The following is a 57,671-nucleotide window of genomic DNA, read 5'->3' on the forward strand; positions in this document are numbered from 1 at the left end:
GAGGTGTTCGAGTTCGGCGATGAGGCGGGGGTAGTCCTCGCAGTCGATGAGGTGGAAGAGGTCCGTGCCGCTGCGCCAGATCGTCCACCGCTGCGCGCCCGCCGCACGGATGGCCCGGGTGAGTTCCTCGGGGACCTCGCGGTGGGCGGCGTCGTACTCGGCGAGGCGGTCGGCGCGGACCTTGGTGTGCAGGGCGACTCTCATGACGGCTCCCCTGTGGGTACGGGCACGTCGGCCGGGAGGAGCCCCTCGGCCTGTGCTTCTTTCCAGAAGTCGCCGGGGACGCGCGTGCCCGCCTGGGTCACCGCGTCCCGGACCTCCTCGGGTGTGCGGGCGCCGACGAGCACGGCCGTCACGGCGGGCTGCGCGAACGGGAACGCGAGGGCGGCGGCCCGCAGCGAGATCCCGTACCGCCCGGCGAGGTCGCTCAACTTCCTTGCTATGGCGAGGAGTTCGGGCGGGGCCTGCGCGTAGTCGTACGTGGCGTCGGGGCCCGGGTCCGCGAGCAGGCCCGAGTTGAAGACACCGCCGATGACGACGGCCGTGCCGCGGGCCTCGGCCGCGGGCAGCAGGTCGGCGTGCGCGCTCTGGTCGAGGAGGGTGCAGCGGCCCGCGCACAGCACCTCGTCGACGTCGGTGTCCCGTACGAAGCGGGTGAGCATCGCGGACTGGTTCATGCCCGCGCCGATCCGCGCCACCGTGCCCTCGGCGCGCAGCCGTTCCAGGGCCGGGTAGGCCTCGCGGAAGGCCTGCTCGGCGTGGTCGTCGGGGTCGTGCAGATAGACCGTGTCGACCCGGTCGAGGCCGAGCCGGGCGAGGCTCTCCTCCAGGGAGCGGCGGACGCCGTCGGCGCTGAAGTCCCACACGCGGCGGTGCGTGGCGGGCACGGCGAAGCCGCCCTCGGCCAGGTCGTCGCCGGGCCGCGGGTCGGGTTCGAGGAGGCGGCCGGCCTTCGTGGACAGGGTGAACGCGGCGCGGGGCCGGTCGCGCAGGGCGGCGCCGAGGCGGCGTTCGGAGAGGCCTAGGCCGTAGTGGGGCGCGGTGTCGAAGGCGCGGACGCCGAGGTCCCAGGCGGTGTCGACGGTCGCGCGGGCCTGGGCGTCGGTGACGGGCCGGAACAGGTTGCCGAGGGCCGCGCCGCCCAGGGCCAGGGTGCTCACGCGTCCGCCGCGGGGCGCAGCCGCAGGCCCTGCATGCCGCCGTCGACGGCGAGCGCCGTGCCGGTGGTGGCGCCCGCGGCGGAACTCGCCAAGTAGCAGATGGCGGTGGCGACTTCGTCGGCCGTGACGAGCCGACCGGTGGGCTGGCGGGCCGCGAGGGCGGCGCGTTCGGCGGCCGGGTCGGGCGCGGCGTCGAGGAGCCGGCCGATCCACGGGGTGTCGACGGTGCCGGGGTTGACGCAGTTGACCCGCACCCCTTCCCGTACGTGGTCGGCGGCCATCGCGAGGGTCAGGGAGAGCACCGCGCCCTTGGACGCGCTGTACAGGGCGCGCTGCGGCAGGCCCGCCGTGGCGGCGATGGAGCAGGTGTTGACGATCGCGCCGCCCGTGGAGGCGCGCAGGTACGGCAGGGCGGCGCGGCTGGTGCGGACGATGCCGAGGACGTTGACGTCGAGGACGCGCTGCCACTGGGCGTCGTCGTTGTCCTCGACGGTGCCCTGCGCGCCGATGCCCGCGTTGTTGACGAGGATGTCGACGCCGCCCATCTCCTCGGCGGCCGCGGCCACCGCCGTACGGATCGAGGCGTCGTCGGTGACGTCGGCGCGGCGGGCGTGCAGCGGGCCGTCGACCCCGGACGGGTCGAGGTCGAGGACGGTGACGCGGGCGCCGCGGGCGGCGAGGAGTTCGGCGGTGGCCCGGCCGATGCCGGAGGCGCCGCCGGTGACGAGGGCCGTGCGCCCGGCGAAGTCGGCGGTGGTCATGCGGCTGCTCCGTTCTGCTGGGGGTCGGGGGCTGCGGGCGTGCTCGCCCAGTAACTCCCGTCCGGATAGCGGTACTTGGCGATCGACTCGGGCCGGATGGCGGCGGAGAAGCCGGGCGCGGCAGGCGTGGCGTAGTGGCCGTCGCGGACGGCGACCGGGGTGAGGAAGTGCTCGTGGAGGTGGTCGACGTACTCGATGACGCGGTTCTCGGTGGTGCCGGTGAGCGCGACGTAGTCGAACATCGACAGGTGCTGGACGAGTTCGCAGAGGCCGACGCCGCCCGCGTGCGGGCAGACCGGCACGCCGAAGTGGGCGGCGAGCAGCAGGATCGCCAGGTTCTCGTTGACGCCGCCGACGCGCGCCGCGTCGATCTGCAGCACGTCGATCGCCCCGGCCTGCAGGAGCTGCTTGAACACGATGCGGTTCTGCACGTGTTCGCCGGTGGCGACGCGTACGGGCGCGACCTGCGCGCGGATCGCGGCGTGCCCGAGGACGTCGTCGGGGCTGGTGGGCTCCTCGATCCAGTACGGGTCGAAGGGCGCGAGCGCGCGGGTCCAGGCGACTGCCTCGTCGACGTTCCACCGCTGGTTGGCGTCGACGGCGATGCGGATGCCGGGGCCGACGGCGGCGCGGGCGGCGCGCAGGCGGCGCAGGTCGTCGTCGAGGTCGGCGCCGACCTTCAGCTTGATCTGGGTGAAGCCGTCGGCGACGGCCTGGCGGGCGAGCCGGGTCAGCTTCTCGTCGTCGTAGCCGAGCCAGCCCGGCGAGGTGGTGTACGCCGGATAGCCGCGTTTCCGCAGGTCGGCGGCGCGCTGCGGGGCTCCTTCGCGGCCGTTCCGGAGCAGCGCGAGGGCCCGTTCGGGCGTGAGGGCGTCGGCGATGTACCGGAAGTCGACCTGGGAGACCAGCCACTCCGGGCCGGCGTCCGCGAGGAACTGCCACAGCGGTTTGCGGGCGCGCTTGGCGGCCAGGTCCCAGGCGGCGTTGACGACCGCGCCGATCGCCATGTGCATCACGCCCTTCTCGGGCCCGAGCCACCGGAGTTGGCTGTCGCCGACCAGGTCCCGGTTGAGGCTGCCGGGGTCGGTGCACAGCGCGTCCACGGAGCGGCCGAGGACGTACGGGCGCAGCGCGTCGATCGCGGCGACCTGCACGTCGTTGCCGCGGCCGATGGTGAACGTGAAGCCGTGCCCCTCCTGCCCGTCGTCGGCGTCGGTGCGCAGCACCACGTACGCGGCCGAGTAGTCCGGGTCCGGGTTCATGGCGTCGGAGCCGTCGAGCTCGCGGGAGGTGGGGAAGCGGATGTCGTACGTGTCAACCGCCGTGATACGAGGCGCAGTTGCTGCCACGGGGTGCCTCTCGGAGTGGGGCGCAGGTCAGTCCTGCGCGCGGCCGGTGGTGACGCGGGCGATCATCAGGGCGACGAGGATGATGCCGCCGTAGATCGCCTGGATCCAGAAGGACGGCACCTGGGCCAGAGTGAGCAGATTCTGTACGACGCCGAGGAGCAGGACGCCGGTGAGCGCGCCGAACATGGTGCCCTTGCCGCCGTCGAGGCTGATGCCGCCGATGACCGCGGCCGCGAACACCGTGAAGATCATGTTCTGGCCCTGGTTGGCGTTGATGGCGCCCACGTACCCGGTCTGCATCAGGCCGCCGAGCGCGGCGAGCACCCCGGCGGCGACGAACACGCCGAGCATGACGCGTTCGACGCGGATGCCGGCCGCCCTGGCCGCCTCCGGGTTGCCGCCGATCGCGTACAGGGCCCGGCCCCAGCGGTGGTGCCTGAGCATCAGGCCGGCCGCCCCGAACGCGCCCGCGGCCACCCACACCGACAGCGGGATGCCGATGAACGTGCTGGTGGCGAGCGTGTAGAAGGACTCGGGCAGCCCGAAGAGCGTCTTGCCCTCAGTGGCTCCGACGAGGAGTCCGCGCAGCACGATCAGCATGGCCAGGGTCACGATGAACGCGTTGAGCTTGAACTTCACGACCAGTACACCGTTGAACGCGCCGAGCGCCGCACCCGTCGCGAGGATCGCGAGCAGCGCGAGCCCGGCGGGCCACTCGGTGCCGAACCCGGCCTGCGCGGCGGGCAGCACGAGCAGCGCGCCGAGCGCGGGCGCGATGCCGACGACCGACTCCAGGGACAGGTCGAACTTCCCGGTGATCAGGACCAGGGACTCGGCGAGCACCACCATCGCGAGGGCGGCGGACGCGCCGAGCACGGAGATCAGGTTGCGCTCGGTCAGGAACGAGTCGTTGACGAGCGCGCCGAGCAGCAGAAGCAGCAACAGGGCGGGTACGAGCGCGAGTTCACGGGCCCGCCGCCACAGCAGGCCGTGTGCGGGGCGTGCGGCGGAGGCGCGATCGGGGGCACCGCCGGGCGCACCGGGCGTGCCGGGCGTTCGGGACGGGCCCTCGGTGGCGCCTGCGGCCTTGGCCAGGGGTGTGTCGGTCACGGTCGGGCCACTCCTTCGATGGCGGCGATCAGCTCGTGGTCGTGCCAGCCCGCCGCGTACTCGGCGACGATCCGGCCGTGGAACAGGACCAGGACGCGGTCGCAGCGCCGCAGGTCGTCCAGCTCGTCGGAGACCACGAGCACGGCGGTGCCGTCGTCGCGGGCGGTGTCGACCCGGGCGAGCAGCGACTCCTTGGACTTCACGTCGACGCCCGCGGTGGGGTTGACGAGGACGAGCAGCCGCGGCTCCGAGGCGAGGGCGCGGGCCATGACGACCTTCTGGGCGTTACCGCCCGACAGGTCGGACACGGGTTGGTGGGGGCCCTCGGCGTGGATGTCGAGGCGCTGCACGAGGTCAACGGCGAGGGTCCGGCGGCGCTCGGTGGAGAGGAAGCCGAGGCGTCGCGCGAGGGGCGTGCCGGCCAGCCGGTCGAGGACGCCGAGCGTCGCGTTGTCCCCGATGCTCATCGCCGGCACGAGCCCCTGGTCGTGGCGGTCGCGCGGCACCCAGCCGACCCCGGCCCGCAGGGTCGCGGTGACATCGCCGAACGGCAGTGCCACGGCCGCGAGTTGAGCGGTTCCGGAGCGCGGCCGGTGCATCCCGGCGAGGGTCTCCGCTAGCTGGATCTTGCCGCTGCCGCTGGACCCGGCGAGCCCGACGACCTCGCCCTCGCGGACGGCCAGGTCCACGTTCTCGTACGCCTCGCCGGTCAGGGCGCGCACGTCGAGCAGGGTGCGGGCGTCCTCGGGCACGGGCGTACGGGCGGTGTCGGCGCGGTGGACGACGGACTCGCCCGCCATCGCCTCGACGAGCGCGGCGCGCGGCAGTTCCGCGACCGGGGCGGTGGTGATCCAGCGGGCGTCACGCAGCACGGTCACGGTCTGGCAGACCTCGTACACCTCCTGCAGGTGGTGCGAGATGAACAGGAAGGTGACGCCGGAGTCCTGCAGGGCGCGCATGCGCGTGAAGAGGCGTTCGATCTCGCGGTTGTCGAGCTGCGCGGTGGGCTCGTCGAGGATGATGAAGCGCGCGCCGAAGCTCAACGCCCGTGCGATCTCGACCATTTGACGGTCTTCGACGCTCAGCTCGCAGGTGCGGGCGTCCGGGTCGACGTGCACGTCCCAGGCGTCGAGCAGCTCGGCGGCCTCGCGGCGCAGGCGACGCCAGTCGATGAGCCCGGCCCGCCCGGTCGGCTGCCTGTTGACGAACAGGTTCTCGGCGACGGTGAGTTCGGGTACGACCGTCGGCTTCTGGTAGACGCAGGCGACCTTGGCGCGCCAGGCGTCGCGGTCGGTGAGCGCGGGTGCGGGCTCGCCGTCGAAGCGGACCGTCCCCGCGTCGGGGGCCTGCAGTCCGGTGAGGATCTGCACGAGGGTGGACTTGCCCGCGCCGTTGCGGCCGACGAGGGCGTGCGACTCGCCCTGGTGGACGGCGAGTTGGCCGTCCAGGAGCGCAGTCGTGGGCCCGTAGCGCTTGGTGATGCCGGTCGCCCGGACGAGGGGCGGCGGATGCGGACCGCTTGGCTGCTCTTGATGCTTCGTCAGAAGTGGGCTCATTCGACCGTGTTGCCCCACAGCTCGGGGTCGTCGACGTTCTCCTTGGTGACCAGCGGGGCGGGCAGCTGGTCCTCCAGGTTGCCGCTGGGCAGCTTCACGATGGTCGAGCCGTGGTCGGTGGGCCCGGGTTCGAACGTCTTCCCGGCCATCGCGGCCTTGATGTAGTACATGCCGTACTTGGCGTACGAGTCGGCCGGCTGCGAGACCGTCGCGTCGATCTGGCCCTTGCGGATCGCGGCGAACTCCTGCGGGATGCCGTCGTTCGACACGATCGAGATATGGCCCTTCTCGCCCGCCTTCTTCAGCATCCCCTTCGACTTGAGGGTCTGCAGCGTCGGCGCGAGATACACGCCGCCCGCCTGCAGGTAGATGCCCTTCACGTCCGGGTTGGCGTTGAGCAGCGTGTCCAGCTTGGACGCGGCGGCGTCCGACTCCCACTTGGCGGGGATCTCCAGGACCTTCAGCTTCGGGAACTTCTTCTTCACGCAGGTCCTGAACGCCTCCGACCGCTCACGCCCGTTGACCGAGGAGAGGTCGCCCATGATCTGCACGACCTTGCCGCTGTCGACGTGCTCGCCGAGGTAGTCGCAGGCCTTCTCGCCGTACGCGACGTTGTTCGCGCGCACCACCATCGCGACCTTGCCCTTCTCGGGGGCCACGTCGACGGCGACCACCGGGACGCCCTTGCGCTCGGCCTGGTCCAGGCCCGCGGAGATGGCGGCGCTGTCGAGGGGGGCGACGACGAGGCCGCCGACGCCCTGGTTGAGCTGGTTGTTGATATCGGTGATCTGCTGCGCCGAGTCGCTGTTGGAGTTGACGGTCTTGAGCGCGTCCACGCCCTGGTCCTTCGCCATCTTCGGCACGTAGTCGTTGTACGACTGCCAGAACGGCGAGGTGAGCAGCGGCACGATCACGCCGACCCTGGCGGCCTCTCCCCCGGCCGCGCCGCCGGAGCCGCCCGCGGCGTCCTTCGTGCTGCCGCAGGCCGCGAGCAGCAGTGCGGCGCAGCCGGCGGCGACCATGCGCGTCGTACGTCTCGTGCTCTTCGTACGTCTCGTGCTCTTCGTACGTCTCATGCGCTTCGTGCGCTCCGTACGGCTGGTGCGTTCGGTACGAGGGCTCATCCGACGGCTCCTCAAGGGGGAAGCGTGTCTGCGAGGTCGGCGAATATTTATCAGACCACTTCGGCTCGTCGACACCCTTGTGCCGCAACTTTTCCGGGAATTGAGGTGCGATCACGCTGTGGTGGTCGGACCACTGGGGTGGTTAGACTGCGGCGCACCCGGCTCCGGGGCGGGGTCGGGCGAGCGGGAGGGGTGGTCCGTGGAGCAGGCGTCCGCGCAGAAGGGCACGGTGACGCAGCGCGCCATCGAGCAGATCAAGGCGATGATCGCGGAGGGGCTCCTGGAGCCGGGCGGGCGGCTGCCCACGGAGCGGGATCTGGCCGCTCAGCTCGGCATCTCGCGCAGCTCCATGCGGGAGGCGATCCGCGCCCTGACGGTCCTCGGCGTCCTGGAGGCCCGGCACGGATCGGGCATCTACGTCACGCAGTTGGAGGCGGGCGACCTCCTGGAGACCTTCGGGGTGGTCGCGGACCTGTCGCGCGGCCCGAGCCTCGTCGAACTCCTGGAGGTGCGGCGGGTGTTGGAGTCCACGGCGACGGCGCTCGCGGCGGCGCGGATCTCGGATTCCCAACTCGCCGCCGTGCACGGGCACTTGGCGGCGATGGAGGCGACGGACGACCCGGAGGAGATCCTCTTCCACGACCTGGCCTTCCACCGGGAGATCGCGGCGGCCGCGGGCAACGGGACGATGGCGGCGATCCTGGAGGGCCTCTCCTCGCGGACGTTCCGGGCGCGGGTGTGGCGCGGCTACGAACAACAGGACGCGTTCGCCCGCACGCGCCGCGAACACGCCCGCATCTACGAGGCGTTGGCGGCCCGCGACCCGGAGGCGGCGCGGTCCGCTGCGGCGGCGCACGTGGGCGAGGTCGAGGTATGGCTCCGGGGCCAGCCTGGCCCCTCCTGACCGCCTCGGGGCTCCGCCCCGAACCCCGGCTGTCGATCGACTACCGCGCCGCGGCGGCTGGCCGCGCAGTTCCCCGCGCCCCTACCCGGGGCTCCGCCCCGAACCCCCGCCGTCGATCGACTACCGCGCCATCGTGGCCGATCGCGCAGTTCCCCGCGCCCCTGCCGGGGCCCGAAGTCTGACCCGCCGGGCCCATGGAGCAGCCACTCCGGTCCGACCAGAACCGAATTCCAGCCGGCCCACCGCTTGAGACCGAGCCCGGAGGGCGATGGGGGGCGCAGCCCCGCTAGGGGCGCGGGGAACTGCGCGACCAGCCACGACGGCGCTGCAGCCGGACGACGACCTCGAAAGGCACCCGTGGAGGGCGCAGCCCCGCTAAAGGCGCGGGGAACTGCGCGACCAGCCACGACGACGCTTCAGCCGAGCGGCGGCCCGAAGGGGGGTCCGGGGGCGCAGCCCCTGGGAGCCGTCCGCTGAGGACTTCGGGAAGGGGCGGGTAGGGGAAAAATCACCCACGGGCAGCAACCCCCACCAACCCCTCCAACAACAACTCCACCGCCCCCTCGAACGCCCCCTCAGCCATCAACCCCAACTCCCCCCGCACAGCGGCCAGTTGCGGATACTCCCCCGCGGGCAGCGACTGGTACACGGACGTCCACGCCACCTCGTCCCCCACCCTCCGCTCAGGCGAAAGCGACAAGGACGCCGCGTCGAGCGCCGCATGCCCGAGGACCGTGTCGACGAACGCCGCGTAGTGCCGTACCGCGTCCGCCTCCCCGAACCCGGCCCGGCGCAGCAGTCCGATGCCGGTGTCCACGGCCCGGAACTCGTGCGGGCGGCGCGTCACGCGGTACGCGGCGAGGGCCGCGATGCGCGGGTGTTCGCGGTAGCTGCGGTGGATGCGGTGCGCCATCTCGCGCAGTCCCGCCACCCAGTCGTCCCCCGGCTCGAACCCGTCGAGGGCCTCCCCGATGAGCCGGTCGGCGACGGCGAGCAGCAGGTCGTCGGTGTTGCGGAAGTACCGGTAGAGCGCACTCGGATCGCAGCCGAGCGCCGCACCGAGGCGGCGCACGCTCAGCGCCTCCGGCCCCTGCTGCGCGACCAGCGCAAGGGCCCGGTCGACGATCAGGTCCTGCGAGAGAACCACACCCGACCTGGCAGGCCTGCGGCGACGCCGCTCGGCCGGCACCCGCGACGTAGGCCCGTCACCCATGTCTCGTCCCCTCCCGTACGACTACGACCCCGCTGCCACGCGGCACCCTTATGTCAACACCATTGACGCAAGCCTGGCAAGGCCGATTGGATCGGGGCCCGATCTCGCCCCCACCGCCGCAAGGAGTCCGTACGTGTCCGACAGCAGCCCCGCCGATCTCGTCCTCACCGGCGGACCGGTCCACACCCTCTCCCCCGCCCGCGCCCGCGCCACGTCCCTCGCCGTGCGCGGGGAGCGCATCGTCGCCGTCGGCCACGACGAGGTGCGGGAGTTGATCGGCCCGCGCACCGAAGTCGTCGACCTGCGCGGCAAGTTGCTGGTCCCCGGCTTCCAGGACGCACATGTGCACCCGGTCGGCGGCGGCCTGGAGATGGGCCAGTGCGACCTGAGCGGGGCGACGACGCTCACCGAGTACCGGGAGCTGATCACCGCGTACGCCCGCGCCAACCCGGACCTGGAGTGGATCACCGGCGGCGGCTGGGCGATGGAGGCGTTCCCCGGCGGACTGCCGACCGCGGCCGAGCTCGACCGCCTCGTGCCGGACCGGCCCGTGTACCTGGTCAACCGCGACCACCACGGCGCCTGGGTCAACTCCCGCGCCCTGGACCGCGCCGGCATCGACGCCCGTACCCCCGACCCGGCCGACGGCCGTATCGAGCGCGGCGCGGACGGCGCACCCACCGGCATGCTGCAGGAGGGCGCCGCCAACATCGTCGGCCGGCTCCTGCCGCCCGTCACCCTCGAAGCGAAGATCACCGGGCTGCTCCGCGCCCAGGAGTTGCTGCACTCGTTCGGCGTCACGGCCTGGCAGGACGCCATCCTCGGCGAGCACGCCAACCTCACGGACCCCACGGACGCGTACCTCGCGACGGCCGAGGACGGCCGGCTCACCGCGCGCGTGGTGGGCGCGCTGTGGTGGGACCGGGCGCGCGGCACCGAGCAGATCGAGGAGCTGGTGGCGCGGCGCGCGGCGGGCACACGCGGCCGCCTCCGCTGCACGACCGTGAAGATCATGCAGGACGGCGTCGCGGAGAACGGCACGGCGGCGCTGCTCGGCCCGTACCTCGACGGCTGCGGCTGCACCTCCGACAGCAGCGGCATCAGCTTCGTGCCGCCTAAGGAACTCCGGTCGTACGTCGCCGAGTTGGACGCCCGCGGCTTCCAGGTGCACTTCCACGCGCTCGGCGACCGTGCCGTGCGCGAGGCTCTCGACGCGGTCGAGGCGGCGCGCGCGGCCAACGGTTTCACGGACACGCGCCCGCACCTCGCGCATCTGCAGGTCGTGCACCCCGACGACGTCCACCGGTTCCGGGAGCTCGGCGCGAGCGCCAACCTGCAGGCGCTGTGGGCGGTGCACGAGCCGGAGATGGACGAGTTGACGATCCCGTTCCTCGGGCCGGAGCGCAGCGCGCAGCAGTACCCGTTCGGCGACCTGCTGCGGTCCGGGGCGACCCTGGCGGCGGGCAGCGACTGGCCGGTGTCCAGCCCCGACCCGCTGCAGGCGCTGCACGTCGCGGTCAACCGCGTCCTGCCCGAAGCCCCGCACGGCACCCCGGTGTTCCTGCCCGAGCAGCGCATCGACCTGGGCTCGGCACTCGCCGCGTACACGGCGGGCAGCGCGTACGTGAACCACCTGGACGACGTGACCGGGACCCTCGCGCCGGGCTACTACGCGGACTTCGCGGTCCTCGACCGGGATCCGTTCGCCGGTCCGGCCGAGGAGATCGGGTCGACCCGTGTGGAGCAGACCTTCGTGGGCGGGCAGCGGGTGTACGCGGCGGGGTGACGCCCTCCGCGCACCCGCCGCGCACCCCTATGCCTGGCCCACACGTGCCGCGCCCACACGTGCCCCGCTCACACGTGCCGCGCCCACACGTGCCGCGCCCACACGTGCCCCGCTCACACGTGCCGCGCCCACACGTGCCCGCCTCCATGTGGTCAGCTCAGCTCACATGTGGTCAACCCCCATGTGCCGCGCCCACACAGGCCGGCGCCACCATGTGATCCGCCCACATGTGATCCGCCCACATGTGCCGCGCCTACACCCGGGAGCGGTACAGGCCGAACTCCGCGAGGTGTGCTTGGGCACGGGACGCGGTGACGCGGATCCGCCAGCGGCGGGCGGTGACCGGCGCGGGCAGCGGCAGGATGCGGCTCGCGCCGACGATCCCCTGGCGGGCGACCTCGCTCCAGGCCCCGTCAGCCCCGCCAGCCCCGCCAGCCCCGTCGACCTCCGCCTCCACCACGTACGCCTCGATCTGCTGGCCGTGCCGTACGTCCTCGGCGAGGCGGATGCGGTCGACCTCGACGGGGCGGCCGAGGTCGAGGGTGCGCACACCCGGGCCGTCGGAGGTCAGCGGGCAGCTCGGCCTCGATCCGCTCACGGAACTCCCGCAGCCGGGCCACGTCCGCGTCGGGCAGCAGACCGCGCTTGTCCGGCGGGATGTTCAGCAGCAGCACCGAGTTGCGGCCGACGGACCGGAACCAGATGTCCGTCAACTGCTCGACGGACTTGGGCTGTTGGTCCTCGTGGTAGAACCAGCCGGATCTGATGGACACATCGCACTCGGCGGGCCACCACTGCAGGTACTGGGCGACCTCGCGGGCCTGCAGGAGGGCGTCACGGCTGCCCTGGTCGGGGGCGTCGTAGGGCAGGGCGTAGTCGGTGCGGCCGTAGTCCTTCTCCTTGACGGGGACGACGCTCCACTCGTCCTCGCGGGCGAGCCCGCCCTCATTGCCGACCCAGCGGACATCGGGCCCGGACACGGCGATGGTGGCGTCCGGGGCGAGCGCCCGCACCAGCGCGTACCAGCTGTCCCAGTCGTACTTCTCCACCTTGTCCGGCGGGATGTGGCCCTGCGCCCCGTCGAACCACACCTCGTCGACGGGTCCGTACTCGGTGAGGACCTCGTAGAGCTGGTTGAGCATGTGCGCGCCGTAGTCCGTGGCGGGCAGCTCGAAGGTCGGCAGGTCCTTGCCGTCCCGGTCGTCGCCCTCGACGAGGGTGGGGACGGTGTGGTCGGCGCGCGGGCTGCCGTTGGCGTAGACCCCGTGCAGGTACTGGTTCTCGTCGGCGGGCGACACGTACACACCGACCTTGATGCCGTGCCGCCGCATCGAGTCGGCGAAGTTCCGCAGCACGTCACCGCGCCCACCGGCCCAACTGCTGGACGCCACACTGTGCTTGGTGTAGCGCGTCGGGTAGAGGACGAAGCCGTCGTGGTGCTTGACGGTGAGGATGGCGAGCTTGAAACCGCCGTCGCGCAGGGCCCGCGCCCACTGGTCGGTGTCGAGCCCGACCGGCTGGAACAGCTCGGGATCCTCCTCCCCCGACCCCCATTCGAGCCCGGTGAAGGTGTTCACGCCGAAGTGCAGGAACGCGGTTTTCTCCAGTGCCTGCCAGGCGAGTTGACGGCCCGTCGGGCGTACGAGGGAAGCCTTGCGGACGAGTTCCTCGGCGCTGTCGGAGGAGCTGATGGGGATGCGGTACGCGGGCTCGGCGGACGCCTGCGCACCGGCGGTCGCGGCGTGGGCGGGGGCGAGGGAGGCGCTGGACGCGGCGAGCGCGGTCGCCGTGCTCGCCGTGCTCGCCGTGAGGAAGAGACGTCGACTGACGGCCATGGGGCGGACCTCCGGGGGTCGGGGTGGGTGGAGCCGGACGGTACGAACGATCCGCGATTCATCGGAGGTCTGATGATTGAGGCGGCGCGTTCCGGTGTCAATGGGCCCTGCAGAAGGCCGAGTTCAGACAGTCATCGGATGTCCCAGGGGCTGATCGAGGCGGACCGGGTCGGACCGCAGGGGCTCCTGTCCGGCGTGCGGGGACCGGGCGTACCGTTCCCCCCGTTCCTCTACCCGTGACCGCACATCAGCACCAGCCTCAGGGAGTCGCCGTGACCAGCTGGGCCGGCCGCACCGCCGCCGAGATCGCCGCCGCCGTACGCGAGGGGGATGTGTCGCCGCGCCATGTGGTGGCGGACCATCTCGCGCGGATCGACCTCCTGGACGCCCGGGTGGGCGCGTTCCGCACGGTGCGCGCGGCTGCCGTGCTCGCCGAGGCGGACGCGCTCGCCGCCCGCGCCGATCTGGCCCGACTCCCCCTGGCGGGTGTGCCGGTGGCGGTCAAGGACAACCTGCCGGTACGGGGCGAGGCCTGCCGCAACGGCTCGGCGGCGACCTCCGCCGATCCCGCCGCAGCGGACCATGTGACGGTCGCCCGGCTGCGGGCGGCGGGCGCGCTGGTGATCGGCCTGACGAACGTGCCGGAGCTGTGTGTCTTCGGCACCACGGACGGCGTGCACGGCGCGGCCCGTAACCCCTGGGACCTGACGCGGACGGCGGGCGGTTCGTCCGGGGGCAGCGCGGCCGCGGTCGCGGCGGGCATGGCGCCGCTCGGCCTCGGCAACGACGGCATGGGGTCGATCCGCATCCCGGCCGCGCACTGCGGGGTGCTCGGCCTGAAGCCGGGCAGCGGCACGGTGCCGAGGGAGCTGGGCGGCGGCTGGTTCGGCATGTCCGAGAACGGCCCCCTCGCGACGACGGTCGAGGACGCCCGCCTGATGCTCTCCGTCCTCGCCGACGCCCCCTCCGCCGACGCGGAACCCACCGCCGGGCCCACCGCCGGGCCAGCCTCCCGACCGTCCGCCGGACCCGCCGCCGAGACCGCCCCGCTGCGGATCGCCGTGTCGGCGGCGCGCAGCCCGCAGCCCGGGGTCCCGGTCACGCACGCGTACGCGACGGCCGCGCGGGAGGCCGGAAAAGTTCTCGCGGGATTGGGCCATTCGGTGGACGCGGCGGACCCTCCGTACCCGATGTGGCTGGGCGCCACGGCGCTCGCGCACTGGTCGGCGGGTACGTACGTCGACACGGAGGGCCTTGACCTGGGCCGGCTCGCGCGGCGCACTCGGGTGCATGCGGCGCTCGGGGCGCGCTGTGCGGCGGGGGTGGAGCGCAGTCGGCGCCGGGAGCAGCTGCGGGAGCGGTTCGCGCCGTTCTTCGAGCGGTACGACGTCCTGCTCACGCCCGCGCTGGCGCGCCGGGGCCCGCGCGCGGACCCGTGGCACAAGCGGGGCTGGCTGCACAACGTGCTGGTGAACACGCGCTGCTCGCCGCTGACGCCGACGTGGAACCTGACGGGGTGGCCCGCACTGACGTTGCCGTTCGGGTACCTGTCGTCGGGGGCGCCGTGCGCGGTGCAGCTGGTCGGGGCGCCGGGCCGGGAGGGTCAACTGCTCGATGTCGCGGCGGCGTTGGAGGCGGCGCGGCCGTGGCAGCGTACGGCGGACGTGCGCCCCTGAGTGCCGGAAAACCCCAGCAGCCCCAGCAGGGCGCCTCGGCATGCGTCGGCCCCCGCGGACCGTGGTCCGCGGGGGCCGTTGCGATCAGCCGACTCCGGGTGGGAGTCAGTCGACGCCTTGAAGGATGTGCGGCTCCGCGAGGTCGTCCTCGTATCCGGCGAGCCTGATCGGCGCGGACCTGGCCCACACGTCGAGACTGCCCAGCTCTTCGGGCCGGCCCTTGCGCTCGCTGTGTTCCTTGGGGCGTGAATCGCTCTTCGTCTTCTCTGGTGTCACCGCGCACTCCTTATGTGTCGGGTAACCCCCGGTCGTTCCGGCGCGTCCCGTTTGCCGGGTGCCGAGGACCGAAGGGCTCGATCTGGGCAGTTCGGACGCGGTGGCGCCGGTACTCGTTCGGGCTGGGCCGGGTGATGACCGGCTTGCCCAGGGACGGGCCATGGGTGTTGGTGGAACCCCTTTTGGCTGTCCGCTTCGTACAGCGTAACCAAATGAGCGGCCCGCTGCTCGATGGGGCCAAAACTCGTCCGATTTATCACGATTCGTCACATTGATTCAGCCAAGATCCACCTCGGAAGCCTGGGACTCCCGCACAGCCGACCGCCGTTGTCGCCTCGCGGGACTCCTCGCGTTCACGCGGCCTTCGGCCGCTCGCCGACCTGGAGTCGCTGCAGCTCGGCCAGTACGGCGGGGTCCTGGACGTCGAGCCACTCCACGAACTGACGGAAGGACAGCAGGCGTACGTCCTTCTTGTCAGCAATCGTCCGGATCGTCTCTTCGACCGCGTCCATATAGATGCCCCCGTTCCACTCCTCGAAGTGGTTCCCGATGAACAGGGGCGCGCGATTGGTCTCGTACGCGCGCCGGAAGCCCGCGAGATACGCCTCGGTGGCCTGCCGACGCCAGGTCGGACAGTTGTACGAGGGTGTGCGGGTGGAGTTCTTCGACTGGTTGGCGAGGATGTTGTAGTCCATCGACAGGACCTCGAAGCGGTGCCCCGGGAACGGCATGGCCTGCAGCGGAAGGTCCCAGACGCCCTGCCTCTGCACCGGCCAGCGCTGCACGCCGCCGGGCGAGGACGCGTCGTAGCGCCAGCCGAGCTCGCGGGCGACGGGCAGCAGGTTCTCCTGACCGAGCAGACAGGGCGTGCGGCCGCCGATGAGCTCCTGGTCGTAGTCGAACGGCAGGGACGGCAGCTGGGACCAGCCGGTGTGGGTGCGCCAGCGCTGCACGAAGCCCTTGGCCTGATCGATCTCCGCGCGCCAGTGCGCACTGCTCCAGCGGGCGACGGAGCCGCTGCCGCCGCAGAAGTGCCCGTTGAAGTGGGTGCCGATCTCGTGGCCGTCGAGCCAGGCCTGACGGACGTGCGTCAAGGTCTCCTTGAGGTGCTCGTCGGTGAGATAGCCGATGTCGGACGCGCCTGCGGGGTTGTTCGGCGGGCGGTAGACGCGCTTCTTGTCCTCCGGCAGCAGGTAGAGGCCGGAGAGGAAGAACGTCATGTGCGCGTCGTGCTCTTTCGCCAGTTCGAGGAAGCGCGGGAAGAGCCCGTTGCCGACCTCGCCCGCGCCGTCCCAGGAGAAGACGACGAACTGCGGCGGCGTCTCGCCCGGCTCCAGCGGTACGGGCGTTGCGGGCTGGTGGGGCTGGCGGCCGGTGAACGAGGTGGAGCCGTCGCCGATCAGACGCGGCGCCTTCGGTGCGCCCTGCGGTCGGCCGCCGCCGGCAGCGGGCTTCTTCGGGCGGTGCGCGCCGTGCTGCGGGGCGGGGCGGCCGTCGGCACCGCAGCCCGCGAGCCCGACTCCGGCCGCGGCCGCCCCAAGTCCCAGGCCGAGCAGTTCTCTTCGGCCCACCGCACCCATGGCTCACTCCGTTCACTCGGCTCGCAGTCGCCCCATCTGTTGACCGAACAAGATGTACAAATCACGCATCTCGGGCCATTTACCTTGTTCGGCCTAGGGCTTGCCTGAGGGCGACTCTCATACCGGGCGCCGCGCAGGTCCGGGCGGGCGTCCGGATGTCCGCGAACGCGCGAGGGCCGGTGCCGCATCAGCAGTGCGGCACCGGCCCTCGCGCGTTCGTTTCCGTCTTCAGCTCTCGTGGACGCCTCGGCGGCGTACCCGAGAATCAGTGGCTCCCACGACTCCCGTCACCAGGGCGGCCGGCCAGAACGCCGCCGCCGCACGCGCCGAGGCTCGTGCTATCGCTTGCATCAACAACTCCCTATTCCCTCCGCACAGATGACCTTTTCTGACATCCCACCAGAAACAGGTCCGACGCCGGGAAATCTAGGTGCGGGCCGACCGCCCCGCGCGGCAGGGAGGGCCAGAAGGGGTGCCGCTCGGCGTGTCGCGTACCCCACATGGGCGAGCTGCGCTCGTCGGCCTCCGCTCGGGCCGGACGCGCGGGGTCGGCCCGTCCGGTGTGCGGGGTTAACGCCGCGTTGGTCGAGGCGTCAGGCGGGCATGCTGTGCTGCAACACCGGCACCGAGCCCGGAGGGAGCCGCGCATGGAGCCATGGAGGGTGCCGCAGAGGGCGCCGCGGACCGTCGACGAGCTGCTGGAACTCCTGTACTCCGGTAGGGGCGTGCACAGCGCGTCCGACCACGGCGGCACGACCGCCGACCTGCACGAGCACGCCCTGCGGACGGCGGCCCTGTTGCGCCGTTCCCGGCCCAGCGACAAGGAGTTGCAGGTCGCGGGCCTGCTCCAGGACATCGAGCTGCTGCTGCACCCCGGCGGCGCCGCACACGCGGACCTCGCCGACGCGGCCGCCGACGCGCTGCACACCCTGCTCGGCGGCCGCGTCGCCCGACTCGTACGCCTCCATGTGCACGCCGAGCGGTATCTCGCCGCCGTCGAGCCGAACCGCCCGCTGTCGCCGTCGAGTGCGCGGCGGGTAGCGCAGCGGGGCGGGGCGATGTCGGCGCCGGAGGCGGACGCGTTCGTACGGGATCCGCTGGCCGAGGACGCGGTGGCGCTACGGCAGGCGGCGGAGGCGGCGCAGGTGGTGGAGCTCGACGCGGGCGTGCTTGAGGACTGGCGGCCCGTGCTCGAACTGATCGCGGCGGGGCACGCCCTGCCGCCGCCGGGGGTGTTGCACCCCGCGCACCCCGGGGCGCCGTCGCGCCGGGCGGTGCCGCCCTCGCACCACCCGGTGCATCACTGATGTCTACTCAAATCCCTTCTGGGGCCGACTATTTGAGACAAGGGCGTCAGCCGAGGTCGAGGGCGTGCGGCAGGCCCGCTCGGTAGCGCTGGGCGTCGACGCGTTTGGCGAGGGCGAACTCGGGCGGGCTGTAGCCCTCGAAGAGGCGGGCCCGCTCGGCGTCCGAACCGGCCGCGTCGAGCACGCCGTTGGCGGCTCTGCGGCCCGCCTCGTTGGCGGTCTCCATGGAGGAGAAGTCGAGGTTGGAGTGCGTACGGGCGTAGTCGGCGCAGATGAACAGGTTGGGGATCGCGGTGGTCGTCTCGGGGCGGTGGCGCCAGGAGCCCTTGCCGTTGAGGAGGTAGGGCTCGTCGTTGCTGAGGCCGCCGGGACCGTCCTGCAAAGCCGGGTCCAGGTGCCAGGAGTGCACGAGGTCGTCGGGGAGGACCGACTCGCCCCGGTCCTCCAGGGCCCGCTTCATCTGGGCCCACACCTCGGCGGCGACCTCCCTGCGGGTGCAGTGCGCGGCGGGTTTGCCGTACAGGACGCCGGGCTTCTCCCAGTTGGAGATCACCACCGAGAGGCAGTCGCGCGCCCGGCCGTCGCCCCAGGTCGCGGGGAAGCCGGGCTGCCAGAACTGGCCCTGGGCGATGGAGACGAGGGCCCAGGGCGAGTCCACGTACACGACGTGGCCGTTGTGCAGCGGGGTCGGCTCGCGCAGGAAGTACTGGATGCCCTGGCACCAGATCGTGCCGAGCTTCGCAGTGCCGGCGAGGCTCGGGTCGGCGGCGAGGATCTCCTTGCTCCACAGGTCCTTGGCCCGGTCGGCGGGCAGTCCGGCGAGGAACCAGTCGGCCTTGATCCGTACCGAACTCCCGTCCGCCGTACGGGCGTCGGCGGCGGTGATGCGGCCGCCTTCGAAGGTCAGCGACTCCACGGTGTGGCCGGTGCGGAAGCGGACGCCGAGGGCGCGCAGGTGGTCCGCCCACGGGTCCACCCAGGCCTCGCTGGTGGGGCGGTCGAAGACCCGGTTGTGCGGGCCGTCGCTGCCGCGTCGCAGCATGTCGTACACGATGGCCTCGCCGCCCTGCGCGCACGTACGGGTGGAGGCGAGGCTGGGTTTGAAGGCGTTCAGGGTCTGTGCCGTGCCGCCGAACAGGCGTTGGTATTCAACGGACTTGGGGAATCCGGACTCGGCGCGGATGAACGTCCACCAGTCCATCTCCTCCCACTGCCCGAACAGCCGCTCCTTGCTGCTGGTGAGCAGGATCGCGCCGCGCTGCGCGAAGTACGCGGCCTCGTGCGGCGGGAGTTCGCCCACCTCGGCGACGAGCCCGGCGAGCATGCGCGTCACTGACTCGACGGTCAGCGCGCCGGACGCGGGCGGGGTGCTCGGGTACGAGAGGTCCTTCTTGCCGTCCTCGCGTACGAAGGTCTGCCAGGGGACCTGGGTGAGGTTGCCGTACACGCCCTCTTCGTTGCCGGGGTACGGGATGCGGCGGAGGGTGTCCGGCAGGTTGTGGTAGAAGCCGAAGACGGCGCGGTGGCCGTGTTCGCCGGGCAGGTCGCGGCGTCCGTCCGTGCCGGTGCCGGGCACCGGGACGGAGCGGACCTTGCCGCCGAGGACGGGGCGGCGTTCGTAGACGGTGACCTCGAAGCCGCGCTCGGCCAGTTCATGGGCGGCGGTGAGGCCGCCGGGCCCGCCGCCGAGCACCGCGACCCGGCGGCCGGGGGTGCGGGCGGCGGCGGTTCCCGTGCGGGTGAGGGCGAGGGCGCCGGCGGTGCCTGCGCCGTACCGGAGGACTTGTCTGCGTAAGACCGTCATGCCGGGTCAGGCTAGCGGCGCGCGGCGGTGAACCGAACGGGCTTCACCGAGCCGTCACTTGGCGTCGCGGGGCTTCAACTCGCCCTGTTCGCCTACCACTTGGAGACCGCGTAGTCCTTCAGGAAGACGCCGTACAGGTCCTCGCCCGCCTCGCCGCGCACGACCGGGTCGTAGACGCGGGCCGCGCCGTCGATCAGGTCGAGGGGGGCGTGGAAGCCCTCCTCGGCGAGGCGGAGCTTGTCGTAGTGCGGACGCTCGTCGGTGATCCAGCCGGTGTCGACCGAGGTCATCAGGATCTGGTCGGTCTGGAACATCTCCTGGCCGCTGGTGCGCGTCACCATGTTCATCGCGGCCTTCGCGGCATTGGTGTTGGGGTGGCCCGCGCCCTTGTAGCCGCGGCTGAACACGCCCTCCATCGCGGAGACGTTGACGACGTACGCGCGGCCGCTCGCCGCCTTCTTCGCGGCCTCGGCCATGGCGGGGCGGAGCTTGGAGATGAGGATGAACGGCGCGGTGTAGTTGCAGAGTTGGGTCTCCAACAGCTCCACCGGGGAGATCTGCTCGATGGTCTGCACCCACGTGTTGGTGTCCACCACGTCGGGGACGAGGCCGCCCGCGTCTATGGCGGTGCCCGCGATGTGCCGCTCCAGGCTGGCGTTGCCCGCGACCAGGGCGAGGTCGGCGACCTCCTGGGCGTCCATGCCGCTGATCCCGGCGGGCAGCGCGGCGAGGCCGTCGACCGCGCCGGAGCCGAAGGCGCCGATGACGTGGTGGGCGGGCAGCTCACCGGCGGGCAGCGGGGCGCTCTCGCCGTCGACGAGGGCGGCGTACGCGGAAGGCAGGCGGCGCACGGTCTGGGTGGCGTTGTTGATGAGGATGTCGAGCGGGCCCGCCTCGGCGACCTGGTCGGCGAGGGCGACGGCCTGGGCCGGGTCGCGCAGGTCGATGCCGACGACCTCGAGGCGGTGCATCCAGTCCGCCGAGTCGTCCATCGCCTTGAAGCGGCGGATGGCGTCCTTGGGGAAGCGCGTGGTGATCGTGGTGTGCGCGCCGTCGCGGAGCAGCCGCAGCGCGATGTACATGCCGATCTTGGCGCGGCCGCCGGTGAGCAGGGCGCGCTTGCCGCTGAGGTCGGCGTGGGCGTCGCGCTTGGCGCGGTTCTCGGCGGCGCACTCCTGGCAGAGCTGGTGGTAGAAGGCGTCGACCTCGACGTACCGGGCCTTGCAGATGTAGCAGGAGCGGGGGCGCTGGAGTATTCCGGCGATCTCGCCGACGGTCGAGGAGGAGGGCAGCAGGCCCTGCGTCTCGTCGTCGATGCGCTCGGCGGAGCCGGTGGCGGTGGCCTCGGTGACGGCCTTGTCGTGGGCGGTCTTGGCGGCCCTGCGCTCCTGGCGGCGGCGCTGCTTCACGGTGCGGTAGATGCCGGCGGTGGCGCGGCGCACGGTGATCGCGTCGGGGTGGTCGACCTCCAGCTTGTCGAGTTCGTCGAGCACGCTGAGGCAGACGGCCAGGCGCTCGGGGTCGATCCCCGGACCGTACGTCTGGCTCTCGTCCGCCGCCTCGTGGGCAACCGTCATGGCCGTTTCCTCGTGCTCGCTCGGGCCCCCCGCGCGCGTGCGCCGGGGCCAGGGGAAGTTTCCAAAGAGGGAACTTTACGTAGGTGCGGCACCCGAAGCCAAACCACCGGGGAGCGGGCAGGCCCGGGAACACGCCCCGGACCTGCCCGTTCACCGTCCTCCCGGTCACTGCCCGCGCGGCTGTCAGCCCTGCGTCGGCCCGGCCGCCTCCGCCGCTTCCGCCGCCTCCCCGAGCGCCGTGATCTCCGCGCGCAGCGCCGCCGCGAGCCGGTCCAGGTCCGGTACGGCCTGCGCGTCGGCGATGAGCCCGTAGTGGACGTTGCCCCGGTACGTGGAGACCGCGACGGCGAGGGACTGGCCGGGGGCGAGCGGCGCGAAGGGGTAGACGGCGTCGAGCGGGCAGCCGCCGAGGCGCAGGCCGAGACCGGGCAGCGGGACGCTGGTGACGAGGATGTCGAAGAGCAGCCGGGCGGCCTGTGCGACGACGGGGCCGCCGAGCCGGTGACCGAGCGGCGGCACATGGTCGGCGAGCAGGGCGACGGCGCCCGCGCCGCGGTTGGGCCCGGCCTCCTTGTTGCGGTCCATGGCCGTACGGACCGCGCGCAGCCGCTCCAGCGGGTCGGACTCGGCGACGGGCAGCCGGATCAGATAGCCGGAGAGGCGGTTGCCGCCGGGGTGGGCGTCGCGCGGGCGGCGCCGGGAGACGGGGATCAGGGCGCGGGGCCGGACCCGGTCGCCGTTCTCGCCGCGCTCGGTCAGCCAGCTGCGCAGGGCGCCCGCGACCGCCGCGATCAGGACGTCGTTGACGGTGCCGCCGGTGCGCTTGCGGATGCGGTGCACGTCGTCGAGGTCGACGACGACGCCGGCCGTGCGGCGGGTCCCGGTGGCGGGTGCGGTGAGGGCCGGGGCGGCTTCGAGGAACCCCCAGGTGGCGCGGGCGACGGAGGCCCCGATGTCCAGGGCCTGGCCGACCTCGCCGACGCGGCGGCGGAACACGTCGAGGGACTTGGACAGGTCGGGGCGGCGGCGGGCCGCGCCGTCGCCCGTACGGGAGTCCGCGGGCTTGGGCGGCTTGCGGCTCGGGGGCGAGTCGGGCAGCGGGTCCATGAGGCCCGCGGCGAGCATGAGCGCGCGCAGGCCGTCCGCGAGGGCGTGGTGGAACTTGAAGAGGACCGCGAAGGACGTGCCGTCCACGCCCGGCAGTACGTGCACCTCCCACGGCGGGCGTGCGCGGTCGAGGGGCCGCTGCATCAGCTCGCCTGCGGCCTCCTGGAAGTCCCGGGCCACGGCGGCGAGGCGGACGTGGTGGGCGGGGTCGAAGTCGGCGTCCGGGGCGCGTACGGCGCCGCCGACCGGGAGCAGCGCGTCGCGGATGCGCATCCGCAGCCCCGGCACGGCCGCGCAGCGGGCGGCGAGAAGGTCGGCCGCGTGCCGGGCTGCCTCCGGGGAGTCGGCGGCGAAGACTCCGAGCGCCCCGAGATGCATGGGGTGACGGTCGGACTCGATGTTCCAGAAAGCCAGGTCGAGAGGGGCGAGCAGGTCTGGGGTCATGGGCGTGCCTCGCGTCGGCGACGGGGAACTTGAGTCAATCCCGGCCCGCTGACTACGGTCAAGTACGTTCAGGACACGCTCCGTTACGAGCAGATTAAGTCTTGGCCCGTGCCGCCCAGACGCCTCACGGGGAACATCGCCCAGGCCGGCCGGGAGCGGTCGTCGAGGTCGCAGCCGCCGTCGGAGTGGTGCTCACCGTCGGAGCGGGCGCCCCGCGCCGGGTCCCGGCCGCCCCGCGTCAACCCGGCGGGCGCGTTCACCCCGGCGATTGCAAGGCGGCTCGACGGGCCGCTCGCAGCTGGGCCGGATCCGCGCCCTTGCAGGGCTTTCGCAACTGTTTGACCTCTCTTGGGTCCTAGACTCGGCGCGTGCCTGAGCAGGGGGAGGGAAGGCATGGACACGGTCATCGTGCAGCTGCCCGAGGAGCCGTCGGACCGGCCCGGGAGCGGCCGCGTTCCGGGGCGCACGGACCGGCCCCGGCTGCTCCGCCTCGGCCCCGGCGACACCGCCGACTTCGGCCGCGGCGCTCCGGACGTACCCGTTCCGGTGACCTTGGACGACCCGGCGGTGTCCCGCAGGGCGGGCCAGATCGTGGCGGCGGAGGACTACTGGCGGCTCTCCAACTTCAGCCGTACGTCGACGTACGTCGTACAGAACCTGGAAGGCGCGGGCGAGCATGTGAAGGTCGCTCCCGGACGGGTCGGCGCGCCCGTGCCGTTCGAGTTCTCGCGGGTGCTGCTGCCGGGCACGGACGGCGAGGCGACGTTCAAGGTGTTCGCGCCGGAGCACGCCTATCTGGACGGCGGCCCGGCGGGCGAGCGGGCGGCGTCCGTGCAGCGCGGGGAGCCGACGACCAGCCCCTTCGCCCTCGATCCGACGTCGAAGTACTTCCTGGTGCTGCTCGCCCTGTGCGAGCCGCGGCTGCGCCGGCCGTCGAGTGCGGCGGTGCCGGGGGTGGGCGAGGTGGTGGAGCGGCTGCGCGGGCTCGACGGCTGTGCGGGGCTGACCCGCTCGGCGGTCAACTACCACATCGACTACCTGACTTCGGTCAAACTACGGCTCCGCGACGACGGCGGCAGCGGCGTGAGCGGCGGGAGCGGCAGGGGATCGACCGGCTCCGGCAGTCAACTGACCGGTAAGCGTGAGGAGTTGGTGGCGTTCGCGCTCCGGTTCGACCTGGTCCGTGAGGAGCATCTGCCGCTGCTGCCCCGCCGCGGCGGCGGCGTCTCCGCGCAGGGGCCGGCGTAGGGCGCGCGGCGCATGGGACTCGGCAGCACTCCCCCGATCGACGTTCCCGACGGGTACCGCGTGGGGCCGTGGCGGATCAACACGCCGATCGGATCGGGCAGTTGGGGCAGCGTGTACGCGGCCGAGCACGTCGAGGACGGTACGCGGGCGGCGGTGAAGTTCCTGCGGACCGATCTGCTGACGCCGGGCCAGCGCGGCGACATGAGCGAACTCGTCGCGCGCGAGGTCAAGTTCAGCCTGGAGGCGGACCATCCGCACCTGGTCCGCACGCACGCGGCGCACACCGTGCGCGACCGGGACAGGCCCGAGCTCGACGGTCTCATCGCCCTGGCCATGGACCGGGCCGAGCACAGCCTGCAGGAACTGCTCGCCGCCGAGCCCGGCCGGGCGCTGCCGTCGGCGGAGCGGGTCCTCGCCGGGGTGGCCGCGGGCCTCGCGCATCTGCATGGGCGCGGCTGGGTGCACGGCGACCTGAAACCGGCCAACGTGCTGCTCGCGGAGGGCGGTGCGGTGTGGCTCGCCGACTTCGGCCTGACGACCGAGCTGGAGGGCACGCACGCGTACGTGCCGCCGCTCGGCACGCTCGACCATGTGCCGCCGGAGTGGTGGTCGGAGCGGACGGGCGCGCGGGGCACGAAGGTGCGTCCGGCCGCGGACGTCTGGGCGTTCGGGGTGGTGGCGCACCAGGTGCTGAGCGGCGGCCTGCATCCGTTCCCGGGCGCCACGGCGCGGGCGCGGGCGCTCGCCGCGCAGGCGTACGCGCGCGGCGGCGCGCCCCTGCGTCTCGACGCGTCGGTGCCGCCGGGCTGGCGCGCGCTGATCGCCGACTGCCTGCACCCGGAGCACGCCGTACGCTCCCGTCTGAACGGCGAGCAACTCGCGTTGCGTGTACGGGAGTTGGGTGCGCCGGAGCGGCCGTCGCGGTCGGCCCGGCGGCGGACGGCGGTCCTGCTCGCGACGGCCGCGACGGCACTCGCGGCCGCGACCGGCTCGGCCCTCCTGCTCACGGCTGCCCCCGACTCACCTTCCACAGGCGGGCGTTCCGGGGCTCAGGCCGTCCCCCCGGCCTCCGCCCAGGCCCTCGCCGAGCACGCCGCCGTCCCGCGCGAGCTACGGCCGCACATCACGAACGCGTCGATGCGGTGCGCCGACGAGGCCGTGTCGCCCGCCCTGATCGCGGCGATCCTCAAGGCCGAGAGCGGCTTCGACGTGCACGCGCACCGGGTCCGCCACGGCAAGGACGGCATCGCGGTGCGGGAGCACGGCGTCGCCATGTGGACGCCCGAGGTCTTCCGCGACTGGGCGAAGGACGGCGACGGAGACGGCAGGACGGACCACATGAACCCGCCGGACGCCATCGCCACCCTGGGCTCGTACCTCTGCTACCTCGCCGGCTCCTTCCGCGACCACGGCATGACCGAGGACCTCCCGTCCCTGCTCGCGGCGGCCTACCGCACCAGCGGCAAGGTCGTACGAGCGGAGCGCGGGGTGCCGGAACGGACCCGCGCACACACGGAGCGGATGCGGAAGTTCCTTGCGGAGTACGCGAGTTGAGCCCCGCCGACATCGGACAGCGAGGGCGCCCCTGACATCCGTCAGGTACCGCTCCCCCGCTGTGCCGCCGATCCTGGAACACGTAAGGACGAGCTCCCGACGGGCCGTCGGCAGACGGTGCGGGCGGGGCTCGCGAACGGGGAAACTCCAGCACGGGGAAGGAACATCATCATGGGTATCAACGGGGTCAAGAAGGCTCTCGCCGGGTTCGCCGTGACCGCCGCGACCGTGGGGGCCGTGGCCGCCACCACCGGGGCCGCGCAGGCCTCCGCCCCCGCGGCGCAGGCCGCTCCCGCCGCCGCCCAGGAGGCCAAGGCGCGCGTCTGCACCGTCAACGACAACGGCGTCAACTTCCGCGGCGGGCCCGGCCCGGAGTACCCGGTGCTCGGCAAGGTGAACCGGGGCCAGAACATGGACCTGCTCGGCACGCAGGGCAACTGGGTGCACGGCAACCTGTGGGGCGGGCACACCGGCGTCTGGATCCACACGGCGTACCTCGACAACTGCTGACGCCGTCGACGCCGGTACGGCACGCTCACACGGCACGCCCGTACGGCACTTCGGGCCCGCACCCCTTGACCGAGGGTGCGGGCCCGACCCGTGCGCGCGTCTCCGGTCAGCGCCGGGCCGTTGGGCTCAGCGCCGGGCGGGCGGTCGGTCGAAGCAGCAGTCGCCGCAGAGTCCGCCGCTCGGGCAGCGGTAGTAGAGGCAGCAACTGCGGCGGCGGAAGCGCGGGGGCCCGGCGTCCAGGTCCAGGACGCCGGTGCAGGCGAGTTCCGGGTGGCGGAACAGGGCCGCGCCGAGGTCGAGGGCGCGGGCGGCGACGTCCGGGCGGTCCGCGCGCCGCGCCCAGGAGTGCTGCTCGCGTACGGCGCCGGCGAGCGCGGAGCCCGCGTTGCCCCAGAGCAGCGGCTCGGCGATCCGGTGGCGGCGGCGCAGCGCGGCGGCGAGCGGGACGAGGTGGCCGTCGATCACGCTCGCGCCGAGGTCGTCGAGGGGCAGCGTCCGCACCTCGTCGAGCCACAGGTCGTCGGGGCTCGTGCCGTCCGGGTCCCAGCGGAGCCGCCGCGGGTCGACGTCCAAGGCCTTCCCGTACAGCGCGGCCGCGCCCAGGCTCACGGACCAGAGCCGGGCGGCGAGCCCCAGCTGGGCCACGGAGGCCCCGATGCGCGGCTCCGGCGCACCGAGCCGCGAGGTCACTTTGTCGACACGGAAGTCGAGGGGGCCGGCTCCCTCCTCGTACACCCGGGCCAGCGGAACAGCGGCCCGCGCCTGCGGAACGGGTGCGTCCGGCCCGCCCGTGCGCAGGGCGAAGAAGCCGCCGACGGAGCTGAGCAGTCGAAGATCCACCGCCCCATGATGCCCGGCGCCGACGGACCGCTACGCGTACCTGCCGCGGGTCCTGCTGTGAGGTCTGCTGTGAGGTCTGGCCAAAGGTCACCACCCCCAGTTGGACGCGGCGAGGGGCGTACTCCATCGGCAGTACGAGGGAATGCCTGCTCAGGGACGACGACTAAGCGGAATGTGCGGGTCATCTTGGACGTTATGGAAGGCGACCGTTCACCGCAGGAGCCGCACGATCTGGCAAGGAGGCGCCGATGAGCGCCCTCGTACTGGCAGTGCTGCTCTCCCTCGTCTCGGCCGTCGCCTACGCGGGCGGGGCGATCGTCCAGGAGCGCGTGGCGGTCTCCGACCCGCACACATACGCCCCGGTGCGCCGCCCCGGCTGGTGGGCGGCGGTGGGCCTCAACGGTCTGGGCGCGGCCCTGCACGTGGCGGCGCTCGCGTTCGGGCCGCTCAGTCTTGTGCAGCCGCTCGGCGCGCTGACCATCGTGTTCGCGCTGCCGATGGCGGCTCTGTTCGTCGGCCGCGGGGCCGGTCCGGCCGCCTGGCGCGGCGCGGTCCTGGCGACGGTGGGCCTCGCCGGGCTCCTCTCGCTCGCGGGCGACGCCGCGTCCGACTCCCTCGCCGGGCCCGAGCGGGCGACGGTCGCCCTGGTGACGTTCGCCGCGGTCGCGGCCCTGCTCGCGGCGGCGCGGGCGGCGGCCCGCGCGCCGGTGGTGCGCAGTGTGCTGCTCGCGACGGCGTCGGGCATCGCGTTCGGCATCGCGTCCGTGTTCACGAAGACGGTCGCCGTGGACGTGACCTCTGGCGCGGGCCTGACCGGCGCGTCCAGCCTCCTCGTCATCGCCGTCCTCGCCGTCGGCGGTCTGCTCCTGTCGCAGGCCGCGTACCGGGGCGCGGGCCTCGCGGTTCCGCTCGCGGTCGTGACGGTGGTGAACCCGGTGGTGGCCGCGACGGTCGGCCTGACCCTGTTCGGTGAGACGTTCCGGTACGGGACCGTGGGGGCGGTCGGGGCGCTGCTCTTCGGCGTCGCGACGGCGGGCGGCCTGGTCATGCTGACCACGGAGCGCATCAGCCGTACGCGCCAAGGCTCGGCGCCCCGCACGTCACGGGTCGGCGGGGCTGCGGCGCCCGCGGCGCCCGCGACGCCCGCGGGGCCGGTGCTGCCGAGGGTGCCGGACGATCCGGCGGCCCTCGACGGTCTGGGCGACGATCTGCGGTTCGACCATCGGGTGGGGTCCTGAGGCGGCTTGCGGCCGCATGCGTTTTCCCCTCCCCGCCCCTTCCCGAAAGACTGCCGTCGGCTGTCGTTCGTCTACCGCGCCGCCGTGGCTGGTCGCGCAGTTCCCCGCGCCCCTAAAAGATCAGCCCCTCCGGCGTAGGGGCGGGGAGGGGAGAACTCAGATCCGGACGCCGCCCGCTCGCAGGTATGCCAGTGGGTCGACGTCCGAGCCGTAGCCGGGGCCGGTCCTGATCTCGAAGTGCAGGTGGGGTCCGGTGGAGTTGCCGGTGGAGCCGGAGCGGGCGATGCGCTGGCCCGAGCCGACGTCCTGCCCGGCCCGCACGGTGAGCGCCGAGAGGTGGGCGTACTGGCTGTAGCGGCCGTCGGCGTGCCGGATCACCACCTCGTATCCGTACGCGCCGCCCCAACCGGCCGAGACGACCCGGCCCCCGGCGACGGCCCGCACGGACGTGCCGGTCGGCACGGCGAAGTCGACGCCCGTGTGATACCCGCTCGCCCAGGAGCCGCCCGACGCGCGGTAGGGAGTGCCGATGCCGGCGGTGACGGGTGCGCTGAGCGCGTCGCCCTTCGGTTTTGGGTCCGGCTCGGGTCGGGGCTCGGGCTTTGCCCGGGGTCCGGCTCGGTCGGCCGTCGTGCCGCCGTCGCGCAGGGCGAGCCGCTGGCCGGGCACTATCAGGTCCGGGTCCGCGCCGATGACCTTCCGGTTCGCCGCGTACAGGACCTTCCAGCCGCCGTCGACGTTCTCGGCGTCCGCGATCGCCGTGAGGCTGTCGCCGCGTACGACGGTGTAGAGCTCGGCCTTGCCCGCCTTGGACTGCGGGGTGGTCTCCGGGCGTACGGCGGGGCGGGGTGCGGCGCGGTGCCGGATGTCGGGGGCCCGTGCGTCGAGGTTGTCCCAGGTGTGCGCGTCGGCCGCGTGCGCGACGTCGGCGCCGGTGCCCGCGCCGACGAGCGGGAGCGCTATTCCGGCGCCGCCGGCTGTGACGGTGAGCGAGGCCCGGTTGATCCTGCTCGCCCTGTACCGGCGGTGCCGGCCGCGTAAGCCCATGAGAGTTCCCCTCAAGTCGCTTCCCCGACGGGGGACATGTCGGTGTTCCCCGGATGTGTCGAGCGCCGCCAACGTAGGCGCCCGCCGCGGCGCCTGACAAGAGGTCGGGTCACGGAGCGGTCAAGTACCGCGGTAGCCAGCGCAGTTGGGCGTCCTGCTGGTATGGTCCGCCGCCTTCGTGCTCGTTGAACTCGTACACCTCGATGCGCTTGTCCTCTCCCGCGTACGCGTTGAACGCGCCGAACACCGTCGACGGCGGGCACGTCAGGTCCTGCAGCGCCACCGAGAACAGGGCCGGGGCCTGGGCGCGCGCGGCGAAGTGCACGCCGTCGAAGTAGGACAGCGTGCGGAAGACCGAATCGCCGCCGATCCTGCGGGACTTGAGGTACGAACCGATCTCTTTGTACGGCAGATGGTCGGTGAGGGTCGCGGCGCGCGGGAAGTCGCAGAGGAACGGCACGTCCGGCAGGACCGCCGCGAGATCCGGTACGAGGCCGCTCACCGCGATCGAGATGCCGCCGCCCTGGCTGCCCCCGGCGACGGCGACGCGGGCGGGGTCCACCAGCGGGTGCGAACGGACGGCCTCGACGGCGCGCACGGCGTCCGTGAACACGCGCCGGTAGTAGTAGTCGTGCGGGTCCTCGACGCCGCGGGTCATGAACCCGGGGTACGCGGGGGCGCTGCCCACCGGGTCCGGGGTGTCGCCCTGCGCCCAGCCGCCGCTGCCCTGGCCCCGGGTGTCCATCACGAAGTGCGCGAACCCCGCGGTGGCCCACAGCAGATGCATGTGCGGCAGGCCGCGCCCGCCGCCGTACCCGATGTACTCGACCACCGCGGGCAACGGTTCCTCGGCGCCGGCGCGGGCGCGGGCGTTTGCGGGGAGGATCAGCCAGCCCTTGACGGGGTGTCCGCCGTAGCCCGCGTACGTCACGTCGAAGACGCGTACGTTCGTGAGGGCGGTGTCGACCGGCTCGAACCGCGCCGCCAGGTCGTGCTCGCGGGACTCGGCCAATGTCTTCAGCCAGAACTCGTCGAAGTCCGCGGGGGCGGGGTGCTCGGGGCGGTACGCGCGCAGCTGGTCGAGCGGCAGATCGAACAACGCCATGGGCGGCAGTCTCCTCTGACTCGTGTCACGCGCGACTCACGCGTCTGACTCTCCGGCTCTTCGTCGGTACGGCAGCATGGCCGATCGCGGGGGCGGTGACCAGAGCGCGTTCTTTTCCCCACCAACGCCCCTTCCCGAAAGTCCTGCCGGACGGGCCTCCTCAAACGCCGGAGGGGCTGATTTTCAGCCCCTCCGGCGTTTGAGGAGCGGGGGTCTGGGGCGGAGCCCCAGTAGCGCCTACTTCATCGGGCCCGGTTGCGGTTCCGGTTCTGGGACCGGGTCGGGGCCCGGGGGCTTCGGAACCGGGGACGGTTGGGGCTCGGGGGTCGGCTTGGGCTCCGGGTCCGGGACCGGTGACGGGAAGGGCCCGGGGTCGGGCCGGTCCGGGCCGGGGCCGGGGCCCGGCGGGGGGCCGGGCGGCACGGGGCCGGGGGTCGGGCCGGGAGGCACGGGCTCGGGGACCGGCGTCGGACCCGGCGTAGGACCAGGCGGTACGGGGTCGGGCACGGGGTGCGTCATGGGGAACTCCTCCTAGGCAACGCGTTCCCGGATACGGCGGGTCCACGCCTGCACGGTGACACCGGCACCACAAGCAACCCTGTGCGCCCGGGGCCTGCCGCGCAACAGCAGCAGCAGGCGTGCGGTCGTTCTGGGATCAGCCGGTCAGCCCGTCACCCTCCGCAGCCGCACCACCGCAATGTCCCGGGACGTCTTCCGCCGGTACGTGCAGGCGTACGGCGCGAACAGCTCGACGGGACGGGGCGGAGCGGGCTCCCTACGATGACGGCATGGAACTCGCCCTGTTCGCCGGAATCCCCGTGACCGACTACGCGGCGGCCCTCGCCTGGTACGAGCGGCTGTTCGGCGTCCCCGCGACGTTCTTCCCGAACGACGTCGAGGCCGTCTGGGAACTCGCGGAGAACCGCTCCGTCTATATCGAGCTGCTGCCCGAACGCGCAGGTCACGCCTTTCACACCCTGTTCGTCAGCGATTTCGACGAGCGCGTCGCGGCGATCGCCGAGCGCGGCATCGAGCCCACGCGCCGCGACACGTACGAGAACGGCGTGCGCAAGGCCACCTACCGCGACCCGGACGGCAACGAGATCGGCTTCGGCGGCGCACCACTCTGACCGGGGGGGCGGCCGGGGGTCCCCTGTGCCCCCCCCCCCGCCGCCCCGGGCCCGCCCGCCGCACGCGTGCCTCACGCGTGCCTCACGCGTGCCTCACGCGCCTGACACGGAAGCCGTCTCCTCCGCCCCGGGCTCCTGCACCGTCACATCCGCCTTCAACAGGCCCTTCTCGTACGGGAGTTGCTCGATCGGCGACGCATCCCGGTCCGGCTGGCCGGCGAACTGGGTCCGGTACAGCTGTGCGTAGCGCCCGCCCAGCGCGAGGAGGTCCTCGTGGCGGCCGCGCTCCACGATGCTGCCGTCCTCGACGACGAGGATCAGGTCGGCCGCGCGGACCGTCGACAGGCGGTGTGCGATGACGACGGCGGTGCGGTCGGCGAGCGCCTCGGCGAGGGCCTCCTGGACTGCGGCCTCCGAGGTGTTGTCGAGGTGGGCGGTGGCCTCGTCGAGGATGACCACGCGCTGCCGGGCGAGGAGCAGCCGGGCGATGGTGAGGCGCTGGCGCTCGCCGCCGGAGAGCCGGTAGCCACGCTCGCCGACGACGGTGTCGAGGCCGTCCGGGAGGGATGCGATCAGCTCGTCGAGGCGGGCCCTGCGCAGCGCCTCCCACAGCTCGTCCTCGCTCGCGTCGGGCCGGGCGAGGGCCAGGTTGGCGCGGACCGACTCGTGGAAGAGGTGCCCGTCCTGGGTGACCATGCCGAGGGTCGCGCGGACCGATGCGGCGCTCAACTCCCGTACGTCCACGCCCCCGAGGCGTACGACACCGGAGTCGGCGTCGTAGAGCCGGGGCACGAGCTGCGCGATGGTCGACTTGCCCGCGCCGGACGAGCCGACCAGGGCGACGGTCTGGCCGGGCTCGGCGCGGAAGGAGACACCGCGCAGGACTTCGGCGCCGCCGCGGTTGTCGAGGGCGGCGACCTCTTCGAGGGAGGCGAGGGAGACCTTGTCGGCGGCCGGGTAGCCGAAGCGGACGTCCTCGAACTCGACGGCGACGGGCCCTTCGGGCACGGCGCGGGCGTCCGGCTTCTCCTCGATCAGCGGCTTGAGGTCGAGCACCTCGAAGACCCGCTCGAAGCTGACGAGGGCGCTCATCACCTCGACGCGGGCCCCGGCGAGCGCGGTCAGCGGCGCGTACAGCCTGGTCAGGAGCAGGGCGAGGGAGACGACAGCGCCGGCTTCGAGGCTGCCGCGCAGCGCGAACCAGCCGCCGAGCCCGTAGACCAGGGCGAGCGCGAGGGCCGAGACGAGAGTGAGCGCGGTGATGAACGCGGACTGCGCCATGGCCGTGCGTACGCCGATGTCGCGGACCCGGCCCGCGCGGGCGGCGAACTCCGCGGACTCCTCGCCGGGCCGGCCGAACAGCTTGACCAGGGTCGCGCCCGGCGCCGAGAACCGCTCCGTCATCCGCGTGCCCATCGCGGCGTTGTGGGCGGCGGCCTCACGCTGGAGGCGGGCCATGCGGCTGCCCATCCGGCGGGCGGGCACGACGAAGACCGGCAGGAGCACGAGCGCGAGCAGGGTGATCTGCCAGGACAGGCTGAGCATCACGACGAGGGTGAGCAGCAGCGTCGCGAGGTTGGACACCACTCCGGAGAGCGTGTTGGAGAAGGCCCGCTGCGCGCCGATGACGTCGTTGTTGAGGCGGCTGACGAGGGCGCCGGTGCGGGTGCGGGTGAAGAACGCGACGGGCATGCGCTGTACGTGGTCGAAGACCGCGGTGCGCAGGTTGAGGATCAGGTCCTCGCCGAGGCTCGCGGAGAGCCAGCGGCCGAGGAGCCCGAGCCCGGCCTCGGCGAGCGCGATCACGGCGATGAGCAGCGCGAGCCGTACGACGAGACCGGAGTCCTTGCCGGCCACGATCGCGTCGACGACCCCGCCGGCGAGGACCGGCGTGGCCACGGCGAGCAGCGCGGTCACCACGCTGAGCAGCACGAACTGGATGATGCGGCGGCGGTGCGGGCGGGCGAAGGCGCCTATGCGGCGCAGGGTGGCCCGGACGAAGGGGCTTGCCTCTCTACGGGCCTGCTGCGCTGTCATCACGCTGTGCAGCTGGGTCCAGGCTGTGGTTTCCATGCTCATGCTGAAGACCGTAGAACCTCAAGCAAGGTTCAGGTCAACGGTTTTCGGGAGGAGATGTCAGCCTCTTCAAGTCGTACGCGTAAAAGCCGTCCGCTTCAGGGGAGCAGCCGCCAGTCGGCGACGAGGGCGGCGATCAGGCCCGTGCCGAGCACCCAACTGCCCAGTCGGGTACGGCCGCGGCGGCTGAGCTCGATGACGATGCCGCAGAGGATGAGCAGCAGCCCGTACACGCCGACGACCAGTACGGAGGAGCGGCTCGCCAGGCGTATCGCGAGGACCGCCGCGGCCGCGACCATGAGCACGGACGCCGCGGCTATGCGCAGCCGGCGCGCCTGCCAGGGGGCGAGCCCGGACCTCGACTCATCGACCTCTTCGAGGGTCTCCTGCTCTTCGGTGGACTCCGGCTCTTGGGGGGACGCCGACCCTTCGGGGGTCTCCGGCTCGTCGAGCGTCTCCGGCTCGTCGAGTTCCTCTCGGTCTCCGAGCGCCGACGCGGCCTCGTCCAGCTCTTCGGCACGCTCGCGACGTGCCTCGTCCGACTCGGTCCGCTCGCGGGACTCCGGCGTCGCTTTGCCGTTCTCACCAGCGGAAACCGGCTTCCGCTCGGCCGGCCGCTGCTCGTCCCGCTCTTGATCAGATGCGCTCATGGCCTGGATCGTAGCCGCTGCCCCGCGGACGCAGCCCCGGTACTCCCAGGGCTTCGCCGGGCTGCTCCCAGGGCTTCGCCGGGTGCTCAGCGCAGCAGCAGCTGCAGCCCGCCAAGGATGGTCGCGGCGATCACCAGGCGCTCGAAGACCCGCTGGTCGATGCGGTCCACGCAGACCTTGCCCAGGTACGCGCCGGGAACGACGAAGAGGACCATCGCGGCGTCGAGCAGCAGCGAGTGGGCGTCGATCAGGCCGAGGCCCACGCTGAAGGGGACCTTGAAGCTGTTCACGATGAGGAAGAACCAGGCCGACGTGCCCAGGAACCCGAGTTTCCGGAAGCCGGCGGAGATCAGGTAGAGGGAGAGGACGGGGCCGCCCGCGTTCGCGACCATCGTCGTGAATCCGCCGAGCACCCCGTACGAGCGGGCCTTGATCCGTCCGGCCCGCGAGCCCACGGGGGACGCCTCGGCGCTCACTCCGTCAACTTCCTTGTCGCGCTTGCCGGTCGAGCGCCGCCGGGCGATCGTGACGCCTGCCATCAGGAGCAGGATCGCGCCGATCGACGTGCGTACGGCCGCGTCGTCCGCCCACATCATGAAGACCACGCCGACGAGCACGCCGAGGCCCACGGCCGGGAACAGCCGCCACAGCGTGGGCCAGTGCGCGTGCCGCCGGTAGGTGAGGACGGCGAGCACGTCGCCGGCGATGAGGATCGGCAGCAGCACTCCGGTCGACTCGCGCGCGGGCAGCACGGCCGCGAAGATCGCGAGGCTGACCGTGTTGGCGCCGCTCACGGCGGTCTTAGAGAAGCCGACGAGCGCCGCGGCGAAGGCGAGCGCGGCCAGCTCCCACAAGGTGAGGGTGTCCATAGGGAGACCGATGCTATGCCCACCCATCTCGGAGCTCGGTATACGGACCCCACCCTGGACGTCGGATTCCGGTATACGGAGCGGGAGTTCAGGGGGCCGCGGCGAGCGGGCGGCGCGGGCACGATGGGCGGGTACGGAACGTGCCGGTCGGCTGGCTTGTCGGTGAGTCAGCCGGCCGATGCGTTCCGGAGCGCGGCCCTCCTCCGCACCCCCTCCGTATGCGGGGAGGGCACGCCGCGCCGGGTCCGGCGGCGGCCTGCCGGACCCGGGCGCCCCGTGGTGGCCGTCGTGCGAACGGTGAGCGGCATCAGCGCGACGGCCACCACGGCGAGCGAACCCCTCCCCTCCTTTACGCGCCCCCTCCATGTGGCGCCCGCACGGCCCCACACTCCCCTCCCCCCTTTGGTCACCTTGACGAAAACTCGGTCGCCCTTTATGGTCTTGTTGACCAATAACCAACGGGAGGGGCTCCCATGGCCGACATCACGCGCCGTCTCGGCTGGCGTCACCTGCGTTCCGCGCCGACCGCGCACATCCGGCACCACCGGGGCGGCAAGCTCGTGCACGACGGTGCGGGGCTGAGCTTCTGGTACCGCTCGCTGAGCGCCGCGCTCTCCGAAGTGCCCGTGAACGACCGGGAGTTGGAGATGGCGTTCCACGCCCGCACCTCCGACTTCCAGGACGTGACCGTGCAGGCCACCGTCACGTACCGGATCAGCGACCCGGCCGCGGCCGCCGGGCGGCTCGACTTCTCCGTCGACCCGGACACCGGGCAGTGGCGCGGCGCCCCGCTCGAACAGCTGGCGACGCTGCTCACCGAGACCGCGCAGCAGCACGCCCTGGACGTCCTTGCCCGTACCGCCCTGTCGGCCGCGCTCGTCGACGGCGTCAACGCGGTACGGGAGCGGATCACCGCGGGGCTCGGCCGGGAGCCGCGGCTGCCCGCCACCGGGATCGAGCTGGTCGCGGTGCGGGTCGTCGCGATCCGCCCGGAGGCCGAGGTGGAGCGGGCGCTGCGCACCCCGGCGCGCGAGGAGATCCAGCAGGAGGCGGACCGGGCCACGTATGAGCGGCGGGCCGTGGCCGTGGAACGCGAACGGGCCATCGCCGAGAACGAGTTGGCCAGTCAGATCGAACTCGCCCGCAGGGAGGAGCAGTTGGTGGAGCAGCGCGGCACCAACGCGCGCCGCGAGGCCGAGGAGAACGCTGCCGCCGACGAGGTACGGGCCACCGCCGAGGCCGCCCGCACGGTGCGGCTCGCCGAGGCCGAGGCCAGCTCCGCCCGCACCGTCGGCGAGGCGAAGGCGGCGGCGCAGACCGCGTGGCTGCGGGCGCACGCCGAGGTGGACGCGGCCACGCTCACCGCACTCAACGCGGGGCACCTGGCGGACAATCTGCCGCGCATCGACAGCCTCACCATCTCGCCGGACGTCCTGACGAGCCTCCTGGAGCGCCTCGGCCACGGCGCCCCCGCCGCGGGTGCGAGGGCCGGGCGATGAGCCTCGCCCCACGCGCCGTCCTGGTCCACCGCACCACCGAGTACGAGGAGTTGCTCGCCCGGCACGGCACGCACGGGCAGGCCGCGTACTTCCTCGGCTCGCGCGGCCGGGACATCGCCGAGGTCGCCGAGCGCCACCACCGGACCCTGCGGGCGCTCGCCGAGGTGGCCGCGGCCGTCCCCGCGACCTGGCGGCAGGCCCGCGTGGAACGGGCCGACCTGGACCGGTTCCTGTTCGCGCCGGAGGACGTCGTGGTGGTGGTCGGCCAGGACGGTCTGGTGGCCAACGCGGCGAAGTACCTGGACGGGCAGCCGGTCGTCGGCATCGACACCGACCCGGGACGCAACCCCGGCGTGCTCGTACGCCACCGGGCCGCCGACGCCCGGAAGTTGCTGCCCGCGGCGGCCGCCGGGCGGGCCGCGTTCGACGCCCTGACGATGGTCGCGGCCGTCGCCGACGACACGCAGCGGCTGCTCGCGCTCAACGAGATCTACCTCGGCCCGCCCGGCCACCAGACCGCCCGCTACCGCCTCGCCCCCGAAACGAAAGGCGAAACGGGCGGGCAGGACGGGGCCGCCGAGCCGCAGGCCTCCTCCGGCGTGCTCGTCGGCACCGGCACCGGCGCCACCGGCTGGCTGCGCTCCCTGTGGCTGCAGCGTGGCGGCCCACTCGCCCTGCCGGGGCCCACGGAACGGCAGTTGGCGTGGTTCGTACGCGAGGCCTGGCCGTCCCCGGCGACGGGCACGGTCCGGGTCGAGGGGCTGCTCGGGGCCGGCCAGGCGCTGCTCCTCACCGTCGAGTCGGAGCGGCTCGTGGCCTTCGGGGACGGCATGGAGGGCGACGCACTCGACCTGACGTGGGGACAGACGGTGCGGGTCGGGGTCGCGGACACGGCTCTGCGGCTTGCCGGTTGAGCGACCGACCGTTGAGTGCCCGGCGGCTGAGCGACCGAGTGTGGAGCGACCGACGGCTGAGCGACCGACTGTGGAGCGGCCGACAGCCGACAGTCCGAAACGACCTCCTGGTCACACAACCGCCATCCCCCGTCCCCTTGACCTGGACCCTCTTCGGGCACTCCACTTGACTTGTCCGTACAAGTTCCCGACTCCGCCAGAGGTCCCCCACTCATGACCCCACCCAAGCCCGAACTCAACCGCCGCCGGTTCCTGCAGTTGGCAGGGGCCGGCGCGGGCGTGGCCGCGCTGTCCGGCAGCATCGCGCGGGCCGCGGCCATCCCTGCCGCCCGCCGCACCGGAACCGTCGACGACGTCGAGCACATCGTGGTCCTGATGCAGGAGAACCGGTCGTTCGACCACTACTTCGGTGCGTTGAAGGGCGTGCGCGGCTTCGGCGACCCGCGCCCGGTGACGCTGCCGAGCGGCAAGTCCGTGTTCCACCAGCCGGACGGCGGCAAGGAGGTGCTCCCGTACCACCCGGACGCGGAGGATCTCGGCATGCAGTTCATCGCGGGCCTCGACCACGACTGGGCGGGCGGCCACAAGGCCTGGAACAACGGGCGTTACGACCAGTGGATACCGGCCAAGTCGGCGGGCACGATGGCCCATCTGACGCGCCAGGACATCCCGTTCCACTACGCGCTCGCCGACGCCTTCACGATCTGCGACGCGTACCACTGCTCGTTCATCGGGGCCACCGACCCCAACCGCTACTACATGTTCTCCGGCCACACAGGAAACGACGGCCAGGGCGGCGGACCTGTGCTCGGCAACCAGGAGGCGGGGTACGACTGGACGACGTACCCGGAGCGCCTGGAGGCGGCCGGGGTGTCCTGGAAGATCTACCAGGACATCGGCGACGGCCTGGACGCGGCCGGCCACTGGGGCTGGATCGACGACGCCTACCGGGGCAACTACGGCGACAACTCGCTGCTCTACTTCAACAAGTACCGGAACGCCGAGCCGGGCGACCCGCTGTACGACAAGGCCCGCACCGGCACCAACGCCAAGGCGGGCGACGGCCTCTTCGACCATCTGAAGGCCGACGTGCAGGCCGGGAAGCTGCCGAAGATCTCCTGGATCGCCGCGCCCGAGGCGTTCAGCGAACACCCCAACTGGCCCGCCAACTACGGTGCCTGGTACATCTCGCAGGTCCTGGACGCGCTCACCTCCGACCCCGAGGTGTGGGCGCGTACGGCCCTGTTCATCACGTACGACGAGAACGACGGCTACTTCGACCATGTGGTGCCGCCCTATCCGCCGGCCTCCGCCGACCAGGGGCGGTCCACGGTCGACACCAGCCTGGACTCCTTCCAGGGCGACGCGAGTTATGGGGCCGGGCCCTATGGGCTCGGGCAACGTGTGCCGATGCTGGTGGTCTCGCCGTGGTCGACGGGCGGCTACGTCTGCTCCGAGACCTTCGACCACACCTCGATCCTGCGGTTCATGGAGCGCCGCTTCGGCGTCGCCGAGCCCAACGTGTCGCCCTGGCGCAAGTCGATCTGCGGCGACCTGACCTCGGCCTTCGACTTCGGCCTCAAGGACACGGACCCGGCCGAGCTGCCCGGCACGGACGGCTACCGCCCGCCGGACAACGAGCGCCACGACAGCTATGTGCCGAAGCCGCCCGCCCAGCCCCAACTCCCGCCACAGGAAGCCGGGGCGAGGCCCACGCGGCCGCTGCCGTACGCCCCCTACGTGGACGGCGCCGCCACCCCGGCCTCCGGCCGCTACACGCTGACGTTCAGTGCGGGCGCGAAGGCCGGCGGCACCTTCCACGTCCGCTCCGGCAACCGCGGCGACGGCCCCTGGACGTACACCACCGAGGCCGGCAAGACGATCTCGGACACCTGGAACTCGGAGTACTCCGACGACGCGTATGACCTGACGGTGCACGGCCCGAACGGCTTCCTGCGCACCTTCAAGGGCCCCGGCAAGACGGCCGGTCCCGAGGTCACCGCCCGCCATGCCGCCTCCGACGGCACCCTCGCCCTGACGCTCAGCAACGCGGGCGCCGCCGAGGTGCGCCTTCACCTGGCCGACGCTTACGGCGGTCCCGGCGAGGAGTTCACGCTCGCTGCGGGCGCGACGGTGAAGCACACCGTGCACCTGGACGCGGGCAAGCGCTGGTACGACGTGACCGTGAGCTCCGAGTCGGACGGGACGTTCCTGCGCCGCTTCGCCGGGCACGTCGAGACGGGCGAGCCGGGCGTCAGCGACCCGGCGATCCGCACAGCCTGACCACGACCTGACCCGCACACCTGGCGGGGCCGGGCCCGGTGAGCACACCGCCTTCACCGGAGCCCGGCCGCCCCCGCGTCTCAACACCCGTACGGATACGGCAGGATGACGCCTTGCCTCCCCGAGCCGTCCGTACATCCGGCACCTGTTGCACACGTTTCCGGCACATTCGTACGGCTCCAGCACCACCGGAGAGGCAGTACGCGCAGCCGAGAGACGAGCAGGTGACCACTTGAGCAAGTATGTGAGCCCCGGGAGTAGCGCCGTGAGAAGCGCCGCGGGAGGCGGCCGATGAGCCGGGACCTGACCGCGCACGACGCGATCCTCGCCGCCGTCGCGCTCGCCGCGGGCATCGCCGCCGGGCTGCTGCTCCGGCTGGTCCTCCGCTGGCTCGGGCGGCACGCGGTGCGCACCCGCTGGCGCGGGGACGACGTGCTCGTGGCCGCGCTTCGCACTCTCGCGCCGTGGGCGGCGGCGATAGCCGGGGCGGCCGTCGGGGCGAGCGCGCTGCCGCTGACCCGGTCGGTCCGCACGGTCGTGAACCAGTCGCTGAGCGCGCTGCTCATCCTGGTCGCCACGCTGATCGTGGCGCGGGTGATCACGGGCGCGGTGCAGTCGATGACGAAGTCCCGTACGGACGCGGCGGGTTCGGCCACGATCTTCGTGAACATCACCCGGGTCGTGGTCCTCGCCATCGGCGTCCTCGTCGTCCTGGAGACCCTGGGCGTCTCGATAGCGCCGCTGATCACCGCGCTCGGCGTGGGCGGTCTGGCCGTGGCGCTCGCGCTGCAGGACACCCTCGCGAACCTGTTCGCGGGCGTGCACATCCTCGCGTCGAAGACCGTGCAGCCCGGTGACTACATCCAGCTGAGCAGTGGTGAGGAGGGCTATGTGGTCGACATCAACTGGCGCAACACGGTCGTGCGCAACCTCTCCAACAACCTCGTGATCATCCCCAACGCCCAGCTGTCCGGCACCAACATGACCAACTACACGCGGCCGGAACAGAAGTTGACGATCCTCGTGCAGGTCGGCGTCGGCTACGACAGCGATCTGGAGCAGGTCGAGAAGGTCACGGTCGAGGTCGTCGCCGAGGTGATGGCCGGGGTCGAGGGCGCCGACCCGGAGCACGAACCGGCCGTACGCTTCCACACGTTCGGCGACTCGCGGATCGGCTTCACGGTGATCCTGGGCGTGGGCGAGTTCAGTGACCAGTACCGGATCAAGCACGAGTTCATCAAGCGGCTGCACCAGCGGTACCGCGCCGAGGGCATCCGCGTCCCCGCCCCCACCCGCACCGTCGCACTCCAGCAGGAGGGCGCCGCGCCGCTCGACGCGGCCGCGATCCCGCAGCAGCGCGGCAACGCGGCTCCGCTGTCCTGACGTACGCAGAGCGAGGGGGGGTGCGGGTGGTCACAGACACAGGTCGATCGGCCATACTGCGCACCGTGGAAAAGCGCATGGACGAGAACGCCGCTCCCCTGCACGTGCACGCCGCGTCGACGGACCCGGGCTTCATCCCCGGCATCACCCCGTCGAAGGCCGTGGCGCCCGAGGACGACGCCGACGCCGCCGTCGAGCCCGCGTCCGGGACCGAGCCCGAGCAGGACGAGGAACAGGCCACAGAGAACGAGACCGGTACGGGGGCGGAGGACGCGGCGGACACGGATCCCGCCGGGTCCGAGCCCGAGGCGGATGGCGAGCTGAAGGCCGAGGCGGACGCGGACGCGGAGGCCGGGGAGGGCGACGGCGACAAGGCCGAGTCCCCCGCCTTCGAGGCCGCCGACCACCGCGGCTCCATCACCGTCGACGGCAGCGGCCTGCGCTTCCGACTCGACGACCAGGAGGCCGAGTTCGACTGGGACGAGATCGGCGCTGTGGAGCACTCCACGTCCCGCTTCGGCCGCCGCCTCACCGTCACGGCCCACACCCTCGCGCGCCGCGCCTACCCGGCCGAGGTCCAGGCCCCGGACAAGGCGACCCTGAAGCGCTGGACCACCGAGCTCGACGACGTACTGGACGCACACTTCGAGGAGTGACCCGACGCCATGGGGCGGCCCCACACCGCCCCGTGCCGCCGTGTCCCTCCCCTGCCGCCGTCGTCACACCGCGAACCCCCGCACCACGGTGTTGCGGAACACCGCCCTGCCCTCGGCGCTGAATAGAGCGAGCCCGGTGTCCGCGGGGTACGGGGAAGCCTCCATGGAGTGCACGTACCGGCCGTCGCCGACGAACACCGCCACGGTCGTACGGTCCACGAAGACGCGCAGTCGCCCCACACGCCCGCGTCGATGTGCCGGCTCCCGTCCGAGGAACGCCTCAACTGCACGCCCGCACCGGCCAGTTGCTCCCAGCCGTGAACCGGCGCAGTTCGGGCTCGGGGCGTGCCAGGGTCCGAGTTCCCGGACGAGCAGAAAAGCCACGAAGGGCCGCCCCCGATCCCCCGGTGGGCGGCCCTTCGTCTCAGGGGGAGATCCCCTGGCCTCGGCTCAGACCGCGAGCGCGGCCGGTGCGGCGGTCGCGGTCGTGGTCGCGGGGGCCGGGGCGGGCGTGGCAGTCGGCGCCGGGGCCGGCGGCAGCGTGGTCGACTGGGCGTCCGCGCGGGCCAGTTCGCGGCGGATGCGGGTGAACGGGCGGGGGCGGTCGAGGGCGAGGACGGCGGTCGTACGGGCGTCGCGTTCGTAGACGGCGAGGAAGCCGCCCTCCTCCATGGAGCCCTCGACGATCCGCGGGACGTCGCCCTGCTCGCGCCGGCCGGCGAACTGCAGGCGGGAGCCGTACTGGTCGGACCAGAAGTAGGGCAGCGGGCGGACGTGTTCGGCGGTGTACCCGGCGAGGAGGTTGCGCACGGCGACGCGGGGCTGGGCGGTGGCGCTGGTCCAGTGCTCGGCGCGGTGGCCGCCGACGCGGGCGACGTCGCCGACCGCGACGACCTGCGGGAGGTTGGTGACGCAGCCGTCGTCGCAGAGCACGCCGTCGTGGACGGCGAGCGTCGATTCCGCGAGCCACTCGGTGTTGGGGATCGCGCCGATGCCGACGACGACCACGTCGGCGGGGAAGAGGCGGCCGTCGGTGAGGCGGACGCCGGTCACCGCCTGCTCGCCCTCCAGGGCGGCGACGCCGGTGCCGGTGACGAGTCGCACGCCGCCGCGTGCGTGCAGGCGGGCGGCGACCGCGGCCATCTCCGGGCCGAGTTGGCCGAGCAGCGGCATCGGCGCGGCCTCGACGACGGTGACGTCATGGCCCATCGCGGCGCAGGACGAGGCGGTCTCGGCGCCGATGAAGCCGCCGCCGATGACGACGACGCGCTGGGTGCCGCGGCGCAGGTCGGTGCGGAGTGCGCGGGCCTCGTCGAGGGTGCGCAGGGTGTGGACGCCGCCGAGCCAGGGGCCGGGGAGGCGGCGGGCGCGGGCGCCGGTGGCGATGACGACGCCGTCGGTGGAGACGGTGCGCCCGTCTTCGAGGAGTACGGTGCGGCCGCGGGCGTCGAGGCCGCGGGCGCAGACGCCGAACATCCACTCGGCGCCGAGTTCGAGGGTCTCCTCGTCGTCGGAGAGGGCGAGGTCGCTCTCCTCCGCCTTGCCGGCGAGGAAGTCTTTGGACAGCGGGGGGCGGTCGTAGGGGCGGTGCTGCTCCTCGCCGACGATCACCAGCCGGCCGTCGAAGCCCTGCGCCCGCAGTTCCCGGGCGGCGTAGAGTCCGGCGAGCGAGGCGCCCACCACGGTCACGGTCCTCATGAGGCTGTGCCTTTCTCGTCGATCCGGTCCGCACGTGCGGGGTGCGGCCGGAGTGGCTCCGGGGGTTGAGAGGTCGCAAGGGGAGACACCCCCTGCGGGCGCGGGCCGGGCGGCGGGCGCTCAGGCCGCGACGTTCTCCTCGTCGCTGCGGTGGACGTGGATCATGCCGTCGTCGACGGTCACCCGGTGGGTGCGCACGGCGCGGCGGGCCGGCAGGCAGGTGGGGCGGCCCGTACGCAGGTCGAACGAGGCCTCGTGGAGCGGGCATTCGACCAGGCAGCCCTCCAGGAAGCCCTCGGAGAGCGAGGCGTCCTGGTGCGTACAGGTGTCGTCGATGGCGTACAGCTCTCCGTCCGCGTTGAACACGGCGATGGGCGGTTCGACGTCCACGCGGACCGATTCGCCCTCAGGAAGCTCTTCGAGGCGGCAGACGGGAATCACAGGCACCCCTCTTGGTTCTGGACCGTTCAGTAACCTACTGTTTCGCATCACGCACCGTAGTGCGCCGTGCGCAACAGAATCCGGTCGATGAGCCCCGTACGTCAAGAGGGTTCTCGCAGATGCGGTCCGACAAGCGACCGCCAGGTGGTGAGAGTTGAGCTATGCCCCGTGAACAAGTGCAGGTGAGAGCAGGTACGGCAGGCAGGGCGAAGGCCGTCGGAACCGCCCGGGAAAAGTCCGGATCGAAGCAGTCGGAGCGGGCGTCGAGGGGGTCGGCCGGCTCGGTGCAGTCAGTGGACCGTGCGATCAGCGCGATGGAGATCCTCGCGCGGCACGGCGAGGCCGGGGTCTCGGAGATCGCCGAGGAGCTGGGGGTGCACAAGTCGACCGCATTCCGACTGCTCGGCGTGCTCGAACAGCGGGGCCTGGTCAACCAGTCCGCGGACCGGGGCAAGTACTACCTCGGGGCCGGCGTGCTGCGCCTCGCGGGGGCGGCGGCAGCGCGGATGGACATCTCGCAGGAGGCCGCGCCGATCTGCCGCGACCTCGCGGACGAGCTGGGCGAGACGGTCAACATCGCGATCCTCGACGACGACGCGGCGGTCAACATCATGCAGGCCAGAGGCTCGGCCTCGGTGACCGCGCAGAACTGGCTCGGCAGACGCACGCCCCTGCACGCCACGTCCAGCGGGAAGGTGCTGCTCGCCCATCTGCCGCCGACGTTGCGCGAGGGGCTGCTCGCCCGGACCCTGCCGAGGTTCACCACGCGCACGGTCGTCAGCGCGGCCGCGCTCCGCTCCGAGCTGGCGAAGGTCGGCGGGCAGGACTTCGCCGTCGCCGTGGAGGAGTTGGAGATCGGACTCGCCTCGGTGGCGGCGCCCGCGCGCTCGCACGACGGGAAGGTGCTCGGCGCGGTCAGCGTCTCCGGACCGGTGTACCGGCTGACCGCGGACCGCATGCCGGACCTGGCCCGGCGCACGGTCGCGGCCGCCGCCGAGCTGTCCCGCCGGATGGGCCACGGCCTGTGAGCTGACCGTCGCGCACCGCGGGATGCCGTACGAGAACACCAGGTCAGAGGCGTTGGGCCGGGTGTTCTCGTACGGCTTTCGCGCGCCGCGCGCGACCCCTTCAGGCGTGTCCGGAAGGTGACCCTGCGTCAGCATCGTTTTGCCAATGCTTGATCCGCACCCCTTGACGGCGTCACGACCGCGTTCCCAAGATGTGTGCAACGTCGCTCATCACGCAACGCATCGCGCACTGCGCAACATCACCAGGGAGTTGGTCGTGCCACACGAGGTCCGCGCCGTCGTCGCCCTCAAGAAGGGCGCACCCGTCGAGGTGCAGACGATCGTCGTTCCTGATCCCGGCCCGGGAGAAGTGCTGGTCAAGGTGCAGGCCTGCGGTGTCTGCCATACGGATCTGCACTACCGGGAAGGCGCGATCAACGACGAGTTCCCGTTCCTGCTCGGCCACGAGGCGGCCGGTGTCGTCGAGTCGGTCGGCGACGGCGTCACCGACCTCGAACCCGGGGACTACGTGGTGATCGCCTGGCGCGCGCCCTGCGGCACCTGCCGGTCCTGTCGCCGCGGCCGCCCCTGGTACTGCTTCGACTCCCGCAACGCCACCCAGCCGATGACGCTCCTGGACGGCACCCCGCTCAGCCCCGCGCTCGGCATCGGCGCCTTCGCCGAGAAGACCCTCGTGGCGGCCGGCCAGGCCGTGAAGGTCGACGCCGCCGCCCGCCCGGAGGCCGCGGGCCTGATCGGCTGCGGCGTCATGGCCGGGTACGGGGCGGCCGTGAACACCGGCAACGTCCAGCGCGGCGACACCGTGGCCGTGATCGGCTGCGGCGGCGTCGGCAACGCGGCCATCGCGGGCGCCTGCCTCAACGGCGCCCGCAAGGTGATCGCCGTCGACATCGACGACAAGAAGCTCGACGTGGCCGAGAAGTTCGGCGCCACGCACACCATCAACTCCCGTGGCACCGACCCGATCGAGTCCGTGCGCGCGCTCACCGACGGCTTCGGCGTGGACATCGCGATCGACGCGGTGGGCCGCCCGGAGACGTACAAGCAGGCCTTCTACATGCGCGACCACGCGGGCGTCCTCGTCCAGGTCGGCGTGCCCGACCCGGACATGAAGGTCGAGATCCCGCTGATCGACCTGTTCGGCCGCGGCGGCGCCCTCAAGTCGTCCTGGTACGGGGACTGCCTGCCGACCCGCGACTTCCCCGTCCTGATCGACCAGTACCTCTACGGGCTGCTCGACCTCAACGGCTTCGTCACCGAGACGATCGCCCTCGACCAGGTGGAGGAGGCCTTCGGCAAGATGCACCGGGGTGAGGTGCTGCGCTCGGTGGTCGTGCTCTGACCACCCGTCTTCGCCGCCGCTGAACGCCCCAACTCGGCGTCGTGCTGCGGTAGTTCACCCCCGCCGGACCCACCCCGGCCCCCGCAGGCTCCCGCAAGCGCTGCACCCGCACCACCTGAGGCCGTCGCCTCGTACGCGCGCCCCGCGGCGCCCGCGCCCCCGCCGTGCACACGGCCCGGCGCCGCCGCGGGCCCCGCCCCGTCCCCCTGCCGTCCCCACCACCCAAGGAGGGGCATGTCCAGCACACCCGAAACCCGCCCGGCCTCCGCAGGCCCCCGCGTCGTCATCGTCGGCGCCGGAATCGTCGGCTGCTCGCTCGCCGACGAGCTCACCGCCCGCGGCTGGACGGACGTCACCGTCCTCGAACAGGGCCCGCTGCCCGCGCCCGGCGGTTCCACCTCGCACGCCCCCGGCCTGGTCTTCCGTACGGGCCCTTCGAAGACCCTCACCGAGTTCGCCAAGTACACCGTGGAGAAGTTCAACTCCCTTGAGGTGGACGGGCTTTCCTGCTTCAACCCGGTCGGCGGCCTGGAACTCGCCACCACCCCGGAGCGCTGGGCCGACCTGCACCGCAAGGCCGGCTGGGCCGCCGCCTGGGGTGTGAACGGCGAGCTGGTGTCCGCCGAGCGCTGCAAGGAACTGTGGCCGCACCTCGACGAGTCCAAGGTGCTCGGCGGCTTCCACACCCCCGAGGACGGCCTGGCCCGCGCGCTGCTCGCATCCCGCGCCCAGATGGAGCGCGCCCAGGAGCGCGGCGCGACGTTCCTCGACCGGCACACCGTGACCGGCATCGAGCAGGAGGACGGCAGGGTCACCGCCGTCGTCACGGACCGCGGCACGTTCCCCGCCGACCACGTGGTGTCCGCCGCCGGATTCTGGGGCCCCGTCATCGGCCGCATGGCCGGCGTCGACGTACCGCTGCTCCCGCTCGCGCACCAGTACGCGAAGACGAAGCCGCTGCCCGAGCTCGAAGGCGTCAACGACCCGCGTACGGAGGCGTCCAAGCCGATCCTGCGGTTCCAGGACCGCGACCTGTACTTCCGCGAGCACACCGACCGCATAGGTATCGGCAGTTACGCCCACAAGCCGCTGCCCGTCGACCCGTTCGCGCTGCTCGACTACGACACGGCACGCGCGGGCGGCATGGACATGCCCTCCTCGTACCCGTTCACCGAGGAGGACTGGGCGCCGAGTTGGGAGGACTGCAAGTGGCTCCTGCCGATGCTGCGTGACGCGGAGGTCGAGGAGGGCTTCAACGGGGTCTTCTCGTTCACGCCCGACGGCATGCCGGTGCTCGGCGAGGCCCGGCAGCTGCGCGGCTTCTGGCTCGCGGAGGCCGTGTGGGTCACGCACTCGGCGGGCGTCGCCAAGGCCGTCGCCGAATGGATGGTCGACGGCACACCCTCGCTCGACCTGCACGAGTGCGACCTCACCCGGTTCGAGGACGCGCAGCGCTCGCCCGCTTTCGTGCACGACCGCGGGGCGCAGCAGTTCGTCGAGGTGTACGACGTGCTCCACCCGCTGCAGCCCGCCGAGAACGCCCGTCCGCTGCGCGTCAGCCCCTTCCACGCCCGGCAGCAGGAGCTCGGCGCGGTGTTCCTGGAGGGCGGCGGCTGGGAGCGTCCGCACTGGTACGAGGCCAACTCGGCGCTCGCGGAGGGGATTTCGCTGCCCGAGCGGGACGACTGGTCGGCCCGCCACTGGTCGCCGATCGCCGCGGCCGAGGCGAAGGCGACGCGCGAGAAGGTGGCGTTGTACGACATGACGCCGCTGCGCCGGCTCGAAGTCACCGGGCCGGGTGCGCTGGACTTCCTGCAGCGCATGACGTCCAACAACCTCGCGAAGAAGCCGGGCGCAGTCACGTACACGCTGCTTCTGAACGAGGACGGCGGCGTCCGCTCCGACCTGACCGTGGCGCGGCTCGGCCGCGACCACTTCCAGCTCGGCGCCAACTCCCCCGCCGACCTCGACTGGTTGCTGCGGCACGCGCCCGCCGACGTGCACGTCCGCGACATCACCTCGGGCACCTGCTGCATCGGCGTCTGGGGCCCGCTCGCCCGCGACCTCGTGCAGCCGCTGACCCGGGACGACTTCTCGCACGAGGGCTTCGGCTACTTCCGCGCGAAGCAGACGCACCTCGGCCACGTCCCCGTCACCGCGATGCGCCTGTCGTACGTGGGCGAGCTGGGCTGGGAGTTGTACACCACCGCCGACCTGGGGCTGCGGCTCTGGGACACGCTGTGGGAGGCCGGACAGGAGCACGGTGTGATCGCGGCAGGCCGGTCCGCGTTCAACAGCCTCCGCCTGGAGAAGGGCTACCGCTCCTGGGGCCACGACATGACCACCGAGCACAACCCGTACGAGGCGGGTGTGGGCTTCGCCGTCCGCATGGACCGCGGCGGCGACTTCCTCGGCCGGGAGGCGCTCGCCCAACTCGGCGAGCCCGAGCGGAAGTTGACGGCGCTGCTGCTCGACGACCCGGCCGCCGTGGTGCACGGCCACGAGCCGGTGCACGTCGACGGCGCCCCGGCCGGCTACGTCACCAGCGCCTCGTACGGCTACACCCTGGGCCGCTGCGTCGCCTACGCGTGGCTGCCGGTGCTGCCTTCCGGAACCGGGGTGCACGTCGAGTACTTCGGCGAGAAGGTCCCGGCGACCGTGATGGATGAGCCGCTGTTCGACCCGGAGATGACGCGCATCCGCCGCTAGCCCCTGTCGCCGCCAAGTTGAGCCAGTACCAGTCCCGTTGAGGAGTACGTACGTGACGACGACCCCCGTCGCCCCCAGCCTCGTGGCCACGCTGCCCGGCCACTATTACACCGATCCCGAACTGTTCCGCCTGGAGCAGGAGAAGATCTTCGAGTCCATGTGGTTCTGCGCCGTGCGCAGCGCCGACCTCGCCAAACCCGGCGCCTTCCGCACCGTCCAGGTCGGCCGGGAGAGCGTCCTCGTCACCCGGTCCCGCACCGGTGAGCTGCGCGCCTTCCTGAACGTCTGCCGGCACCGCGGTGCCCAACTGTGCACCGAGGAGTCCGGCGAGGTGCGCCGCAACCTGCAGTGCCCGTACCACGCCTGGACGTACGACCTCGACGGCAAGCTCGTCGCCGCGCCCAACCTGACGAAGATGCCGGACGTGGACCGCAGCGAGTACGGCCTGATCAAGGTCGCCCTGCGGGAGTGGCTCGGCTACGCCTGGGTGTGCCTGGCCGACGAGCCGCCCTCCTTCGAGGAGACGGTGATCGGCGCGGCCGTGGAGCGCCTCGGCAATGTGGCGGCCATCGACTCGTACTGCACCGAGGGCCTCGCGCTCGGCAAGCGCATCACGTACGACGTGAAGTCCAACTGGAAGCTGATCGTCGAGAACTTCATGGAGTGCTACCACTGCGCGACGATCCACCCCGAACTCACCGAGGTGCTCCCGGAGTTCGCGGACGGCTACGCGGCGCAGTACTACGTGGGGCACGGCGCCGAGTTCGGTGACGAGGTCAAGGGCTTCACCGTCGACGGCAGCGAGGGCTTCGCCAAGCTGCCGGAGGTCGCCGAGGACCAGGACCGGCGGTACTACGCGATGACGGTCAAGCCGACCGTGTTCATCAACCTGGTGCCGGACCACGTGATCCTGCACCGCATGTTCCCGATGGCCGAGGACCGCACGATCGTCGAGTGCGACTGGCTGTACGCGCCGGAGGTGGTCGAGTCGGGCGCGGACGTGTCGAAGTCGGTGGAGCTGTTCCACCGGGTCAACGCGCAGGACTTCGAGGCGTGCGAGCGCACCCAGCCGGCGATGTCCTCGCGGGCGTACCGCAAGGGCGGTGTGCTGGTGCCGACCGAGCACCACATCGGGATTTTCCACGAGTGGCTGACCGAGCAGCTGGGGGCCGACCATGTCTGAGCTGTTCATCGACGGCGCGTGGACGAGCCCGCGCGAGGAGCAGACCCGCGAGATCCGCTGCCCGGCCGACGGTTCGCTCGTCGCGGTCGTGGCCGAGGCGGGCGGCAAGGACACCCTGGAGGCGATCGCGGCCGCCCGGCGCGCGTTCGACGAGGGGCCCTGGCCGCACACCACGGGCGCGGTCCGCGGCGACCTGCTGCTTCGCGTCGCGGACCTCCTTGTCCGCGACAAGGACGCGCTGGCCCGCGCGGAGTCGCTCGACACCGGCAAACGCCTGGTGGAGAGCGAGTACGACATGGACGACATCGCGAACTGCTTCCGCTACTTCGGGCGGCTCGCGGCGGCGGACGACGGCCGGGTCGTCGAGAACGGCGTGCCGGACGCGGAGAGCCAGGTCGTGCACGAGCCGGTCGGCGTGTGCGCGCTCATCACCCCGTGGAACTACCCGCTCCTGCAGACCGCGTGGAAGGTCGCCCCGGCCCTCGCGGCGGGCAACACCTTCGTCCTGAAGCCCAGCGAGCTGACCCCGCACACCGCGATCCACCTGGTGAAGCTGCTCGCCGAGGCGGGCCTGCCCGACGGCGTCGCCAACCTGGTCCTCGGCGCGGGCCCCGAGGTCGGCGGCCCGCTCGCCGAGCACCCGGACGTGGACCTGGTGTCGTTCACCGGCGGCCTGAACACCGGCCGGCACCTGATGGCGGCCGCGGCCGGCACGGTCAAGAAGGTCGCCCTGGAACTGGGCGGCAAGAACCCCAACATCGTGTTCGCGGACGCCGACTTCGAGACGGCCGTCGACATGGCGCTGACCGCCGTGTTCCTGCACTCCGGCCAGGTCTGCTCGGCCGGCGCGCGGCTCCTCGTCGAGGACTCGCTGCACGACCGGTTCGTCGACGAGGTGGTCCGCAGGGCCGAGCAGATCCGGCTCGGCGGCCCCTTCGACGAGCACGCCCAGACCGGACCGCTGATCTCGGCGGGCCATCTGGCCAAGGTCGAGGCGTACGTGGAACGCGGCGTGCAGGAAGGCGCGGTGCTGCGCTGCGGCGGGTCCCGGCCCGCCGGCGCGGAGTACGACAACGGCTACTACTACCTGCCGACGGTCCTCGACGCCTGCACGCACGACATGTCCGTCGTGCAGGACGAGTCGTTCGGCCCGGTCCTCACGGTGGAGCGGTTCACCGACGAGACCGAGGCCGTACGGCTCGCCAACTCCACCATCTACGGACTCGCGGGCGCCGTCTGGACGAGCGACGAGGCCAAGGCCCGCCGCGTCGCGTCCGGCCTGCGCCTCGGCACGGTGTGGATCAACGACTTCCACCCGTATGTGCCGCAGGCCGAGTGGGGCGGCTACAAGCAGTCCGGCACCGGCCGCGAGCTCGGCCCCGCCGGGCTCGCCGAGTACCGAGAGACGAAGCACATCTGGCGCAACACCCGACCTGTCCCGCAGGGCTGGTTCGCGTAACTGCCCGAAGTCCACGGCCGGTCGGGCGCCTTCCGACCGGCCGTGGCCGCAGCCGGCCGTGACTCCCAGGAGACGCGCATGAATACGAATACCGCCGACAGGGGCGACAGGGACGACGCCGAACTCGAGGACTTCGGCTACCGCCCCGAACTCAAGCGCACCCTTGGCAACTTCCATACCTTCGCCGCAGGCATCAGCTACATCTCCATCCTCACCGGCACCTTCCAGCTCTTCTATTTCGGTTACGCGAACGGCGGCCCGGCCTACTGGTGGTCCTGGCCCATGGTGTTCGCCGGCCAGTTCATGGTGGCCCTGTGCTTCGCGGAGCTGGCCGCCCGCTATCCCGTGGCCGGCTCGATCTACAACTGGGCGAAGAAGGTGGGCAATCCGCACGTCGGCTGGCTCGCCGGCTGGATGATGCTGCTCGCCTCGGTCGTGTCGATCGCGGCCGTCGCCCTCGCCTATCAGCTGACGCTGCCGCAGATCTCGTCGTTCTTCCAGTTCGTGGGGGACGGCACGGGCACGTACGACGTGGCCACCAACGCGGTGATCCTGGCCGCGGTCCTGATCCTGTTCACCACGCTCGTCAACGCCTTCGGCGTGAAGCTGATGGCCACGATCAACACGGCAGGCGTCTTCATCGAGCTGATCGCCACCGTCGTACTGATCGTCCTGTTCGCGGTGCACATCGTGCGCGGCCCGGAGGTGGTCACCGAGACGGCCCACACGGGGGACGGCCAGTCCTTCGGCTATCTCGGCGCCTTCCTCGTCGCCTCGCTCGCCTCCGCGTACGTGATGTACGGCTTCGACACCGCCGCCTCGCTCGGTGAGGAGTCGCTCGACCCGTCGCGGAACGCGCCGCGTGCCATCATCCGCTCGATCATCGCCTCGTTCGTCCTCGGCGGCCTGATCCTGCTGCTCGCCCTGATGAGCGTCTCCTCGCTGCGCGGCGAGAAGCTCTCCTCGGACGGACTGCAGTACGTCGTCCTCGACGTGCTCGGCCCGACGGCCGGCAAGGCCATGCTCTGGTGCGTCCTGATCGCGGTGACGGTCTGCGCGCTCGCCGTGCACACGGCGGCGATCCGGCTCGCGTTCGCGATGTCCCGCGACAACAACCTGCCGGCGGCCTCGCTGCTCGCCCGGGTCAGCCCGCGCTTCAAGACCCCGGTGGCCCCCGCCGTCATCATCGGCGTCCTGTCGCTCGCGATCCTGGTGGTCAACATCCGCCAGCCGCAGATCTTCACGGTGGTCACCAGCATCGGCATCATCATGATCTACGCCGCGTACCTCCTGGTCACGGTCCCGATGCTGATCTCCCGGCTGCGCGGTACGTGGAAGCCCGCCGAGGGCAAGTTCTCGCTCGGCCGCTGGGGCCTGCCCGTCAACATCCTCGCCGTCCTGTGGGGCGGGGCCATGACCGTCAACCTGATCTGGCCGCGCGCCGAGGTCTACAACGCCACCGCCCCGTACCACTGGTATCTGCGCTGGGGCGCCGTCCTGTTCGTCGGCCTGATCGCCGGCGGCGGCTTCGCCTACTACTGGTTCGTCCAGCGCCACCGCACCGGCGTGCTCGCCGAGCACGCCGCCCAGACCCCTGAAACGCCCACCCCTGCCGCCGACCTGGAGGAGGTCACCACCTCATGAGTTCCGACGCCACCGCATCCGCCGAAGTCTTCGACTACGTAGTCGTCGGCGGCGGCACCGCAGGCAATGTCGTCGCGGCCCGCCTCACCGAGGACCCGGACGTCACCGTCTGCGTCCTGGAAGCCGGACCGAGCGACGTCGGCGACGACAACGTCCTCCAACTCGACCGCTGGATGGGCCTGTTGGAGTCCGGCTACGACTGGGACTACCCGGTCGAGCCGCAGTCCAGCGGCAACAGCTTCATGCGGCACGCCCGCGCCAAGGTGCTCGGCGGCTGCTCCTCGCACAACTCGTGCATCGCGTTCTGGGCCCCGGCCGAGGACCTCGACGCCTGGGCGGCCGGCGGGTGTACGGGCTGGACCGCGGAAGAGCTCTTCCCGCTCTACCGGCGCCTGGAGAACAACGACGCCCCCGGCGACCACCACGGCCGCTCGGGCCCGGTGAAGCTGCGCACCCTCAAGGGCGCGGACGACCCGTGCGGCAACGCCCTGTTGGAGGCCTGCGCCCAGGCGGGCATCCCCACCACGCCGTTCAACACCGGCAAGACGGTGATCCGCGGCGCCAACTGGTTCCAGATCAACTCGGACGAGAACAACGTCCGCCAGTCGTCCTCGGTCGCCTACCTGCACCCGATCATGGGCAAGCGCCCCAACCTCGAAGTGCGTACGGGCGTCCGCGCGAAGCGCCTGGTCTTCGAGGGGAAGCGGTGCGTGGGCACCGAGTACCTGGACCCCGACCAGATCCACACCCGTACGGTCCGCGCCCGCCGCGAGGTCGTCGTCTCCTGCGGCTCGATCGACACCCCGAAGCTGCTCATGCTCTCCGGCATCGGCCCGGCAACTCACCTGCGCGAGCACGGAGTTGACGTCCTCGTCGACTCGCCCGGCGTCGGCGAGAACCTGCAGGACCACCCCGAGGGCGTGATCATGTGGGAGGCCAAGCAGCCGATGCCCACCCGGTCCAGCCAGTGGTGGGAGGCGGGCATCTTCTACGACACCGAGCCCGGCCTCGACCGGCCCGACCTGATGTTCCACTACGGCCAGGTGCCGTTCGACATGAACACGGCCCGGCACGGCTACCCGACGACGGACAACGCGTTCTGCCTCACCCCGAACGTCACCCGCGCCCGCTCCAAGGGCACCGTCCGGCTGCGCACCCGCGACTTCCGGGACAAGCCGATGGTCGACCCGCGCTACTTCACGGATGAGCACGACGCCCGCGTGATGACGTACGGCCTGAAGCTGGCCCGGCGCATCGCCGAGCAGCCGGCGCTCAGCGGCTGGGCGGGCGCGGAGCTGGCCCCCGGCCCGGACGTGCGCACCGACGACGAGCTCCTCGACTACATCCACAACACCCACAACACCGTCTACCACCCGGCGTGCACGGTGAAGATGGGCGCCGACGACGACGTGTTCGCCCCGCTCGACGCCCGCCTGCGCGTCAAGGGCGTGGAGGGCCTGCGCGTCGCCGACGGCTCGGTGATGCCGGACCTGGTCACGGTCAACCCGTGCATCACGACGATGATGATCGGCGAGAAGTGCTCGGACCTGTTGAAGGGGGACGCGCGCTAAGGGCGTTCGTACGTGCCCGTCCCGCACGGTCGGCTCGGGCACCGCCGATCGTTTTGATTCCCCGCCCCGCCCCTTCCCGAAAGCCTGCGGCGCTGTCTGCGCAGTTCCCCGCGCCCCTTACAACCCAGCCCCTCCGGCGTTTGAGGAGCGGGGTCCGGGGCGGAGCCCCGGTTACGGGGAGGGGCGGGGTGGGGAAGAAGCCCGCCGCAGGCGCGCCAGGTCCCGGCCCACGGCGGCGACCTGGTCGGCCAGCTCCGCCGCCGGGGCCGAGCTCTCCCGGATCCGCAACTCGATCCGGTTGAGCTCCGCCACCGCCTCCACAACCCGCTCCCCCTCCCCCACCTCCGCCGCGGCCTCCGCCAACTGCCGGTTCTTCCGATGCAGTTCGAGGAATACGTTGGCCTTCGTCCGCAGCACCCACGGGTCGATCGGCTTGTTCAGGAAGTCCGCCGCCCCCACGGCGTACCCCCGGTACGTGTAGTCCGCGTCGGGGTTGGCTCCGGTCACGAGGATGATCGGGACGTCCTTGGTCTGGTCGAGCCGCTTGATGGTGGCGGCCGTCTCGAAGCCGTCCATGCCGGGCATGACGACGTCGAGGAGGACCAGGGCGAACTCCTCGCGCAGCATCGCCTTGAGCGCCTCCTCCCCCGAACTCGCCCGGACGAGCCGCTGATGGAGCGGGCCGAGGACGGCTTCGAAGGCCAGCAGGTTCTCCTCCATGTCGTCGACGATGAGGATGCTGCAGAGATCCGTCGCAGCGGCGCTCACAGCTCGCCCTCCAACGGCTCCTCCAACGGGTCCGCCACCGGGTCCGCCACCGGCTCTCCCGTCGGGTTCTCCACCGTGGAGCCGCCCCCGCTCGACGCGTTCGCGCGCTCCGGGTCGAGGAGGTCGACGATCACCGAGAGGAGCCGGTCCACGTCCACGGGCTTGGGCACGTAGTCGGTGGCGCCGCTCTCGATCGCCTTGTCGCGGTCCCCGGGCATGGCCTTGGCGGTGAGCGCGATGATCGGCAGGTCTGCGAGCCGGGGCGTGCTGCGGATCGCGTGGATCGTCTCGTACCCGTCCATCTCCGGCATCATGATGTCCATCAGCACCACCGACACATCGGGGGTGCGCTGCAGGACCTCCAGGCCTTCGCGGCCGTTCTCCGCGTACTTCACGGTGATGCCGACGCGGCCCAGTACGTGGGTCAGGGCGAAGACGTTGCGGATGTCGTCGTCGACGATGAGGATGCGGCGGCCGGCGAGGATCTGCCCGGGGCGTCCGCTGAGCCACTCCTTGAGCCGGGTCGTCTGCGGCCAGGTGGCGCCGCGCGCCCTGCCGAGTTCGACGGGACCGGGCCGCAACTCGTCGTCCAGGGACAGCTCGACGTCGGGGCCCAGGGCCGTCCGACCTCCGTCGGCGCGCGACGCACCGGCCGGTGCTATGTCGGGCCCGACGGCCGGTACGGCAGTGGGTGCGGCGGCGGGTGCAGTACCGGACACGGCTCCGGCTCCGACGGCGGGCGCCACCCCAGTCACCCCAGCCACCCCAGGCGCCACGACGGGCGGTGCCGCGGGTGCCGCAGGAACCGCGGCACCGGGCCCGAAGGCCACGACCCCGTCGACTGCCGTCTCCTGTACGGGAGTTGAGGGCTCCGCCGCCGGTACGGCCCCTCCCGGGTGGCGTGCCGGGAAGTAGAAGGTGAACTGCGAGCCGACGCCGAGCTCGCTCTCGGCGACGATCCGCCCGCCGAGCATCCGGGCGATCTCCCGGCTGATGGACAGGCCGAGCCCGGTGCCGCCGTACTTGCGGTTGGTGGTGCCGTCGGCCTGCTTGAACGCCTCGAAGACCACGGGAAGTTTGTCGGGCGAGATGCCGATCCCGGTGTCCTTGACCCGGAACGCGACCACCGCCTCCGCGTTGTGCAGCGCCTCTCCCTCGAACTCCTCGCCCGACGCCCGCTCGACGCGCAGCTCCACCGAGCCGGAGTGCGTGAACTTCACCGCGTTGGACAGGAGGTTGCGGAGCACCTGCTGGAGCCGCTGCTCGTCGGAGTACAGCTCGCGCGGCACGTCGTCCTCGACGGTGATCCGGAAGCCCAGGCCGCGGTCGACGGTCAGCGGCCGGAAGGTGGCGTCCACGTAGGTGAGCAGCTTGTCCAGGGACAGCTCGACCGGGTGCACGTCCATCCGGCCCGCCTCGATCTTCGACAGGTCGAGGATGTCGCTGATCAGCTGGAGCAGATCGGACCCGGAGCGGTGGATGGTGGTGGCGAACTGCACGTCCTGCTCGGAGAGATGACCGTCCGGGTTGTCGGCGAGCAGCCGGGCGAGGATGAGCAGCGAGTTGAGCGGGGTGCGCAGCTCGTGCGACATGTTCGCCAGGAACTCCGACTTGTACTGCGAGGCGGTCGCGAGCAGGGCCGCCTTCTCCTCCAGGGCGGCGTTGGAGCGCTGCAGCTCGTCGGAACGCTCCCGGAGTTCGGCGGTGAGCCGCTGGGACTCCGAAAGCAGCGACTCCGTACGGGAGTTGGCGATGATGGTGTTGAAGGAGACGCCGATGGTGTTGGCGAACTGGTCGATGAACGCCAGGTGCACATCGCTGAACCTGCTGAGCGAGGCCAGCTCGATCACGCCGAGGAGTTTGCCCTCGAAGAGGATCGGCACGATGACGATGCTGGCGGGCAGGGCCCCGCCGAGGCCGGAGCTTATGGTGATGTAGTCCTCGGGGGCGTCCGAGACGAGGATGCGCTTCTTTTCCTTGGCCGCCTGGGCGATCAGTCCGCGGCCCGGGGTGCCGGTACCGGGCAGCGGGCTGCCGCCGCCGGCCTGGTCGGTCCCGTACCCGGCGATGAACTGCAGGTCCTCGCCGGGGCCCGTGCCCTGCTCCACCAGGAAGAACGCGCCGAACTGGGCGTTCACCAGCGGGGTCAGCTCGCCGAGGATGAGGCCCGCGACCTCGACGAGGTCGCGGTGGCCCTGCATCAGGGCGGCCATGCGGGTCAGGTTGGACTCCAGCCAGTCCTTGGCGCGGGTGGTCT

The 57,671-nt window shown here is 72.2% G+C and carries 44 protein-coding genes and 2 pseudogenes (2 of these 46 running past the window's edge); 21 read left to right on the forward strand and 25 right to left on the reverse strand.

Annotated features, from left to right (window positions below; translation table 11 throughout):
- The 7 genes from QIS96_RS08745 to QIS96_RS08775 all read right to left on the reverse strand — a co-directional run.
- A protein-coding gene (locus tag QIS96_RS08745) for an L-rhamnose mutarotase (protein ID WP_282541864.1) crosses the window boundary here: on the reverse strand, positions 1 to 204 show its 5' portion. Its footprint begins 111 nt before the window's first position; 204 of the gene's 315 nt are visible here — the first part of the coding sequence; it begins with the start codon at positions 202 to 204; its stop codon lies off the left edge, out of view.
- Entirely contained in the window at positions 201 to 1,160 is a 960-nt protein-coding gene (locus QIS96_RS08750; RefSeq protein ID WP_282541865.1) for an aldo/keto reductase, read from the reverse strand. The genes QIS96_RS08745 and QIS96_RS08750 overlap by 4 nt, the downstream gene beginning before the upstream one ends.
- Positions 1,157 to 1,921 carry an SDR family NAD(P)-dependent oxidoreductase gene (locus QIS96_RS08755; RefSeq protein WP_282541866.1) on the reverse strand — a complete coding sequence of 255 codons (765 nt, stop codon included), beginning with the start codon at positions 1,919 to 1,921 and terminating at the stop codon, positions 1,157 to 1,159. The genes QIS96_RS08750 and QIS96_RS08755 overlap by 4 nt, the downstream gene beginning before the upstream one ends.
- Entirely contained in the window at positions 1,918 to 3,270 is a 1,353-nt protein-coding gene (locus tag QIS96_RS08760; protein ID WP_282541867.1) for an enolase C-terminal domain-like protein, read from the reverse strand. Before QIS96_RS08760 ends, QIS96_RS08755 begins: the two co-directional genes overlap by 4 nt.
- 27 nt (positions 3,271 to 3,297) lie before the next feature.
- Positions 3,298 to 4,257, reverse strand: a complete 960-nt coding sequence (locus tag QIS96_RS08765) for an ABC transporter permease (RefSeq protein ID WP_282541997.1) — start codon at positions 4,255 to 4,257, stop codon at positions 3,298 to 3,300.
- A 119-nt stretch (positions 4,258 to 4,376) separates the two neighbouring features.
- Positions 4,377 to 5,936 carry a sugar ABC transporter ATP-binding protein gene (locus QIS96_RS08770; RefSeq protein WP_282541868.1) on the reverse strand — a complete coding sequence of 520 codons (1,560 nt, stop codon included), beginning with the start codon at positions 5,934 to 5,936 and terminating at the stop codon, positions 4,377 to 4,379.
- On the reverse strand, positions 5,933 to 6,958 hold the full coding sequence (locus QIS96_RS08775) for a sugar ABC transporter substrate-binding protein (RefSeq protein WP_282541998.1): 1,026 nt from the start codon (positions 6,956 to 6,958) through the stop codon (positions 5,933 to 5,935). The genes QIS96_RS08770 and QIS96_RS08775 overlap by 4 nt, the downstream gene beginning before the upstream one ends.
- 301 nt (positions 6,959 to 7,259) lie before the next feature.
- Here QIS96_RS08775 and QIS96_RS08780 point away from each other — a divergent pair, with 301 nt between their 5' ends.
- Positions 7,260 to 7,964 (forward strand): FadR/GntR family transcriptional regulator, encoded by a 705-nt coding sequence (locus tag QIS96_RS08780; RefSeq protein WP_282541869.1) that lies wholly within the window; start codon positions 7,260 to 7,262, stop codon positions 7,962 to 7,964.
- A 508-nt stretch (positions 7,965 to 8,472) separates the two neighbouring features.
- Here the strand turns inward: QIS96_RS08780 and QIS96_RS08785 are convergent.
- On the reverse strand, positions 8,473 to 9,177 hold the full coding sequence (locus tag QIS96_RS08785; protein WP_282541870.1) for a TetR/AcrR family transcriptional regulator: 705 nt from the start codon (positions 9,175 to 9,177) through the stop codon (positions 8,473 to 8,475).
- Positions 9,178 to 9,310: 133 nt separating this feature from the next.
- Here QIS96_RS08785 and QIS96_RS08790 point away from each other — a divergent pair, with 133 nt between their 5' ends.
- The gene (locus QIS96_RS08790) at positions 9,311 to 10,963 is read left to right on the forward strand and encodes an amidohydrolase (protein WP_282541871.1); all 1,653 of its coding nucleotides are present in this window, start codon (positions 9,311 to 9,313) and stop codon (positions 10,961 to 10,963) included.
- A 253-nt stretch (positions 10,964 to 11,216) separates the two neighbouring features.
- Here the strand turns inward: QIS96_RS08790 and QIS96_RS08795 are convergent.
- Positions 11,217 to 12,798: pseudogene (locus QIS96_RS08795) on the reverse strand (alpha-L-fucosidase).
- 272 nt (positions 12,799 to 13,070) lie between these two features.
- On the opposite strand from QIS96_RS08795, the gene QIS96_RS08800 reads away from it, so the two are divergent.
- Positions 13,071 to 14,474, forward strand: a complete 1,404-nt coding sequence (locus QIS96_RS08800) for an amidase (protein ID WP_282541872.1) — start codon at positions 13,071 to 13,073, stop codon at positions 14,472 to 14,474.
- Positions 14,475 to 14,579: 105 nt separating this feature from the next.
- Here the strand turns inward: QIS96_RS08800 and QIS96_RS08805 are convergent, their stop codons facing one another.
- Positions 14,580 to 14,750, reverse strand: coding sequence for a hypothetical protein (locus tag QIS96_RS08805; RefSeq protein WP_282541873.1), 171 nt, complete (start codon positions 14,748 to 14,750; stop codon positions 14,580 to 14,582).
- A gap of 353 nt (positions 14,751 to 15,103) precedes the next feature.
- On the reverse strand, positions 15,104 to 16,330 hold the full coding sequence (locus QIS96_RS08810) for a polysaccharide deacetylase family protein (protein WP_282541874.1): 1,227 nt from the start codon (positions 16,328 to 16,330) through the stop codon (positions 15,104 to 15,106).
- Positions 16,331 to 16,977: 647 nt separating this feature from the next.
- On the opposite strand from QIS96_RS08810, the gene QIS96_RS08815 reads away from it, so the two are divergent.
- Positions 16,978 to 17,637, forward strand: a complete 660-nt coding sequence (locus QIS96_RS08815) for an HD domain-containing protein (RefSeq protein ID WP_282541875.1) — start codon at positions 16,978 to 16,980, stop codon at positions 17,635 to 17,637.
- Positions 17,638 to 17,683: 46 nt separating this feature from the next.
- Here the strand turns inward: QIS96_RS08815 and QIS96_RS08820 are convergent, their stop codons facing one another.
- The 3 genes from QIS96_RS08820 to QIS96_RS08830 form a co-directional block, all read right to left on the reverse strand.
- A complete protein-coding gene (locus tag QIS96_RS08820; protein WP_282541876.1) occupies positions 17,684 to 19,441 on the reverse strand; it encodes a hydroxysqualene dehydroxylase in 1,758 nt (585 codons plus the stop codon).
- Between the two features lie 92 nt (positions 19,442 to 19,533).
- Positions 19,534 to 21,018: an SDR family NAD(P)-dependent oxidoreductase gene (locus QIS96_RS08825; protein WP_282541877.1), complete on the reverse strand. Its 1,485-nt coding sequence runs from the start codon at positions 21,016 to 21,018 to the stop codon at positions 19,534 to 19,536.
- 183 nt (positions 21,019 to 21,201) lie between these two features.
- Positions 21,202 to 22,569, reverse strand: coding sequence for a wax ester/triacylglycerol synthase family O-acyltransferase (locus QIS96_RS08830; protein WP_282541878.1), 1,368 nt, complete (start codon positions 22,567 to 22,569; stop codon positions 21,202 to 21,204).
- Positions 22,570 to 22,962: 393 nt separating this feature from the next.
- Here QIS96_RS08830 and QIS96_RS08835 point away from each other — a divergent pair, with 393 nt between their 5' ends.
- The 3 genes from QIS96_RS08835 to QIS96_RS08845 all read left to right on the forward strand — a co-directional run bounded on the left by QIS96_RS08835 (position 22,963) and on the right by QIS96_RS08845 (position 25,881).
- A complete protein-coding gene (locus tag QIS96_RS08835) occupies positions 22,963 to 23,817 on the forward strand; it encodes a serine/threonine protein kinase (protein ID WP_282541879.1) in 855 nt (284 codons plus the stop codon).
- A 12-nt stretch (positions 23,818 to 23,829) separates the two neighbouring features.
- Positions 23,830 to 25,371: a serine/threonine-protein kinase gene (locus QIS96_RS08840; RefSeq protein WP_282541880.1), complete on the forward strand. Its 1,542-nt coding sequence runs from the start codon at positions 23,830 to 23,832 to the stop codon at positions 25,369 to 25,371.
- 171 nt (positions 25,372 to 25,542) lie between these two features.
- Positions 25,543 to 25,881, forward strand: a complete 339-nt coding sequence (locus tag QIS96_RS08845; protein ID WP_282541881.1) for an SH3 domain-containing protein — start codon at positions 25,543 to 25,545, stop codon at positions 25,879 to 25,881.
- A gap of 126 nt (positions 25,882 to 26,007) precedes the next feature.
- Here the strand turns inward: QIS96_RS08845 and QIS96_RS08850 are convergent, their stop codons facing one another.
- Complete coding sequence (locus QIS96_RS08850; protein WP_282541882.1) at positions 26,008 to 26,721, reverse strand: IucA/IucC family C-terminal-domain containing protein; 714 nt, start codon at positions 26,719 to 26,721, stop codon at positions 26,008 to 26,010.
- A 248-nt stretch (positions 26,722 to 26,969) separates the two neighbouring features.
- Here QIS96_RS08850 and QIS96_RS08855 point away from each other — a divergent pair, with 248 nt between their 5' ends.
- Entirely contained in the window at positions 26,970 to 27,959 is a 990-nt protein-coding gene (locus QIS96_RS08855; protein WP_282541883.1) for a DMT family transporter, read from the forward strand.
- 156 nt (positions 27,960 to 28,115) lie between these two features.
- Here QIS96_RS08855 and QIS96_RS08860 read toward each other — a convergent pair whose 3' ends face one another.
- Together QIS96_RS08860 and QIS96_RS08865 are read right to left on the reverse strand one after the other, a co-directional pair.
- Entirely contained in the window at positions 28,116 to 29,006 is an 891-nt protein-coding gene (locus QIS96_RS08860; RefSeq protein WP_282541884.1) for a M23 family metallopeptidase, read from the reverse strand.
- A 109-nt stretch (positions 29,007 to 29,115) separates the two neighbouring features.
- Positions 29,116 to 30,111: an acetylxylan esterase gene (locus QIS96_RS08865; protein WP_282541885.1), complete on the reverse strand. Its 996-nt coding sequence runs from the start codon at positions 30,109 to 30,111 to the stop codon at positions 29,116 to 29,118.
- Between the two features lie 788 nt (positions 30,112 to 30,899).
- Here QIS96_RS08865 and QIS96_RS08870 point away from each other — a divergent pair.
- Entirely contained in the window at positions 30,900 to 31,241 is a 342-nt protein-coding gene (locus tag QIS96_RS08870; RefSeq protein ID WP_282541886.1) for a VOC family protein, read from the forward strand.
- Between the two features lie 93 nt (positions 31,242 to 31,334).
- On the opposite strand, the gene QIS96_RS08875 is transcribed toward QIS96_RS08870, so the two are convergent.
- The 3 genes from QIS96_RS08875 to QIS96_RS08885 form a co-directional block, all read right to left on the reverse strand.
- Positions 31,335 to 33,314, reverse strand: a complete 1,980-nt coding sequence (locus QIS96_RS08875; protein ID WP_282541999.1) for an ABC transporter ATP-binding protein — start codon at positions 33,312 to 33,314, stop codon at positions 31,335 to 31,337.
- Positions 33,315 to 33,415: 101 nt separating this feature from the next.
- A complete protein-coding gene (locus QIS96_RS08880; protein ID WP_282541887.1) occupies positions 33,416 to 33,967 on the reverse strand; it encodes a hypothetical protein in 552 nt (183 codons plus the stop codon).
- A gap of 86 nt (positions 33,968 to 34,053) precedes the next feature.
- Positions 34,054 to 34,836 carry a sulfite exporter TauE/SafE family protein gene (locus QIS96_RS08885; RefSeq protein ID WP_282541888.1) on the reverse strand — a complete coding sequence of 261 codons (783 nt, stop codon included), beginning with the start codon at positions 34,834 to 34,836 and terminating at the stop codon, positions 34,054 to 34,056.
- Between the two features lie 473 nt (positions 34,837 to 35,309).
- On the opposite strand from QIS96_RS08885, the gene QIS96_RS08890 reads away from it, so the two are divergent.
- The 5 genes from QIS96_RS08890 (at position 35,310) to QIS96_RS08910 (ending at position 41,571) form a co-directional block, all read left to right on the forward strand.
- Positions 35,310 to 36,335 carry an SPFH domain-containing protein gene (locus QIS96_RS08890; RefSeq protein WP_282541889.1) on the forward strand — a complete coding sequence of 342 codons (1,026 nt, stop codon included), beginning with the start codon at positions 35,310 to 35,312 and terminating at the stop codon, positions 36,333 to 36,335.
- The gene (locus QIS96_RS08895) at positions 36,332 to 37,249 is read left to right on the forward strand and encodes a diacylglycerol kinase catalytic domain-containing protein (RefSeq protein ID WP_282541890.1); all 918 of its coding nucleotides are present in this window, start codon (positions 36,332 to 36,334) and stop codon (positions 37,247 to 37,249) included. Before QIS96_RS08890 ends, QIS96_RS08895 begins: the two co-directional genes overlap by 4 nt.
- Positions 37,250 to 37,462: 213 nt before the next feature.
- Positions 37,463 to 39,532, forward strand: a complete 2,070-nt coding sequence (locus tag QIS96_RS08900; RefSeq protein WP_282541891.1) for a phosphocholine-specific phospholipase C — start codon at positions 37,463 to 37,465, stop codon at positions 39,530 to 39,532.
- A 291-nt stretch (positions 39,533 to 39,823) separates the two neighbouring features.
- Positions 39,824 to 40,915, forward strand: a complete 1,092-nt coding sequence (locus QIS96_RS08905; protein ID WP_282541892.1) for a mechanosensitive ion channel family protein — start codon at positions 39,824 to 39,826, stop codon at positions 40,913 to 40,915.
- 65 nt (positions 40,916 to 40,980) lie between these two features.
- Positions 40,981 to 41,571 carry a hypothetical protein gene (locus QIS96_RS08910; protein WP_282541893.1) on the forward strand — a complete coding sequence of 197 codons (591 nt, stop codon included), beginning with the start codon at positions 40,981 to 40,983 and terminating at the stop codon, positions 41,569 to 41,571.
- A gap of 63 nt (positions 41,572 to 41,634) precedes the next feature.
- On the opposite strand, the pseudogene QIS96_RS08915 reads toward QIS96_RS08910, so the two are convergent.
- The 3 genes and pseudogenes from QIS96_RS08915 to QIS96_RS08925 all read right to left on the reverse strand — a co-directional run.
- A pseudogene (locus QIS96_RS08915) lies at positions 41,635 to 41,885 on the reverse strand (GH32 C-terminal domain-containing protein); the annotation flags it as partial.
- A 136-nt stretch (positions 41,886 to 42,021) separates the two neighbouring features.
- Positions 42,022 to 43,269: an NAD(P)/FAD-dependent oxidoreductase gene (locus tag QIS96_RS08920; protein ID WP_282541894.1), complete on the reverse strand. Its 1,248-nt coding sequence runs from the start codon at positions 43,267 to 43,269 to the stop codon at positions 42,022 to 42,024.
- Between the two features lie 120 nt (positions 43,270 to 43,389).
- Entirely contained in the window at positions 43,390 to 43,710 is a 321-nt protein-coding gene (locus QIS96_RS08925; protein WP_282542000.1) for a bifunctional 3-phenylpropionate/cinnamic acid dioxygenase ferredoxin subunit, read from the reverse strand.
- A gap of 284 nt (positions 43,711 to 43,994) precedes the next feature.
- On the opposite strand from QIS96_RS08925, the gene QIS96_RS08930 reads away from it, so the two are divergent.
- The 7 genes from QIS96_RS08930 to QIS96_RS08960 all read left to right on the forward strand — a co-directional run bounded on the left by QIS96_RS08930 (position 43,995) and on the right by QIS96_RS08960 (position 54,646).
- Entirely contained in the window at positions 43,995 to 44,738 is a 744-nt protein-coding gene (locus QIS96_RS08930) for an IclR family transcriptional regulator (protein WP_282541895.1), read from the forward strand.
- A gap of 256 nt (positions 44,739 to 44,994) precedes the next feature.
- Positions 44,995 to 46,080: an S-(hydroxymethyl)mycothiol dehydrogenase gene (locus tag QIS96_RS08935; RefSeq protein ID WP_282541896.1), complete on the forward strand. Its 1,086-nt coding sequence runs from the start codon at positions 44,995 to 44,997 to the stop codon at positions 46,078 to 46,080.
- A gap of 234 nt (positions 46,081 to 46,314) precedes the next feature.
- The gene (locus QIS96_RS08940; RefSeq protein WP_282541897.1) at positions 46,315 to 48,789 is read left to right on the forward strand and encodes a GcvT family protein; all 2,475 of its coding nucleotides are present in this window, start codon (positions 46,315 to 46,317) and stop codon (positions 48,787 to 48,789) included.
- A gap of 52 nt (positions 48,790 to 48,841) precedes the next feature.
- Positions 48,842 to 49,972 carry an aromatic ring-hydroxylating oxygenase subunit alpha gene (locus QIS96_RS08945; protein ID WP_282541898.1) on the forward strand — a complete coding sequence of 377 codons (1,131 nt, stop codon included), beginning with the start codon at positions 48,842 to 48,844 and terminating at the stop codon, positions 49,970 to 49,972.
- Positions 49,965 to 51,431, forward strand: coding sequence for an aldehyde dehydrogenase family protein (locus QIS96_RS08950; protein ID WP_282541899.1), 1,467 nt, complete (start codon positions 49,965 to 49,967; stop codon positions 51,429 to 51,431). The genes QIS96_RS08945 and QIS96_RS08950 overlap by 8 nt, the downstream gene beginning before the upstream one ends.
- A 78-nt stretch (positions 51,432 to 51,509) precedes the next feature.
- Complete coding sequence (locus QIS96_RS08955) at positions 51,510 to 53,075, forward strand: APC family permease (protein WP_282541900.1); 1,566 nt, start codon at positions 51,510 to 51,512, stop codon at positions 53,073 to 53,075.
- A complete protein-coding gene (locus QIS96_RS08960) occupies positions 53,072 to 54,646 on the forward strand; it encodes a GMC family oxidoreductase (protein ID WP_282541901.1) in 1,575 nt (524 codons plus the stop codon). Before QIS96_RS08955 ends, QIS96_RS08960 begins: the two co-directional genes overlap by 4 nt.
- A 171-nt stretch (positions 54,647 to 54,817) precedes the next feature.
- Here QIS96_RS08960 and QIS96_RS08965 read toward each other — a convergent pair whose 3' ends face one another.
- Both QIS96_RS08965 and QIS96_RS08970 read right to left on the reverse strand, forming a co-directional pair.
- On the reverse strand, positions 54,818 to 55,366 hold the full coding sequence (locus QIS96_RS08965; RefSeq protein WP_408907149.1) for a response regulator: 549 nt from the start codon (positions 55,364 to 55,366) through the stop codon (positions 54,818 to 54,820).
- A 44-nt stretch (positions 55,367 to 55,410) separates the two neighbouring features.
- Positions 55,411 to 57,671, reverse strand: the 3' portion of a protein-coding gene (locus QIS96_RS08970) for a HAMP domain-containing protein (protein ID WP_282542001.1). The gene runs 2,056 nt beyond the window's last position; the window shows 2,261 of its 4,317 coding nt (coding positions 2,057–4,317); its start codon lies off the right edge, out of view; its stop codon occupies positions 55,411 to 55,413.

This window comes from Streptomyces cavernicola, from assembly GCF_029968035.1.
Lineage (GTDB): Bacteria > Actinomycetota > Actinomycetes > Streptomycetales > Streptomycetaceae > Streptomyces > Streptomyces cavernicola.

What these genes read in the sequence shown, in the direction of transcription:
- QIS96_RS08895 (WP_282541890.1), top strand. Translation starts at nt 36,332, where the DNA reads ATGAGCCTCGCCCCACGCGCCGTCCTGGTCCACCGCACCACCGAGTAC.
- QIS96_RS08755 (WP_282541866.1), bottom strand. Translation starts at nt 1,921, where the DNA reads ATGACCACCGCCGACTTCGCCGGGCGCACGGCCCTCGTCACCGGCGGC.
- QIS96_RS08870 (WP_282541886.1), top strand. Translation starts at nt 30,900, where the DNA reads ATGGAACTCGCCCTGTTCGCCGGAATCCCCGTGACCGACTACGCGGCG.
- QIS96_RS08890 (WP_282541889.1), top strand. Translation starts at nt 35,310, where the DNA reads ATGGCCGACATCACGCGCCGTCTCGGCTGGCGTCACCTGCGTTCCGCG.
- QIS96_RS08885 (WP_282541888.1), bottom strand. Translation starts at nt 34,836, where the DNA reads ATGGACACCCTCACCTTGTGGGAGCTGGCCGCGCTCGCCTTCGCCGCG.
- QIS96_RS08825 (WP_282541877.1), bottom strand. Translation starts at nt 21,018, where the DNA reads ATGACGGTTGCCCACGAGGCGGCGGACGAGAGCCAGACGTACGGTCCG.
- QIS96_RS08905 (WP_282541892.1), top strand. Translation starts at nt 39,824, where the DNA reads ATGAGCCGGGACCTGACCGCGCACGACGCGATCCTCGCCGCCGTCGCG.
- QIS96_RS08840 (WP_282541880.1), top strand. Translation starts at nt 23,830, where the DNA reads ATGGGACTCGGCAGCACTCCCCCGATCGACGTTCCCGACGGGTACCGC.
- QIS96_RS08940 (WP_282541897.1), top strand. Translation starts at nt 46,315, where the DNA reads ATGTCCAGCACACCCGAAACCCGCCCGGCCTCCGCAGGCCCCCGCGTC.
- QIS96_RS08770 (WP_282541868.1), bottom strand. Translation starts at nt 5,936, where the DNA reads ATGAGCCCACTTCTGACGAAGCATCAAGAGCAGCCAAGCGGTCCGCAT.
- QIS96_RS08810 (WP_282541874.1), bottom strand. Translation starts at nt 16,330, where the DNA reads ATGGGTGCGGTGGGCCGAAGAGAACTGCTCGGCCTGGGACTTGGGGCG.
- QIS96_RS08815 (WP_282541875.1), top strand. Translation starts at nt 16,978, where the DNA reads ATGGAGCCATGGAGGGTGCCGCAGAGGGCGCCGCGGACCGTCGACGAG.
- QIS96_RS08960 (WP_282541901.1), top strand. Translation starts at nt 53,072, where the DNA reads ATGAGTTCCGACGCCACCGCATCCGCCGAAGTCTTCGACTACGTAGTC.
- QIS96_RS08845 (WP_282541881.1), top strand. Translation starts at nt 25,543, where the DNA reads ATGGGTATCAACGGGGTCAAGAAGGCTCTCGCCGGGTTCGCCGTGACC.
- QIS96_RS08860 (WP_282541884.1), bottom strand. Translation starts at nt 29,006, where the DNA reads ATGGGCTTACGCGGCCGGCACCGCCGGTACAGGGCGAGCAGGATCAAC.
- QIS96_RS08880 (WP_282541887.1), bottom strand. Translation starts at nt 33,967, where the DNA reads ATGAGCGCATCTGATCAAGAGCGGGACGAGCAGCGGCCGGCCGAGCGG.
- QIS96_RS08830 (WP_282541878.1), bottom strand. Translation starts at nt 22,569, where the DNA reads ATGACCCCAGACCTGCTCGCCCCTCTCGACCTGGCTTTCTGGAACATC.
- QIS96_RS08835 (WP_282541879.1), top strand. Translation starts at nt 22,963, where the DNA reads ATGGACACGGTCATCGTGCAGCTGCCCGAGGAGCCGTCGGACCGGCCC.
- QIS96_RS08865 (WP_282541885.1), bottom strand. Translation starts at nt 30,111, where the DNA reads ATGGCGTTGTTCGATCTGCCGCTCGACCAGCTGCGCGCGTACCGCCCC.
- QIS96_RS08900 (WP_282541891.1), top strand. Translation starts at nt 37,463, where the DNA reads ATGACCCCACCCAAGCCCGAACTCAACCGCCGCCGGTTCCTGCAGTTG.
- QIS96_RS08955 (WP_282541900.1), top strand. Translation starts at nt 51,510, where the DNA reads ATGAATACGAATACCGCCGACAGGGGCGACAGGGACGACGCCGAACTC.
- QIS96_RS08855 (WP_282541883.1), top strand. Translation starts at nt 26,970, where the DNA reads ATGAGCGCCCTCGTACTGGCAGTGCTGCTCTCCCTCGTCTCGGCCGTC.
- QIS96_RS08950 (WP_282541899.1), top strand. Translation starts at nt 49,965, where the DNA reads ATGTCTGAGCTGTTCATCGACGGCGCGTGGACGAGCCCGCGCGAGGAG.
- QIS96_RS08875 (WP_282541999.1), bottom strand. Translation starts at nt 33,314, where the DNA reads ATGGAAACCACAGCCTGGACCCAGCTGCACAGCGTGATGACAGCGCAG.
- QIS96_RS08775 (WP_282541998.1), bottom strand. Translation starts at nt 6,958, where the DNA reads ATGGTCGCCGCCGGCTGCGCCGCACTGCTGCTCGCGGCCTGCGGCAGC.
- QIS96_RS08820 (WP_282541876.1), bottom strand. Translation starts at nt 19,441, where the DNA reads ATGACGGTCTTACGCAGACAAGTCCTCCGGTACGGCGCAGGCACCGCC.
- QIS96_RS08785 (WP_282541870.1), bottom strand. Translation starts at nt 9,177, where the DNA reads ATGGGTGACGGGCCTACGTCGCGGGTGCCGGCCGAGCGGCGTCGCCGC.
- QIS96_RS08920 (WP_282541894.1), bottom strand. Translation starts at nt 43,269, where the DNA reads ATGAGGACCGTGACCGTGGTGGGCGCCTCGCTCGCCGGACTCTACGCC.
- QIS96_RS08965 (WP_408907149.1), bottom strand. Translation starts at nt 55,366, where the DNA reads ATGGAGGAGAACCTGCTGGCCTTCGAAGCCGTCCTCGGCCCGCTCCAT.